44 protein-coding genes (1 of these 44 running past the window's edge) are annotated in these 57,671 nt (G+C 63.2%); 18 read left to right on the forward strand and 26 right to left on the reverse strand.

Features of this window, described 5'->3' with window-relative positions; all coding sequences use genetic code 11:
• Positions 1 to 193: 193 nt before the first annotated feature.
• On the reverse strand, positions 194 to 1,441 hold the full coding sequence (locus ACILSQ_RS13070; protein WP_395744079.1) for a di-heme oxidoredictase family protein: 1,248 nt from the start codon (positions 1,439 to 1,441) through the stop codon (positions 194 to 196).
• 109 nt (positions 1,442 to 1,550) lie between these two features.
• Here ACILSQ_RS13070 and ACILSQ_RS13075 point away from each other — a divergent pair, with 109 nt between their 5' ends.
• On the forward strand, positions 1,551 to 1,910 hold the full coding sequence (locus ACILSQ_RS13075) for a DUF3147 family protein (protein WP_395744080.1): 360 nt from the start codon (positions 1,551 to 1,553) through the stop codon (positions 1,908 to 1,910).
• Between the two features lie 225 nt (positions 1,911 to 2,135).
• Complete coding sequence (locus ACILSQ_RS13080; RefSeq protein WP_395744081.1) at positions 2,136 to 3,242, forward strand: Gfo/Idh/MocA family protein; 1,107 nt, start codon at positions 2,136 to 2,138, stop codon at positions 3,240 to 3,242.
• Between the two features lie 517 nt (positions 3,243 to 3,759).
• Here ACILSQ_RS13080 and ACILSQ_RS13085 read toward each other — a convergent pair.
• The 4 genes from ACILSQ_RS13085 to ACILSQ_RS13100 form a co-directional block, all read right to left on the reverse strand.
• The gene (locus ACILSQ_RS13085; RefSeq protein ID WP_395744082.1) at positions 3,760 to 4,620 is read right to left on the reverse strand and encodes a sugar phosphate isomerase/epimerase family protein; all 861 of its coding nucleotides are present in this window, start codon (positions 4,618 to 4,620) and stop codon (positions 3,760 to 3,762) included.
• A gap of 35 nt (positions 4,621 to 4,655) precedes the next feature.
• Positions 4,656 to 4,805: a hypothetical protein gene (locus ACILSQ_RS13090; protein ID WP_395744083.1), complete on the reverse strand. Its 150-nt coding sequence runs from the start codon at positions 4,803 to 4,805 to the stop codon at positions 4,656 to 4,658.
• 1,029 nt (positions 4,806 to 5,834) lie between these two features.
• Positions 5,835 to 6,395: a hypothetical protein gene (locus ACILSQ_RS13095; RefSeq protein WP_395744084.1), complete on the reverse strand. Its 561-nt coding sequence runs from the start codon at positions 6,393 to 6,395 to the stop codon at positions 5,835 to 5,837.
• Positions 6,392 to 8,683: a hypothetical protein gene (locus ACILSQ_RS13100; protein ID WP_395744085.1), complete on the reverse strand. Its 2,292-nt coding sequence runs from the start codon at positions 8,681 to 8,683 to the stop codon at positions 6,392 to 6,394. The genes ACILSQ_RS13095 and ACILSQ_RS13100 overlap by 4 nt, the downstream gene beginning before the upstream one ends.
• Positions 8,684 to 8,820: 137 nt before the next feature.
• On the opposite strand from ACILSQ_RS13100, the gene ACILSQ_RS13105 reads away from it, so the two are divergent.
• A complete protein-coding gene (locus ACILSQ_RS13105; protein WP_395744086.1) occupies positions 8,821 to 10,107 on the forward strand; it encodes a tetratricopeptide repeat protein in 1,287 nt (428 codons plus the stop codon).
• A gap of 7 nt (positions 10,108 to 10,114) precedes the next feature.
• On the opposite strand, the gene ACILSQ_RS13110 is transcribed toward ACILSQ_RS13105, so the two are convergent.
• Entirely contained in the window at positions 10,115 to 12,397 is a 2,283-nt protein-coding gene (locus tag ACILSQ_RS13110) for a M48 family metallopeptidase (protein WP_395744087.1), read from the reverse strand.
• Between the two features lie 142 nt (positions 12,398 to 12,539).
• On the opposite strand from ACILSQ_RS13110, the gene ACILSQ_RS13115 reads away from it, so the two are divergent.
• Positions 12,540 to 13,952, forward strand: a complete 1,413-nt coding sequence (locus ACILSQ_RS13115) for a sulfatase (protein ID WP_395744088.1) — start codon at positions 12,540 to 12,542, stop codon at positions 13,950 to 13,952.
• Between the two features lie 3 nt (positions 13,953 to 13,955).
• Here the strand turns inward: ACILSQ_RS13115 and ACILSQ_RS13120 are convergent, their stop codons facing one another.
• The 7 genes from ACILSQ_RS13120 to ACILSQ_RS13150 form a co-directional block, all read right to left on the reverse strand.
• Positions 13,956 to 14,354 (reverse strand): hypothetical protein, encoded by a 399-nt coding sequence (locus ACILSQ_RS13120; protein ID WP_395744089.1) that lies wholly within the window; start codon positions 14,352 to 14,354, stop codon positions 13,956 to 13,958.
• Between the two features lie 12 nt (positions 14,355 to 14,366).
• Positions 14,367 to 16,229: a hypothetical protein gene (locus ACILSQ_RS13125; protein WP_395744090.1), complete on the reverse strand. Its 1,863-nt coding sequence runs from the start codon at positions 16,227 to 16,229 to the stop codon at positions 14,367 to 14,369.
• A gap of 75 nt (positions 16,230 to 16,304) precedes the next feature.
• On the reverse strand, positions 16,305 to 18,692 hold the full coding sequence (locus ACILSQ_RS13130; RefSeq protein ID WP_395744091.1) for a secretin N-terminal domain-containing protein: 2,388 nt from the start codon (positions 18,690 to 18,692) through the stop codon (positions 16,305 to 16,307).
• Between the two features lie 43 nt (positions 18,693 to 18,735).
• The gene (locus ACILSQ_RS13135; protein ID WP_395744092.1) at positions 18,736 to 19,284 is read right to left on the reverse strand and encodes a hypothetical protein; all 549 of its coding nucleotides are present in this window, start codon (positions 19,282 to 19,284) and stop codon (positions 18,736 to 18,738) included.
• Positions 19,271 to 20,365 (reverse strand): hypothetical protein, encoded by a 1,095-nt coding sequence (locus ACILSQ_RS13140; RefSeq protein WP_395744093.1) that lies wholly within the window; start codon positions 20,363 to 20,365, stop codon positions 19,271 to 19,273. Before ACILSQ_RS13140 ends, ACILSQ_RS13135 begins: the two co-directional genes overlap by 14 nt.
• Before the next feature lie 122 nt (positions 20,366 to 20,487).
• The gene (locus tag ACILSQ_RS13145; RefSeq protein WP_395744094.1) at positions 20,488 to 21,453 is read right to left on the reverse strand and encodes a general secretion pathway protein GspK; all 966 of its coding nucleotides are present in this window, start codon (positions 21,451 to 21,453) and stop codon (positions 20,488 to 20,490) included.
• A gap of 128 nt (positions 21,454 to 21,581) precedes the next feature.
• Positions 21,582 to 23,948: an ABC transporter permease gene (locus ACILSQ_RS13150; protein WP_395744095.1), complete on the reverse strand. Its 2,367-nt coding sequence runs from the start codon at positions 23,946 to 23,948 to the stop codon at positions 21,582 to 21,584.
• Between the two features lie 303 nt (positions 23,949 to 24,251).
• Here ACILSQ_RS13150 and ACILSQ_RS13155 point away from each other — a divergent pair, with 303 nt between their 5' ends.
• From ACILSQ_RS13155 to ACILSQ_RS13165, 3 genes are read left to right on the forward strand one after another with little or no spacing between them, the layout of a single operon-like run.
• Positions 24,252 to 25,283, forward strand: a complete 1,032-nt coding sequence (locus ACILSQ_RS13155; protein WP_395744096.1) for a hypothetical protein — start codon at positions 24,252 to 24,254, stop codon at positions 25,281 to 25,283.
• A gap of 51 nt (positions 25,284 to 25,334) precedes the next feature.
• Positions 25,335 to 25,814, forward strand: a complete 480-nt coding sequence (locus ACILSQ_RS13160; RefSeq protein ID WP_395744097.1) for a YpsA SLOG family protein — start codon at positions 25,335 to 25,337, stop codon at positions 25,812 to 25,814.
• 53 nt (positions 25,815 to 25,867) lie between these two features.
• Entirely contained in the window at positions 25,868 to 27,184 is a 1,317-nt protein-coding gene (locus ACILSQ_RS13165) for a sodium:proton antiporter (protein WP_395744098.1), read from the forward strand.
• A gap of 19 nt (positions 27,185 to 27,203) precedes the next feature.
• Here the strand turns inward: ACILSQ_RS13165 and ACILSQ_RS13170 are convergent, their stop codons facing one another.
• Both ACILSQ_RS13170 and ilvE read right to left on the reverse strand, forming a co-directional pair.
• Positions 27,204 to 28,055 carry a L,D-transpeptidase family protein gene (locus ACILSQ_RS13170; RefSeq protein ID WP_395744099.1) on the reverse strand — a complete coding sequence of 284 codons (852 nt, stop codon included), beginning with the start codon at positions 28,053 to 28,055 and terminating at the stop codon, positions 27,204 to 27,206.
• A gap of 65 nt (positions 28,056 to 28,120) precedes the next feature.
• Positions 28,121 to 29,008, reverse strand: coding sequence for a branched-chain-amino-acid transaminase (gene ilvE / locus ACILSQ_RS13175; RefSeq protein WP_395744100.1), 888 nt, complete (start codon positions 29,006 to 29,008; stop codon positions 28,121 to 28,123).
• Positions 29,009 to 29,121: 113 nt separating this feature from the next.
• Between ilvE and ACILSQ_RS13180 the strand changes: the two genes are divergently transcribed.
• The 6 genes from ACILSQ_RS13180 (at position 29,122) to ACILSQ_RS13205 (ending at position 38,388) form a co-directional block, all read left to right on the forward strand.
• Positions 29,122 to 30,090 carry a 3-hydroxy-5-phosphonooxypentane-2,4-dione thiolase gene (locus tag ACILSQ_RS13180; protein WP_395744101.1) on the forward strand — a complete coding sequence of 323 codons (969 nt, stop codon included), beginning with the start codon at positions 29,122 to 29,124 and terminating at the stop codon, positions 30,088 to 30,090.
• Positions 30,091 to 30,299: 209 nt separating this feature from the next.
• Positions 30,300 to 30,614 carry a DUF3817 domain-containing protein gene (locus ACILSQ_RS13185; RefSeq protein WP_395744102.1) on the forward strand — a complete coding sequence of 105 codons (315 nt, stop codon included), beginning with the start codon at positions 30,300 to 30,302 and terminating at the stop codon, positions 30,612 to 30,614.
• Positions 30,611 to 31,111, forward strand: coding sequence for a ribonuclease HI (gene rnhA, locus ACILSQ_RS13190; protein WP_395744103.1), 501 nt, complete (start codon positions 30,611 to 30,613; stop codon positions 31,109 to 31,111). The genes ACILSQ_RS13185 and rnhA overlap by 4 nt, the downstream gene beginning before the upstream one ends.
• Before the next feature lie 185 nt (positions 31,112 to 31,296).
• On the forward strand, positions 31,297 to 34,203 hold the full coding sequence (locus ACILSQ_RS13195; RefSeq protein WP_395744104.1) for a DUF1549 and DUF1553 domain-containing protein: 2,907 nt from the start codon (positions 31,297 to 31,299) through the stop codon (positions 34,201 to 34,203).
• Entirely contained in the window at positions 34,200 to 35,609 is a 1,410-nt protein-coding gene (locus ACILSQ_RS13200) for a DUF1501 domain-containing protein (protein ID WP_395744105.1), read from the forward strand. Before ACILSQ_RS13195 ends, ACILSQ_RS13200 begins: the two co-directional genes overlap by 4 nt.
• A 103-nt stretch (positions 35,610 to 35,712) precedes the next feature.
• A complete protein-coding gene (locus ACILSQ_RS13205) occupies positions 35,713 to 38,388 on the forward strand; it encodes an MGH1-like glycoside hydrolase domain-containing protein (protein ID WP_395744106.1) in 2,676 nt (891 codons plus the stop codon).
• 41 nt (positions 38,389 to 38,429) lie between these two features.
• On the opposite strand, the gene ACILSQ_RS13210 is transcribed toward ACILSQ_RS13205, so the two are convergent.
• A complete protein-coding gene (locus ACILSQ_RS13210) occupies positions 38,430 to 39,323 on the reverse strand; it encodes a LysR family transcriptional regulator (RefSeq protein WP_395744107.1) in 894 nt (297 codons plus the stop codon).
• Positions 39,324 to 39,462: 139 nt separating this feature from the next.
• On the opposite strand from ACILSQ_RS13210, the gene ACILSQ_RS13215 reads away from it, so the two are divergent.
• The 3 genes from ACILSQ_RS13215 (at position 39,463) to ACILSQ_RS13225 (ending at position 43,487) form a co-directional block, all read left to right on the forward strand.
• The gene (locus ACILSQ_RS13215) at positions 39,463 to 40,896 is read left to right on the forward strand and encodes an MFS transporter (RefSeq protein ID WP_395744108.1); all 1,434 of its coding nucleotides are present in this window, start codon (positions 39,463 to 39,465) and stop codon (positions 40,894 to 40,896) included.
• Positions 40,897 to 41,015: 119 nt separating this feature from the next.
• Positions 41,016 to 43,301, forward strand: coding sequence for a ribonucleotide-diphosphate reductase subunit beta (locus ACILSQ_RS13220; protein WP_395744109.1), 2,286 nt, complete (start codon positions 41,016 to 41,018; stop codon positions 43,299 to 43,301).
• Positions 43,302 to 43,328: 27 nt separating this feature from the next.
• Entirely contained in the window at positions 43,329 to 43,487 is a 159-nt protein-coding gene (locus tag ACILSQ_RS13225; protein WP_395744110.1) for a hypothetical protein, read from the forward strand.
• A 27-nt stretch (positions 43,488 to 43,514) separates the two neighbouring features.
• Here ACILSQ_RS13225 and ligA read toward each other — a convergent pair whose 3' ends face one another.
• From ligA to ACILSQ_RS13240, 3 genes are read right to left on the reverse strand one after another with little or no spacing between them, the layout of a single operon-like run.
• A complete protein-coding gene (gene ligA, locus ACILSQ_RS13230) occupies positions 43,515 to 45,500 on the reverse strand; it encodes an NAD-dependent DNA ligase LigA (RefSeq protein ID WP_395744111.1) in 1,986 nt (661 codons plus the stop codon).
• 55 nt (positions 45,501 to 45,555) lie between these two features.
• Positions 45,556 to 47,217, reverse strand: coding sequence for a hypothetical protein (locus ACILSQ_RS13235; protein ID WP_395744112.1), 1,662 nt, complete (start codon positions 47,215 to 47,217; stop codon positions 45,556 to 45,558).
• Positions 47,214 to 47,984 carry an ABC transporter ATP-binding protein gene (locus ACILSQ_RS13240; protein WP_395744113.1) on the reverse strand — a complete coding sequence of 257 codons (771 nt, stop codon included), beginning with the start codon at positions 47,982 to 47,984 and terminating at the stop codon, positions 47,214 to 47,216. Before ACILSQ_RS13240 ends, ACILSQ_RS13235 begins: the two co-directional genes overlap by 4 nt.
• A 139-nt stretch (positions 47,985 to 48,123) precedes the next feature.
• Here ACILSQ_RS13240 and ACILSQ_RS13245 point away from each other — a divergent pair, with 139 nt between their 5' ends.
• On the forward strand, positions 48,124 to 50,460 hold the full coding sequence (locus tag ACILSQ_RS13245) for a secretin N-terminal domain-containing protein (protein WP_395744114.1): 2,337 nt from the start codon (positions 48,124 to 48,126) through the stop codon (positions 50,458 to 50,460).
• A gap of 417 nt (positions 50,461 to 50,877) precedes the next feature.
• Here ACILSQ_RS13245 and ACILSQ_RS13250 read toward each other — a convergent pair whose 3' ends face one another.
• From ACILSQ_RS13250 to ACILSQ_RS13280, 7 genes are all read right to left on the reverse strand, one after another.
• On the reverse strand, positions 50,878 to 51,708 hold the full coding sequence (locus ACILSQ_RS13250) for a VacJ family lipoprotein (protein ID WP_395744115.1): 831 nt from the start codon (positions 51,706 to 51,708) through the stop codon (positions 50,878 to 50,880).
• Positions 51,705 to 52,286: an ABC transporter substrate-binding protein gene (locus tag ACILSQ_RS13255; RefSeq protein ID WP_395744116.1), complete on the reverse strand. Its 582-nt coding sequence runs from the start codon at positions 52,284 to 52,286 to the stop codon at positions 51,705 to 51,707. The genes ACILSQ_RS13250 and ACILSQ_RS13255 overlap by 4 nt, the downstream gene beginning before the upstream one ends.
• Positions 52,283 to 52,762 (reverse strand): outer membrane lipid asymmetry maintenance protein MlaD, encoded by a 480-nt coding sequence (gene mlaD / locus ACILSQ_RS13260; protein WP_395744117.1) that lies wholly within the window; start codon positions 52,760 to 52,762, stop codon positions 52,283 to 52,285. Before mlaD ends, ACILSQ_RS13255 begins: the two co-directional genes overlap by 4 nt.
• The gene (locus ACILSQ_RS13265) at positions 52,759 to 53,571 is read right to left on the reverse strand and encodes an ABC transporter ATP-binding protein (RefSeq protein WP_395744118.1); all 813 of its coding nucleotides are present in this window, start codon (positions 53,569 to 53,571) and stop codon (positions 52,759 to 52,761) included. The genes mlaD and ACILSQ_RS13265 overlap by 4 nt, the downstream gene beginning before the upstream one ends.
• A 2-nt stretch (positions 53,572 to 53,573) precedes the next feature.
• On the reverse strand, positions 53,574 to 54,350 hold the full coding sequence (locus tag ACILSQ_RS13270; protein ID WP_395744119.1) for an MlaE family ABC transporter permease: 777 nt from the start codon (positions 54,348 to 54,350) through the stop codon (positions 53,574 to 53,576).
• 82 nt (positions 54,351 to 54,432) lie between these two features.
• Positions 54,433 to 55,584 carry a Gfo/Idh/MocA family protein gene (locus tag ACILSQ_RS13275; protein WP_395744120.1) on the reverse strand — a complete coding sequence of 384 codons (1,152 nt, stop codon included), beginning with the start codon at positions 55,582 to 55,584 and terminating at the stop codon, positions 54,433 to 54,435.
• Between the two features lie 16 nt (positions 55,585 to 55,600).
• Positions 55,601 to 56,416, reverse strand: a complete 816-nt coding sequence (locus ACILSQ_RS13280) for a sugar phosphate isomerase/epimerase family protein (protein ID WP_395744121.1) — start codon at positions 56,414 to 56,416, stop codon at positions 55,601 to 55,603.
• Between the two features lie 210 nt (positions 56,417 to 56,626).
• Between ACILSQ_RS13280 and ACILSQ_RS13285 the strand changes: the two genes are divergently transcribed.
• Positions 56,627 to 57,671: the 5' end (the start) of a hypothetical protein gene (locus ACILSQ_RS13285; RefSeq protein WP_395744122.1), read on the forward strand. It continues 1,166 nt past the right edge of the window; only the first 1,045 of its 2,211 coding nucleotides appear in the window; its start codon is at positions 56,627 to 56,629; its stop codon lies beyond the right edge, outside the window.

The following is a 57,671-nucleotide window of genomic DNA, read 5'->3' on the forward strand; positions in this document are numbered from 1 at the left end:
TGTAGCGTTTTGCTTCTGACTTCCTTCGGACCCAGCCTCGCGGCTGACGCCCTTGTCTTTCGGCTAGCACTTCCCCTTGCCGGGTGTGCGGCGGACTTGAACCGCCAAGTGAGTGCGCCCTGCCGGGCGCACCAAAAAAATGAAGCAGGCATCGCTGCCTGCTTCATCCACTCACCTCCTATGACTCATGTCCTCAGATGGACATGAGGAAATCGATCAACTGCTGCACCTGCTGTTTGTTCAGCCTCAGGTAGCGGTCCTTGGAAGCCTTCGCCTCGCCGTCGTGCGCCCGGATCGCCTCATCGATCGTCGCCGCTCGCCCGTCATGCAGATACGGCGCGCTGCCCCGCAGCCCCCACAGCGGCGCCGTCTTCATGTCACGCACATCCGCCGTCCCTTGTGCGATGCCGTCTCCCAGCGCACCCATGTCATGCAGCAGCAGGTCCGAGAAAAGCCACACCTCCTGCCGGTCCAGCGCCGCGATCTTGTTCGGTCCCGTCATCATCAGCGGCACATGGCACACTGCGCAGCCCGTGTTTTGAAACACACCCCGCCCGCCCGCCGCGGAGTTCGTCGGCGGCAGCCGCGGCGGTGCTCCCAGAAAGCGCATGAAGTCCGCCACACGGTCGATGTCCCCCCGGCCCGTCGTCGGGTCCACCACGTCCTCCGGATCCACCACCGTGTCATACTGCGCCAGCAGCTGCGCGTTTCCGTTCGGCGCATTTTCCACCGGGAAAAGCCGGCTCGTGATCCCCATTTCATTCAGATACGCATCCCCCGCAAAGCTCAGCAGCGTCGCCTGCTGCGCCTTCCACCCAAACCGGCCGATCAAGGTCTTCCCCGTCGCCGCATCCGCCACCTTCGACACCTTCCCCAGCACACCATCAAACGGCGTGCGCCTCACATTCCGCAGGATCTGGTCATCCGGGATCGCCTCGATCAGCCCCAGCCCAAACAGCGGCGTCGAGTTCCGGTGCGCCACCACATTCGCCTCCGCCGGCACCACCTCATGCAGCACCGCATTGATCTCCATTTCCTGCTGCAGCGAGCCCCCCAGCGACGCCAGCGGATCAAACACCCCGTTCGTCGTCCGGCCAAACCGCGTCACATTGATCGGGCCCGCGCCGCCCGTCACCGGCGCGCTGTGGCATGTCGCGCAGGAGTTGCGGTTGAAGATCGGCCCCAGGCCGCCGGCCTCCGTCTCCGCATCTTCGAAATCCTCCTTGCCATCCAGAAACGTCGCCACCTGCGCCTTCGTCAGCCCCGGCAGCGGATCACCAAACTGCGGCGGCTTCACTCCGTGCGGCGGAGCCGTGGGCGGGTGCGGCGGGTGCTGCGGGCGGTGCGCCTGATGCTTCGGCGGCATCTGCGCCACGGCATAGATCCCGAAGGATGATGCCAGGGTCAGTGCCAGATAAGAGGTGATGCGTTTCGCTTTCATGACAAGATGAGGTTGGCTGCTGCTGTCACGCCCCGTGCGTGATCTCGTTGCCCGGAGAAATCCTCTCCGCTGAAAATCGTTACTCATCTTTTTTTACCACCCTCGGCCCATGACTCTGAAGCTCATCCTCAAATACCTCCTCAGCGCCGGCATCGTCACCCTCGTCAGCGAAATGGTGAAGCGCAGCGACCGCCTCGGCGCCCTCCTCGCCGCCCTCCCCTTCGTCAGCATCATCACCCTCCTCTGGGTCCATTACGAAAGCGCCCCCGACGTCCGCGCGCAGAAAACGGCAGACCACATGTACTACATCTTCTGGTATGTGCTTCCCACCCTTCCCATGTTCCTCCTCTTCCCCGCCTTCCAGCGCTGGTGGGGCTTCTACGGCGCCCTCGGCGCCAGCGCCCTCCTCACCCTCATCCTCTTCGCCCTCCTCCGCACCCTCGCCGCCCGCTTCGGCCTCATCCTCTAAGCCGCGCATGAGCCCGCCTCCGGCCCAATTTAAAATTCTCAGTTTTCAGTTCCCAGTTTACAATCCCCTCAGCGTGCGCCGCCCCCTCTCTACGCCCTCCAAATCTCCGCGGTGCAAGAAAACCAGCCCCCTCGCCCCCCGCATTTGCCATTCACCCCGCACTCCACCTCTGAAATCATAAATCATAAATCGTAAATCATAAATCCCCTTCCACCCCTCTCCACCATGACTCCTCCCACCCACTGCCGCTGGGGCATCCTCGGCGCCGCCTTCATCGCCCGTAAAAACTGGCAGGCCATCCGCGATGCCGGAAACGCCACCCTCGTCGCCGTCGCCAGCCGCGATCTCTCACGCGCCCAGGCCTTCATCACCGAATGCCAGAGCAGCGCTCCCCATCCCCTCCTGCCCCAGGCCATGGATGACTACGCCGCCCTCCTCGCGCGCACCGACATCGACGCCGTGTACATCCCCCTGCCCACCGGCCTGCGCAAAGAGTGGGTCATCCGCGCCGCCCAGGCCGGAAAGCATGTCCTGGTAGAAAAGCCTGTCGGCGTGAATGCCGCGGACGTCGCCGAAATCATCGCCGCCTGTGAAAAGCACCGCGTGCAGTTTATGGACGGCGTCATGTTCATGCACGGCCGCCGCCTCCAGCGCCTGCGCGAAGTCGTGGACCGCGATGTCGGCACCGTCCGCCACATCGCCTCCCAGTTCAGCTTCATGGGAGACGCCGAATTCCAGCGCACCAACATCCGCGCCCACGGCGCACTCGAGCCCCTCGGTGCCCTGGGCGATCTCGGCTGGTACTGCCTTCGTTTCACCCTCTGGGCCATGAATTACGCCATGCCCACGGAAGTCACCGGCCGCATCCACACCGAAACCCGCCAGACCTCAGACTCCCCGCCCGTCCCTCTCGAATTCTCCGGCACCCTCACCTTTGCCGGTGGCGCCAGCGCCACCTTCTACTGCTCCTTCACCACCGCCAATGCCCAGTGGGCCGTCGTCAGCGGTGCCAAAGGCCTGCTCCAGGTCTCCGACTTCGTCCTTCCCTTCTCCGGCCCGCAAACCAAGTTCAGCCTCACCCGCTCCCAGTTCGTTCTCGACGTCTGCAAAGCAGACATGCACCAGGGCCAGCAAACCGAAACCCTCGACGAACCCAGCAACAACGCCCCCGGTTCCCAGGAAGCCGGCCTCTTCCAGACCTTCTCCGCTCTCGTCCTCTCCGGCAAACCCGACCCCCACTGGTCCCACATCAGCCTCCTCACCCAGCGCGTCCTCGACGCCTGCCTCACCTCGGCAAACAATGGCTCAAGCATTGTTCGCATAAGCGCATAAGCGGTTATGCGCCATATTCGCGGCTGCGCACCGGAGAACACGTGACACTTCAAAAATCTAAAATCGATTGTTCATCAATCGTCATCACGCCCACCCATGCGTCACGAAAATTGACGACCAACGACCATCCGAAAATCCGAAGGGACACTGACAGACGTTAATCAAAACATCTCAGAAACTCTGAATCAGCGTCATGTCAGCGTCTCATCAGCGGTTAAAAAAATCTCCGCCGAGTCCGCTTCCAGCAAGCACAAATCGACGAGCCGGAAACCCTCCCACCCAAGGTGACGGGGTCTCCGACCCCGTCTCTCCGCCCGCACCTGCATGCCACCCAAAGCTCGACCATCGCCTCAGGATCAGAACCTCTAAAATCAAAAATCGATTGCTCGTCAATCGTCAATCCTCTGAGTCCCAGTTTACCCCAACCACACCCCGCCCCTTCCGGACCAATTTACAATCCTCAGTTTTCAGTTCCCAGTTTGCAATCCCACTTCCCACATCGCTTCGCCCCTCCCCCTCAAAGATCCAGCACCCTGTCCATCCGCTTCGCCACATCCGCCAGGTAGTCCCAGTCTCCCGCCTTCACCTCCGCCGCGGCCCAGCCTTTAAAATCAATCTTCCCCAGCTCCGTCCGCACCGCCGCCCAGTTGATGCTTCCCTCCCCCAGCGGTTTGTCGAAGCCCTTGCGCATCCCTTCGTTCATCGCGCGCTCCAGGTCATACTCCTTCACGTCGATCTTCACGCTGCGCTTCCCCAGCACCTGCGCCCAGTGCTCCGCCACGCCCCAGCGCACCATGTTGCCGATGTCAAAATGCACCTGCACCCACGGGCTGCCCACCTCGTCAATGAACCGCGCCATGTCATACGCGCTGATCAGAAACGTGTTCCACACATTCTCGATCAGGATCTTCACCCCCGCTTTCTCCGCGTGCTTCGCCCCCTCCTTCATCCGCGCCACCGCGCCATCCCACGTCTGCTGCAGCGGCACCTCCGGCGGATAGGCCAGCACCACCAGCATCGAGTCCCCGCCCAGCTTCTTCGTCAGCTCCAGCCCCGCCTCCAGCCCCTCGCTGCGCCCGCCCACCGTCCCGTCAATGATCAGTCCGCTCTCCTGGCTCGCCGCCACCCACTCATCCGCGTTCTCCGCCGTCACATGCCCCAGCAGCACACTCGGCTCCACCCCCTCATATCCGCAGGCCCGCAGCTTCTTGAACGCCTCCACCAGCGTCATCCCCTTCGCCGCCTTCTGCGCCATCCCCCACTTCAACGACTTCCGGATCTTCCCCGTGAACTGCCCCGCATGCACCGGCACGTTTGGGGCGACAACGGCGGCGGCTCCGACCATCGCGGAGTGTTTCAGAAAATGGCGGCGGTTCATGAGGGCAAAGAGAACGATGGAAAACTCGTTTCCCTTCAGTCCAGATGCAGCAGCCTTTTCCACCACAGCGCTGGCGGGGGCATGATGCCACCGGCGATCGTCTTGCCGCTCTTGCCCGACCACCACCCTTCGGTTTCCGTCGCAGGCGCACTTTCCGGCTCCGCCTTGATCCTGCCCAGTTTCATACGCCCATCCTCAAAGTACTCGTATGGGCTCCCGGCAGGGAGCAGAGAGATTAGCCGGTGGTGGAGCGAAACCGCGAAGCGGTGCAGCGGGAACCACCGGATCTCGCCATGAACCATTCCCATTCAGGATCGCATGCCGGAGGTATGCGAGAAGCGTTCACCCTCCCAGCGCACGCGCGAAGTCCTCGCACGGCTCTCGCGCACCTCCGGCATGCGTCCTTGACGTTGGACGCATGTTTCGCGTGACCGGTGTCCGCTCGGCGTTCCGCTGCTCCAAAGCACCTGCGTCCCCGCACGCCCGCACCACTCGCACCACTTAGAGTTTCATACCATCTCCTGGTATCTTCTCTTCGAAGGCCAACGGCCTTCCGTATCATAGCGAAGGGTTGCCGAGCCTCGGCGAGGCTACCCTGGTAGCGGCACCGTCCTCCTGGGAAGCAAACCCAGCGCCACCTTCACACTCCGCCTTCTCCAGCAGCGTCCGCTCGCCGCTCCGCTGCCCCAAAGCGCTAGCGTCCGCTCGCCGCTCCGTTGCTGCAAAGCGCCAGCGTCCCCTCACGCCCGTCGCCATCATTTAATTTCTCGGCGCACAGCCCCAAAGGGGCGGCGGACTCAGGGCGCCGCGAGGCACGAGCAAGCCCTGGGTTCATCCACGCAAAAATCCGGGAAAGCAAACCCACCGCTCCGTCACATCCCGCCGGGCTCCAGCAGCGTTGGCACCGCGTGCCGCCACGGCCACGCCATAATTTAAAGTGCTCTAGCTTTAAAAAACGGGGCATCCGATGTGGATGCAGCCCACGCTGGGACGAGAATTCCAGAGACGCGCACAGCGCATCCCCGCCGCCCCTCGCGGAGTGCGCCGCAGCGCTGGTAGGGAACCGCTGCGTCGGGTCCGTGTTTATGGGTCTATGACGGCGCAGGCGTTCAAAAAGGTGCGCCGTCCTTGAGGTGTGGAAAGACGGGCGCTGCGAGGCACCTGCGCGCTGCTGCCATCAAGACTTCTTTTCACCTGCGCATGGTATCAATCACTCACTTCCCCCGCACCCGCTTCAAACACGTCGGCTCCGACCACCTCCAGAACCCCGGCTCCAGCAGCTTCGCATAATTCCCCGCCGTCGAATCCACATGATTGTGCGGATCATCCTTCTGCATCTTCACCGTCCCTTGCAGCGTCCCCGCCCGGATCGCCGCAGCCACCGCCTCATGGTCGAGGCTCCAAGTGTAAAGCACCCCGTCATCAGCCTCGCGCATCAGAAACAGTGAAGGCCCCGCCTTCTTCTCACCACGCTCACGCGCCACGGCAAACAGCAGCTTCGTTTTGGCGTCCCCCGTGGCGCGGCGCAGATGAAACTCCACCGGCTTCCCATCCTTCTTCCCCGGCTCCGTCATCACCACCAGCCCCTGCGCCGCATCAGTCACCTCAAACTTCAGCACATCATCGTCGTCCACCGGCAGCCACGCTCCATTCCAGTCCGCGGCTTTTAGAACGGCAGGCTTCAGACCAAAATCCTCATCCACCAGGGTCTCAGGACAGGCGGTGAGAACACTCGCCAGAAGGACGGCGGCAAAAAGGCGCAGCACTGTTTTCATGGCTTGGGCGGTGTCGGCGGGTTCCCTGCGGGTGCGAGCTGCTCACGCAAGCCCCCGGCTCCCGGCGGCAGAGTAAGGGACACGCCCCGTCCACGCTCCGCACCCGCATCTGGCGGAGCGGTGACCACCGGCGCCGGTACGGGCGTCGGCGCAGGCATGGGCACAGGAATCGCCTTCGGCACCTCCGGCTCCACCGCCATCGCCTTGGGCGGCGCCGCTGTGGTCGCCTTGGGCGGCTGCACGGTTTCCACCGGCGCCGGCGCATGCTTCTTCTGCCACAGCGCCGAGCCCGAAAGATGCGCGCACATCGCTCCCAGCACCATCGAGCCGCTCAGAAACACCGCCGCCTTCAGCCAGATCGGCACCACCTCTCGTGGAATGAGATGCGCCGGCAGTGTCGGCGGCGCGCTGGCCGCCGCACGGGCCCAGTCCGGTGCATCCGGCGGCGAAGGCTCGCGGCCGCCATTGCGAAACAGCAGCTCGGCAAAGCCCACCGTGGGTTCATCTCCTCCCCGGGCCGCTCCGCCGGAGGTCAGGGCGATCGGCGAGCCGCGGGCTGGTTCCGTGCCCAGCGGCGCGGAGATTTCACGCTTCAGAGGTGCCTTGGTGACGGGGACGGTTTTCGGGCGGGGCTTCAAGCCATAGTCCACCGCAGGTTCCGTGCCGCCAGCACGCGCCGGTTCGCTCGGCTTCACCAGGTCATAGTGCTGAATGATCCGCGCATACCGCGCCAGGAAGTCATTGCGCTGCGCCGGCTTGGACTCGGCCACTTTCGCGATCTCGTCATCCAGCAGGCGCGCCACCGTCTCACGCTCGCGCGCGCCGCCTTCGGGCTCCGCGTGGACACCCAGCGGCGATTCGAGGCCCAGCAGAAACTTGCACAAGGCCGCCAGCCATCCGGCATGCCACGCCGTCGTCGGCGTGCTCCGCGCCGGCGGCAGCAGCACCGCGGGGTCCGTGCCGCGTCCGGACATCGAGGCCAGCGTCGGGTGCGCCCTCACAATGATGTTGAAGGCGGGCCACTCATTGAGCTTCGACACCAGCAGCTTCGTGCTGCGGGAGTCCTCCCGCGCAAACCCCGTCAGCAGAAAAATGTCCTCCAGCCGCAGCTTGCTTGCAGGCAGCGTGGAGTGGTCCAGTTGCGTCAGCGCCGTGTCCAGCCCGGCCAGCACCAGGTAGGCCTCCTGCACGTCCAGCCACTGGCGTTCGCGCATCAGCTCCGCCAGGCTGATCCCCTCGGCGATCTCTTCGGCCAGACATGTGATGTCCTCGGACTCGTTCACCAGCGCCAGCGTGATCAGCCCCGAGTTGTCCCGCTGCTTCGTGATCTTGAACGCCGCGTCATCCACTTCCTTCACCCGCGCATGCGCGATTCGCGCCGGCGGCACCTGCTCGATCAGCACGGAGCGCCCCGTCTTCGTCAGCGTGCCGCGCATGCTGTACGGGTTCGCCATGTCCAGCCGCTGGCTTTGAATCCGCACCAGGTTCACCAGCCCGCGCGCCACCTCCTGGTAGCTGGCCAGCAGCGGCGCCAGCAGCGCGCGCGGCTTCTGTGCCGTGGGAATCTCTCCGGACAGTTTCTCCGGCGCCAGCTTTTGAAGGCTCGTGCGCAGCTCACGCATCGCGGCGATCACACCCACGCCCGCGCTGGAAAGGCAGGCCCCCAGCAGCTCGGCGAAATCAGCCGCCGCCAGCGCATGGTCCGGCAGCGTCCCGCCCTGCTCCACCAGAAACGTCCGCAGAAACTTCGCCTGCTTTTCAAAGCTCGTCTTCAGCGCCCGCTTCTTCCCGGCGCTGTTGTCGATCACGCGAAAATCCGCCGCCATCACCTGCACCGCCTGTGGCGCCGTCTGCACGATCCGAAACGCATCCAGCGGCGACTCCGGCAGGTACTCGCCCCGCTCGCACACCGCCACCACCGTCTCCAGCGCCCTTGCGGCGATCATGATCGCCAGCCAGCCCGGAATCTCCTGCTGCCGGGTCAGGTACGCCCTCAGCGCCTCCCCGTCCACGTTGCTGGTGATGTAAAACGGGTTCCCCTCGTCCTCGCCAGATTCAATCATGCGCGCCAGCGCCGGGTGGCCGTTCCGTTGCAGCGCCTTGCACGCTTCCTCAAACGCCCCGCGGTTCGCCAGCGGCTCCAGCAGCACATGGCAGTGCACATACTCCAGCCGCTGCAGGTCAAACGCCAGCACCGCCACCTGCTCGGAATTGCGCACCAGCTCGACGTTGTTGCCGTCGGCGTCTTGAACGATTTGGTAATGCCTGAATTGACTCGGCTCCGACATGGGGGCGCTAAGGGGAGATGATGCGGGACTATCCTGCCACGCCTTGGATGTTCAAGCCAGCGTTTCCTCGGACGCAAACAACAAATAGCCGTGCCAAGGCTTGCCCTTCCTCTCCCTTTCGGACTAATTTTCCTGCCATGCGCCCTTCGCTCACCATCTTCATCGCATTCCTCGCCCTCATCTTCCACCTGCCAGTTTTCGCGCAAACTCCGCCAAAAGACGACGCCCCCGCCAAAGTCCGCATCGCCCTGCTGCCTGGCGCTCCTGCTCTCGATCCTGCCACCCAGGGCGCCCTGGTGCAGTGGCTCACCCGGTTCCAGGACAACGTTTACCGCATGCGCATCCGTGAGTATCTGGAGATGGTCGATTGGGACGTGCTCATTGACGAGACTCTCGCCGGTCTGCCGGACAAGCCTGACGCGGCCAGGAAGCTCCGCCTGAAAAACCTCCTCATGGTCCAGTTCGAGCGCACCTTCCCCATCATCCGCAACTTTTTCTCCTTCAACGACGCCGAAGTCCGTCGTGTCGATGTCACGGACGGCAAGGCGGTGATCATCGCGCGAATCCATGATGAGGACGGCGGCGAAAACAAAGTCCGCTGGTGGCTGCAGCGCCACGACAACCAGTGGCAGATGACCGACTTCGAAAACATCACCTTCAACATGCGGCTTTCCGCCGTCATGAACATGGGCATTCAGGCCGGCCTCTCAAAGGAAGGCCTCAACATGGAGCACTCCGTCAAGTTCACCCAGATGGGCATCGCCGTTCAGGATGGCGATTTCGAAAAGGCCTACGCCATCATCAAGGAGCTCGAAGGCGTCAAAATGCCGGCCATGCTCACCGAGGTGTTTCTGGGCGCCAAGACTGGCGTTCTTTCACAGCTCGAAGGCAAGGAGGCTGAACTCGAGGCCGCCTTGAACGAGTTCGAAAAAACAGCCCCCGCCAGCCCCGTGCTCCTCATGATGCGCGCCAGCAGTTGCTACGATGCCGAGGACTACAAGAACACCATCGTCTGGGCGGACAAACTCGGCGCTGCCGTGGGCCACGACGAAGACAGTTGGTCCATGCTCGCCGACTCCCACCGCGAGCTCAAGCAGGACAAGGAATACCTCGCCGCCGCCGAAGGCTGGGCCGCCGATTATCCCAATTCACCCACGGCCCTCCTGACTCTTTGGCAGGCCCTGCCTGAATCGAAGCGTGCGGAAAAAGTCAAACCCCTGCTGGACCAGATCACCCCGGCGGAAGACGGGCTGACCGAGTTTGCTGAGGGAGCCTATATGGACGATGACACCGCTGCTTTAAAACTTGTCCTGGAAGTGATGCAGGCGCGCAAACTGCCCAAGGAAACTTTGGACGACTATCAGACCATGCTCCAGGAGACTCTGGACTCGCAGAAAGACGCCGCCAAGGAGAAGAAGAAGTAACCCCGCCTCACGCCGTCGGCTTCCACGCTGCAATCGCGTCTGGAGACCTCGCCTTCATCCCCAGCCGCTGCGTGGTGAACTCATCCGGCAGCAGGATTTCCGTGGCCGAGCCAAAATTGAGCGTCCCGAGGAAGTGCGTTTCAGTCCGCTCCGCGGTTTCCGCCAGCCAGGCAAACGCGCGGTGGTACATGCTCAAAAACGCATCCACATACGGCGCGATGCATTCGGACGCCTGCGAGGCCATTTTCAAGCCGATGGACCGCATGCTCGCCGCATCCGCCAGCGTCATGGACACCCCCGGCATTTCCGGCAGCGGCGTCGGCAGCAGTTGCTGGTTCAGCGTCGTCGGCTTGCCGTTCGCGGTGAAGGGATACGGCGCCCCGTCCATCGTGGACATGATCTGCCGCACCAGGTTCAGCATCTTGGGCACCACGGACTGCAGCGCCGTCAGAAACGCGCTCGGATCATCCACATTGGCAAACTTCGCCCCCAGCGTCTGAAACGCAAAAAAAGTGGTCAGCAGCTCCCGGAAGGACGGCAGCGCCCCGCACATCGCCTCATAGATCGTGACCCACCCCGCCAGGTCCTGCCGCCGGCCCCGCAGCCACTCGTTGAGGTCCGCGGGATCACTCCACCACAGAATGCCCAGCGCGGAGGCAAAGCGCCGCTCCAGCACCCGCTCCCGCTCCTGCAGCGGCCCCTCCATGTGCTCCATCACCGTGCGCTGGCAGGCCGCCTCATGCCGCAGCGCCCCCGGGCTCGCATCCGGCGTCCCAAACTGCATGCGTGACACCGTGAAGCCCGCCAGGCTCAGCGTGGCGGCCGCTTCCAGATCCCGCCGCCGCTGCCAGGCCTGGTTCCACTCCTGCAGCGCCATCTTGAACTGCGGCCCCCAGACAATGATCTCCTCCCGCACCCGCAGAATCTCCCCTTTCAGCTCCGGCAGCTCCGTGGCGCTGGTGGGCGTGCTGCCCAGCCCGCACATGGCCCGCTCCGGATGCGCCAGCCCCCCAAAATACCGCCGGATGACCAGCAGCGCCTCCTCCTCCCGCCGGTTCTGGTGAATCACCTCCTCATCCGCCACCATCCGGTGCTCATGCAGGTTCAGCCCCATCTCATGCTGATAGTAAAAATAAGTCACCTGCCGCGACAAATCCACGAACTGCCGCATCACCGACGCCGCCGGCTGTAGTGGAGAAAGATACGCCACCAGCATCGCCCCCTTCACCTCCTTGCCCCCCTCCTTCGCCTCCGTTCCCGCCCCCCCCGCCTCCGCCCGCGCCGAAGCCCGCGCCTTCGCCTCCGTGGCCACATGCCGCGCCATCAGCAGCGAAAGATTCTCCGGCAGCCGGTGCTGCACCACCCCCCGCTGAATTTCCTGCTCCGCCGCCCGCCACGCCCCCCCCAGCAGGGCCAGCTTCCGCTGCATCCGCTCATACACATCCGTGCCGATCACATTCGCCCCGCAACGGGCCGCCGATTGCCGAATCAGACACAAAGTCAGCGCACTTGTGAGACGCGATGCGAGCGCAAAAAAGATGAACGGCAGCCTCGCCGCCAGCATCCAGCCCCTCACCAGCCTCCGTCCCTGCTTGTGCCACTCGGACTCACGCGCCTTCGGCTTCTCCTTCAGGTGCATCTCCCACTCATCCCTCTCCAGCGCCGCGCGGAAAAACCACGCGTTCATCTCCCGCACCGCATGCACAAACAACGTGCTGATTCCCCCCGCATTGTGACTGAGCTCATGCGCCAGCAGTCCTCCCAGCTCCCGTGCTGTGATCACTGAAACCACCGGCAGCCCCAGGTGCAGCACCGTCTGCCCGGTGAGAATGCCCGTCAGTCCGCCAAACATCGTGCTGCGCACGGAGATGGAAGTATCCAGCCAGATCTGCACCGGCGGAGCCGCCCGCAGATGCCAGCACAGCATGTGAACGAGCTCAAAAAGCTGCGGCTGCGTCGCCGCGGTGACTTGCAGCGCCACCTTCGCATGCTTCGGCCTGGGTCGCAGCGGCCTCAGCATGAACACCCAGGTGATCCCCATGAAGACAAACTTCAGCAGTTCAGGAACCATGCGCCATTGCAGCACCCCGGTGAGCGCCATGCGGCCCGTGATCAAATAAACCTGCCAGCACATCCACAGAAACAGGCCTGCCACCAGCAGCAGATAACTGAACTGCAGGGCCAGAGAGACGATGGCCGAGATCACCAGCAGCCCAAAGTGCAACGGCCCCCGCCAAGGCGCGATGCGCACTGGCTTGGCAGGTTGCTGGGAGGTCTGAGATTGAGGCATGCGGGGTCCAAGCCATCGAAAAGATGGCTTCGGCCACATAATTAACCTCGTTTAATATGGTAATTCTAGTTAATTATTACCATTTGACGCATGTTGACCGGCCACCTGGGCAAGTTCGGAGCCTCTTTCCCGTTCTTCTGCTATGAAGGTCCTTTGCTACCTCGCTGTGTGGATGGTCGGTCTGGCATCCGCGGCCTCAGCTTCCCGCCCTCCCAATCTCGTCTTCATCCTGACTGATAATCAAGGTGCCTGGACACTGGGCTGCTACGGAAACCCGGACATCCGTACTCCCAACATCGACCAGCTCGCCGCGCAGGGCATTCGTTTTACCCACGCGCTGAGCAGCAACCCCGTCTGCTCCCCCACACGGGCCACCTTCCTGACGGGTCTCATTCCCTCCCAGCACGGCCTGCATTCCTTCCTTGATCCCAAGTTCATGATGGGCCCGGAGGCCTATAACACGCTGCGAGAGTTTACCTCGCTGGGCGAGGTCTTGAACGCTGCCGGCTACACCTGCGGGCTCAGCGGCAAATGGCATCTGGGAGCCAACATGACCCCCAGCGAGGGTTTCACCACCTGGACCACCAAACCCGACGGCAGCACGATCGAGTTCTACGACCAGAAGGTCATCGAGAACGGCCAGCTTCGCGTCGAGCCCGGTTACACCACGGACTTCTGGACCCGCAAAGGCGTCGAGTTCATCCAGGCGAACAAGGACCGCCCTTTTTTCCTCTACCTGGCCTACAACGGCCCCTACTCACTGGGCAAGCTCATGCTCAACGAGGCCAAAAACCGCCACGCCGCCTACTACGCCGACAAGCCGCTGCATTCCTTTCCACGCGACACCATGCACCCCTGGCAGGACGCCAACAAAGCCTTCCACAACACCGACGCCGCCCGCCGCCGCATGGCCAGCGAGGTCAGTGGTGTGGACGATGGCGTTGGTGAAATCATGGCCGCGCTCAAGGCGAACGGTCTGGATGAAAACACCCTGGTGGTCTATGCCAGCGATCAGGGCTGGATGGGCGGCCAAAACGGCATGTGGGGCATGGGCGACCACTTCCGGCCCACGGGCGCGCATGAGCTGATGATGCAGATTCCGCTCATCTTCCGCCAGCCCGGTGTCATCCCGCCCGCGCAGACCTGTGATGCGCTGGTGAGCAACTACGACTTCATGCCCAGCGTGCTCTCCCATCTCGGACTCGGAGACAAGATGCCGCGGCAGCCCAAATCACCGGGCCGTGACTTCTCCCCCGCCCTGCGCGGCCAGCCGCTCACGAGCTGGGATAACACGATCTTCTACGAAATGGAAACCACCCGTGCCATCCGCACTGGCCGCTGGAAATACGTGGCCCGTTTTCCTGACGGCCCCCACGAACTCTACGACATGCAGGCCGACCCGCAGGAACGCTTCAACCAGTACGGCCAGCCAGGCACCGAAGCGATCAAGACCGATCTGGCCAAGCAGCTCGACACCTTCTTCACCCAATACGCCGATCCGAAGTATGACATCTGGAAAGGCGGCGGCTCCAAGGCGAAGCGGCACACGCCTTGAACTTCAGACAGCCGCCTTTTCGTAAGCCTCCAATCCCAGCATCCTGAGGCAGCGCAGGCCGTACCAGGCCCAGGCGAGCTGCAGTCCGCCAATGTACAAAAAGCCGATGCTCAGCCAGAGGAAGGTCGGGGTGATGTCGCGGTTCAGGAGAATGAGAGGGAAGAACACCATGTTCCAGGCGTTCCTGCCGGCTTCCCTCACCGCCTCAGGCGTCACGTTCTTTTTGTCCTGGCTGAAAGGGCGGAAGGTGTAGAAGAAAAAACGCTTCTCTAAAAACCGCCGCTGGCGCTCCGGCGTTTCGGGACGGGCGAAGCGGAAAAACAGGAAAGAGACCACGGCCCAAAGGTGAAGAATGATCACGCTGCAGACGAGCTTCGCGAGGATGGCCAGAACGATCTGCATGGTTTGCTGAGGTCACTTCCCCTCAAACCGCTTCCGCAGTTCATTGAAGTATCGCCGCACCTGCTCACGGCGGGCGGGGGGGAGGGCGGCTTCGTCGAGGGCGGCTTCTTCAGCCTGGATGGACTCGAGGGCGGTCTGTGTGGCGCTGCGGGCGGACTGTTCTTTGCGCACGCCGCCTTCGACGCTGCGCACGGTGCTCTGGCCTTCGCTGCCCTGCTGGGCGCGGACCACGCTTTGATTGTCCGTCTTCTGCTTTTCAGTGGGCACGTTGTTGAGGTCGGCTTTGCCATTGCCCGGGGGCCGTCCATTGCCGGGCACGTTGACGATGGGACCGTTGGGATCTGAAGGTGCGCCCTCTCCAGCCACAATGATCGTGGAGGCCTTGTCATCCGGCTTGGCTCCGCCAGGAACGGGAGCGATCAGCATGGGCTGGCCTTCACCGGGCTGACCTGGCTTGCCAGCCTGGCCTTGCTGCGGCTGGCCCATGCTCATCATGGGTTGCTGCTGCTGGCCCTGCCCCTGTCCGTTTTGCGACTGCTGCATTTGGTTCTGCTGCCCAGACTGGCCCGCACCGGGTGGACTGAGCATCTGCTGCGCATTCTGCGCCTGCCCGGTCTGCGGCGCACTCTGCTGTGCCTGCTGTGAGGAGGAGTCCCCCTGCCCTGCCTGGCTCATCTGCTGCATCGCGCCATTGCCGCTGTCCTGCTGCCCTGCAATGCTGCTGCCGGAGTCACGCAACTGCTGCGCAAGCTGCTGCAGCTCCTTGCGCGACTGCTCACGCAGCGCCAGATCACGCAGCTTGTCGGCGAGCTTTTGAAATTCCTCACCTGCGCCCCTCGGCTGGCCCTGCTGCATCTGATCCCCCGCGGCAAGGACGCTCTGACCCACGGCGCGTTTGCGATCCTCCTGATCCGACTGCCTCTGCGCGTCCTTGAGAGTCTCATTCATGCGCTCCTTCGCTTCGGGATTGAGCTGGGGAGATTTAAGCTGGCCGGCCAGCGCTGCCGCAGCCTGTGAAGCGGCCTGCGCGTTTTTTGCGGCCACTGCATCGCCCAGGTCCGCGGTGTCGGCATGCTGGCGCAGGGCCTCAACGAGTTTTTCCGAAGCCCAGGCCTCCTTGCCGCTGCCCAGCTCCTCCGCCAGTTTCTCCGCTTCACGCGCCCGCTTCTCCAGCTCCGCAAGCACATCGCGCGCGTCCTTGCCGCCTGCATTGGCGAGATCCTCGGCGGTCTTTTGCAGCTTCTGTTTCAAGTCATCGACCTGTTTGGACTCCTCGTCCTTGAGACCCGCGAGCTTCTTCTTTTCCCAATCGGTCTGCGCCAGTTTCTTCGCTTCATCGGCGGCTTTGCGCGTCATCTCGGCATCCATCGTCACCACCTCCGAAGGCGGGGCTGTGACGATGCTGAGGAGGCTGCCAAGAATCGCCACGGACAGCGGAAGCGCGAGCCAGCGGTCCGGCCGCAAGGGCAGATCTCGTCTCAGGGCCGCAGGCCAGGCCTGCGCCAAAACCGCGCGCTGGGCTTCCACATGAGCACGAGCCGTCTCACCTTCTTCGGCATGCTGCTCAAACCACCAGGCCGAGGCAAAGGCCTCGCGTCTTCCCGCCGCCTGATCCCATAAGGCCAGAGCACTGAACTCTCCCGGACGCCGCCACCACACGTAGCCGAGACATCCGGCCAGCCAGAAAACCAGCCCCAGCCAGGGAGAGGGCACATGGGCCCCGCGCAGCCCGGTGAGCATCAGCAAGACCAGCACCAGCGAGGCGGGGATCAGTGTCATGCGCAGCACCGCCAGCCAGCGCCGCAGGGCCACCCACACCTGGACACGCTGTGCCACCAGGGCAAAGGCCGGGTTGTGAGATGCAGTCTGGCTCATGGGTGTCACTACACCTCAAAACGCAGACGGGGCCAAGTACTTTGGCGGCATCCGCCTGAAATCAAAATCTCCCCATCACTCGGATTTGGATTTTTGGAACCAGCCCTTCATTTTCCCCAAAAGACCTTTTTTCGGCTCGGCTTCAGTCGGCGCAGGCGGAGGCAGCAGGGCGTTGGGCTTTGCGGTCTCGGCCGGGATGGCGCGCGGCACGATGGTTTCCGGCATGCCGGCAAAGCCGGCGGCTTCGTTGAAGTCCGCGCTGTAATCGCCAAATTTGGCCTGCTCCAGCATGTGGGAGGTGCTGTCTGGCAGAATGCGCGGCTGCACAAAGATCATCATTTCGCGCCGCTCCTTGGCCTTGTTGGTGCTGCCCACGAGGTATTTGATCAGCGGGATGCGCACCAGGAAGGGCAGGCCGCTCTTGTTGTTGGTGTCACGTTCGGTGATGAGCCCGCCGAGCATGGCGGTGGCGCGGTCCGGGACGATGAGGCTGTTCGCCATGCCCTGCTCGGAGATGTTGGGCACCTGATTGCCGCTGATGGTGGTGAAGCCGGAGATGTCGTTGTTCTGCTGCTTGAACTCGAGCATGACCTCCGAGTCGTTGAAAATGTGCGGGGTGATGTCGAGCTGAAGGCGCACGGGAATGTACTGTGTGGTGGAGGTGAAGCCGCCGCCAACCACGCCGCTGGTGTAGCTCTGCCCGGCGATGGCCACCTGCTGGCCGATGTAAATGCGCCCCGGCTGATGATTGAGCGTGGTGAGCGTGGGCTTTTGCAGGACATGGAAGCGCTTGGTGCTCTCCAGCGTCTGGAGGAAAACGTTGAGGTTCTTGTTGATCTGCCCGTAGGCGGTGAGCCCGCCGAGCGCCGCAGGACCGCCGGCCCCGAGAAATCCGGCGATGTCCTTCAAGTTGGCGGGATTGGCAAAGGCGGTGCCCTGGGTGTTGAGCACACCGCCGACGAGTCCGTCATCGCCCACCTGCTTGAGAGACTGAATCCAGTCGAGACCGAAATTGAAGTTATCGGTCAGCGTGAACTCACCGATGATGGCGGAGAGCAGGATCTGGCGGGGGCGCACATCGAGCTCTTCGGCCAGATCCTGCAGGGCCTTGATCTGGTCCGGCGGACCGCTGGCAAAGAATTTCGAGCTGGCCGGATCTGCAATGACCAGCGTGTTGGCAATGAGGATGCTGATGGGTTTCTTGGTGATCTGCAAATCTGTGGCGATGCTCCCGGTGCCAAATCCCTGCCCTGCGGTTCCGCCTCCGGCCAGACCGGAGCCACCTGGCGCACCCGTCCCGCCGAGCCCGGTTCCCAGCGGGGAGGTGAAAGACTGCGATGATCCGGCAGGCGGTGTCGAGGCCGGTGCCTGCGTCTTTTGCTGCGATTCCAGGCTGTTGTCCTGCTGCCGCGGGTCATTCCGCATCAGCGCCTTTTCCGCGATGCTGAGGAACACGGAAAGATCCAGGTAGTTGAGCTTGCGCGAGAAGTAGCGGCTCACCGAAGCTTCGGCGTCGAGCTCACGCACCAGGGATTCGATTCTTCGCATGTCGAGCGGACGCGCGACGACCACGATGCTGTTGGTTCTGGCAACGGCCTGCATCAAGGGCCTGGCATTGGTGAGCGAGGAACTTGTCAGCGTTGCAGAGGCGGGTGCGGAGCCGGAGCCGGAACCGCCAGCGCCAGCCGCGGGGCCGCCTGCAGCGGCCGGACGATTCGATGCGGAGGATTTGTCCAGGCCGAGAAGAACTTCGAGCTGCTCCACCACCTCCTGCGCCTCGGCACGCTCAATGCGGAGGGTTTTCTGCACCGTCTCCGTCGGCGGCTGGTCCACCTGCCGCACCAGCTCGATGTAAGCGCGGATGGTCTGAGAAGCTTCGGTGATGACCAGCGACTGCGAATTCGGCACGGCAAGCATGCGGCCGTAGGGATGCAGTGGAACGACGGTCTGCAGGGCCGCGCTGGCATCCTCGGCACCGAGGTGATTGAGCTGCAGCACATGCGTCACCACCTGGTCTGTGTCCGGCAGATCTTCCGGGCGCAGGATCATCGGCACATTCTGCGCGGAGGGGAGGCTGCCGCCTTCCGTGGCCACCAGCTTGAACAGATTCCCGCCGCTCGGCACCAGGGCGTAGCCATGCATGAGCAGTCCTTTCTCGATGATGGAGCGGTACTCCTCGTCGCTGAACTCACCGGGAACATCGATGCTGACGACGGCGTTTTCCAAGCCCCGGTCGCGCAGCACCCTGCGGCCGGTGACGCGAAAGTATTCCGCCAGCACTTCGGCAACAGGCGTGGCGGTGAAGCTGATCAGATTGCCGCCGGCGCCTGCGGAAGAAGCGCGTGGAGCAGCGGCAGGAGGAGGGGGAGGAACCGCACGCGCGGGCGGCAGGGCGGGCCCCTGAGCCTGCAATCCGACCAGGGAGAGCAGCGTGGTGAAAAGAAAGATGAGTGAAGACTTCATAAAAGAGGCTGCTGCAGGCATGTGGGTGGTCAAAGGAAGCGGATCATTTGGAAGAAGAGTCCTCCGCACCGGCGACAACCGGCGCATGCAGGCGGCTGAAATGGATGACGGCGGCCACGCTGGCAGGATCGGCGCTGTCAGGCACCACCTTGAGCCCGGTCACCACGCAGAAAGATTCGGGGGAAAGAACCTGATGCATCCAGCGAAACACCGAGGGCAGCGCGCCTTTGACCGTGAGCGTCACGGCGATCTCGCGGTAGAATTCGGAGCTCACAGGCTCATGGAGCTGCTTCTTCTGCACCACCAGGCCCTGCCTCGCGGCGGAGGCCAGCAGGCCTTCCAGCAGCTCCTGGCTGGCTTCGGTCTCGCTGTGCATGCGCGGCTGCGAGGCATGCAGCCAGTGGAGACGCTGCTGCCAGAGGTCCGCCTCGGCCAGCAGCACCCGCGCCCCCACCTGCCGGAGCTCCAGCGTCTGCTCACGGCGCCCGATGACATGCTGGAGGCGCAGCAGGCGCTGCGTCATGACGACGCCTCCGCACACGGCGGCCAGCACCACGAGAATCATGATGAGCCGGCGCTCACTGGCCTTCATGGACGGGACCTCCTGCATTGAATGTTCCCTCGGCACGAAACTCCGCGCGGTTGTCCTCGCGAATCGAGGGCAGCGGAAAACTCCACTCATAATGCTGCAGTCCGGCGCATGTAGTGAGGCGGCCTTTGAATCCGAGCGCGTGATTCACCGTCGTGGCCTCTCCGCTTACGACGACTTTGCCATTTTCGATGTGAAACTCCTTCAGGCGTACGCCCTCCTCCGGCAGCAGCGACACGATCTGATGAAACACCTCCACCGGATAGAGATCAGGATTGACCGCGCCTTCCAGCGCCTGCCACTGCGACTGCGCCTGAGCCACCCGATCGAGTTCAGGCTGCCGCGCGGTGAGCTCGGCCTCGGTCTGGTTCACGCGGCCCTCCCGCCACTGCAGCCGCAGCCACCAGGCGCCAAAAAAGCACAGATACATGACAGCCGCCGCGGCCAGGAGCAGCAGCCTGCTCTGCCGGGTTTGCTGCTGCTGGCGCAGTGCCGCCACCTGCAGCGGGAGCAGGCCGCCGGGAGTCTCCGGCGGGCGCGGATCCGGCCGGGCCTCTCTGCGCACTTCAGCCTCGACAAACAAGCACGCGAGCTGCGGAATGAAATCGGTCTCACACGCCGTCCACACATGAACGGCCGGCGGCTCCGTCACGAAATCATGCGCCTGGAGAGCGGCGCAGAGATCCCGGATTTCAAACGCCGCATCCACATCCAGCACCCGCGAGGCCAGCACCGCCGCATGCAGCAGCCTGCCTCCGCATGAAAACGTCACCACCTGGCGCCCCAGCTCCCGCCACACTGCGATACCATTTTCTGGCAGCGGCAGCATTCGTACGCTAGGTTCAAACTGCGCCGGTCGTCCGCTCCACCCTTCGGCAGGCAGGGATTCCCCGGACAGCGCCAGTGTCGCCACCAGGACGCGCTTGTTTTTGCGCATCACCGGCCAGTGCAGCCACAAGGAAGCCTCTCCCGCATTGGAAAGGCCCAGCGACTCCCAGCGCAGCGCCACCGCCTCCTCCGAAACATTCTCCTGGTTCAGGCACCAGAAGGGAGCGCTGTCGAAAGCGAGCGTCTCGATTCCCATGATGCTGGCGGCCGAGGTTTCCGAGCGCCGCCAGACGCCGTTTTCTCCGGCCCATGTCTCACGCGTCTCCTCCCCAGGGAACGAGAGCGACTGTGTGGATGAAGGCTGGAAGGCTCCGCGCTTCACGGCTCCGCGTCTCCTTTCACCGCGAATTCGCGCCACTCCGCCATGCGCGGTATTCCACCCGAGAGATTCACGACCACGGCGATGCCGCAACGCGCATCTCCGGCCCTGCCGATGCTTTCGACATGGCGTGTCGGCCCCTGCAAGGTCAGCAACGGCAGCAGTGTCGTGCTGTCGGCGCTGCCGATGCCTAGAATTGCCGTGGCCGCCTCCAGACGATCCAAGGGCATGTCATCCGCCGTGTGAGGCACGGCATCCAGACCATCGCGGGTACGCACGAGCTGGACCGCGCTTTCCATGGCGGCCCCCGTGACGGCCGCCAGGATTTCCGCGGAGGCCGTGTTCACATCGAGCTGACCGTTGCCCCGGAGGGTGAACCAGGTCTGCCAGTCTGGTTTGGCCGCGTTCAATTCTTCCACCCGCGCCACCAGGGCCACTTCATCGAGGCTGCCAAAGGGACGGTTCAGCGGCAGGCCAGACCGGCCCAGATGCTCATAGTCCAGCTTTTCGGCGCTGCCTGGCCGGCGCTTCAAATCATCCGCATCCACCCAGTCCATCATCGTGGCGGCGATGTCCTGTGCGTCTGCCAATGACAGCCCCCATGACCTGAAGACACGCTCCAGCAAAGGCAGCCGCTCCTCCGTGAGAAGGGCATTCAGGTTCAGCCTGCTCTCCTCGGTGGTCATCCTGGCTTCATAACCTTCAATGCCGGACAGACTGCTCTGCAGCAAAGGATCTCCGGCCTTAATGTGCGGGTGCGCCGCCACCGCGACACCGCATTCCGCAAGCTGGCGCGCGCGCATCATGCCTGCACGCGCCTCCTGCATTTCACCATGCTCTCCGGACATGGCCGCCGCGGTGATGATCAGAAAGGACAGCACTGCGAGCAGGCATAGCACGGCCAGCAGCACCGAACCGGAAGCCGCAGCCCGCTTGTGAAAATGGCTGGCACCTTGCAACGGCATGAAAGGGCATCCATCGGGCGCGATGCTCAAGTTACGGAATCTTCACATTCAGGCGGTGGCCCAGGGACCCGCTGCGATGGAGACACCCGCATCCGGCCCTGCGGCGGCAACAGATCTGTCACATTCCATCAGTCACGCGCCTTCAGCACGCCCACCATGTCCAGCTTCCGCAGCATGCGGCTGACCACGATGAAGGAGGCGCAGGAAGCCGCCGCCACCACGAGCACGGCCATGGCGTAGGTGTGCGTGCTGATCAGCAGCGGCATGCGGATGGTTTCCGTGCTCACCTTGGCAATGATGAAGGTGGCGAGGCCGCGCCCAAACACCAGGCCCGCCGGAATGGCGGTGGAGATGAGCAGCATCAGCTCCCCCAGCAGCACACCGGCCACTTCGCGCTGGGTGAAACCGACGACGCGCAGCGTGGCCAGATCGCGGCTGCGCTCAGACAAGGCGATGCGGGCGCTGTTGTACACCACGCCAAAGGCCACCACCACGGCCAGCACGAGGTAAAGCTTGCGCAGGATGCCGATGCTCTGCCCGGTGGTGCTGCGGAAGGAGTCGAGCTGGTCTTTCTTCACCAGGGTGACGGCTGCACGCGGGGTGTCCTTCACCGTGCGCATGAATTCGGCCCAGCGGGACTGGTCCACGGTCATGTACGCCCCGCTCACCGTGTCCCCTTCGTGCATGAGACGGTGCAGCGCATCGATGTTCATGAAGGCGTTCACACCGGCGAAGTCTTCAATGAAGCCGCGGATGGGCACGCCAACGATGTCGCGCCGGCCTTCCAGCGCCTCCACCTGCACCACATCACCAATGCGCGCGCCGAGGGTCTTGCCGAGCTGCGCGGACATCACGATGCCCTCCTCCGGCAGAACGATGAGACGGCGCTGCGCATCCAGCAGGCGGTTCAGGTCGGCATCACGCGGCAGTCCTGTGACCGCCAGCTTGCGCGAGTGGTGGCCGTAGCGGATGCGTGCCTGCACGGCGCGCACGGGCTCGGCACGCTGCACCCCGGGGAGGTGCTCCAGATCGTGCAGCGCCTCGCCGGACCCGGGCTCGGAAAAGAACACCACCACATCCTGCCGCTGCACATCGTTCCACTGATAGGTGAGCATGTAGTCGATGCTGTCCGCCATGGAGCCGGGCAGCACCATCAGGCCGGTGGCCAGGGCGAGACCGAAGACGGTGAAGAGGGCCTGCACCGGACGGCGCTCGATGTTTCTCAAGGCCATGCGCAAAGCCGGGCTGCTACCGCGGGTGACGCCCATGCGCTCCAGCATGGAGGGCTTGAAATCCGCCGGCGGCTCAGGGCGCATGGCCTCGGCGGGAGGGAGTTTCACAGCCATCCACACCACGGTGACGATGCCGAGAAACGCGGCCACCGCGCTGACGACGAGCGCCACGCCCAGCGCGCTGTAGTCCATGCGGAAATTCAGCGCCGGAAAGCGGAAGAACAGATCATAAATGCGCACCAGGCTGCCGCCCATCCAGCGACCCACCGCACCGCCGATCAAAGTGCCTATCACCACGATGACCAGCGCGTAGTTCATATAGTGCCGCCCCACCTGCCAGGAGGAATAGCCCAGGGCCTTGAGCTGCGCGATCTGCTCCCGCTGCAGCCGCACCAGCCGTGCCAGCACCGCATTCACCATGAAGGCCGCCACGCTGAGGAACACCACGGGGTAGGCCACGGAGAGCGCGCGCACCACGCGCAGTTCGTCGTCCAGGCGCTGCGCGCTGTTGTGCTCCCGCCGCGTGTAGGAGCCCTGCGCGCCGTAGTCCCGCAGCAGGCGGTCCACCTCCGCCATCACCGGGCCGGCATCCGCCCCCGGCGAAAGATCCACGCAGAGGTCATTGAAGGCGCCGTCGAGATTGTACGGGACGGCGATGGCCTGGTAGTTCATCCAAAACACGCCGTAGCGTTTGTTGTCCGGCAGCGTCTGGCCGGGCCGGGCCTCAAACACAAACTCAGGCGAAAGGCCGATGCCGCAGATGATGATGGTGTCGCGATGGCCGTTGATGATGGCCACGATGCTGTCGCCGATTTGCAGCTTGTTTGCCACGGCGAAGGATTCGCTCACCACCGCCTGCTGGCGTTCATCCGTCAGCGGCAGGCGCCCCTGCCGAATGAAAACCTGGTTCAAGGTTTGCGCGCGCCCTTCGGGCAGCGACACCAGATGCGCGGAGGCGGGCTCCGTCATGCCGGCGAGATCCAGCGTGGCATCCACCACCACGCGCGCCTCCACCGCGGCCACGCCGGGGATTTCCGCCACCCGGTCCGCCAGCGACATGGGCGCCCGCTTCAGAGATGCAAACACATCCGCCAGGCGGTAATGCTGGTAGTAGGCATCCCGCGTGCCCTCCAGTGTCAGCACGATGCTGCGGGTCATGATCATCATGGCCAGCCCGCAGGCCATGACGAGGCTCACCGCCACGATCTGCCCCTTCATGCGGCCGATGTCGCGGAAGAGTTTCAGGTCAAGCGGGGTGAGCATGGCGTCACGGATCTATACGTTCAGCCAAGCGGCCTTGAGCGTGCTGATGAGAACCCGCCTATGGAGCATGACGCCGACGTCGCGGAGGAGGCTGCGGTCAAAAGCGGTGATCATTCGATTGAGTTTGCGATGGCTGCGATGACAAAAAGACCGCACGTTCCCCGGCCTCCAAAAGGATGCAATGCAAAGGATTGGGCTATTTTCCAGGCCGGTTCCTCCGGCAGGCAGGCCTCCGGGCAAACCGCCACCCTGGCCGGCTTCCCCTCTTGATACTTGGAACGCAAAGTGCGACACACCCGCGGCATGAACGAAATCACCAGGCGCAAAAACTTCATCCCGGTCACCGATGAGCTGATCAGCTACCTCGACCAGTTCGGGCGCTGCTACTCGCTGCCGACGACGTATGATGAGCTGCGCAATTTTTCCGAAAGCTACCCGCTTTTCGACAAGGAGGGCAACGCCACCTACTGGAGCAGCGTGCTCTACCCGCGCGAGCTGCAGCAGGAGCTCTACCCCAAGCTCACCAGCATCTACTCCCAGCTCCGCACCGGAGATTTCCACGCCGTGCCGCATCTCTACATCGAACGCGTGGACTACTGTGAATTTGGCAACTCCCGCCCCTTCCGCGTGCGCGTGGTGAACCAGTACAATGACAACTACGACCACTTCTACGTGAAGACGGCGGACGCCTCCCGTGTGTATGGCCTGGAGCTGGAGCACCTGCTCTCCCCGAACCGCATCAACTACCTCATGCACCGCGGCGGCACGCTGGTGGAGGAGCACATCGCCGGCATTCCCGGAGACGCCTTCATCCGCGACTACCTCCGGCGCCCGGATTTCAACGGCGTCCGCCTTGCCAAGGAGTTCGTCAAATTCAGCGAGCGCTGCTTCATCCGCCTCCTGGGAGACATGCGCAGCTACAATTACGTCGTGGACATGACGCCCGACTTTGAAGAGGTGCAGTACCGGGTTCGGGCCATCGACTTTGACCAGCAGAGCTATGAAGGCCGCAAAAGCCTGTACCTCCCGCAGTTCTTCAAGGAGAACAACCCCGTGGTGCAGCTCTGCTCCTCATGCCTGAACTTCCCCACCATGAAGCAGTACCAGGAGGAGGAGCGCAGCCTCATCTCCCGCCGCTATCTCTCTGAGCACCAGCGCATCACCTCCCTCCTGCACTGCATGAAAAACAACGCGGTGGAGCCCTTTGAAAAGGTCGTCCAGCTCCGCTCGGAGCTCGGCCAGTTTCACAGTTCCCATATCTTTGACACCTGCAAATCCATGGGGGAAATCGTGGAGCGCAACCTTGACCTCCTGCTGGGGCGGCATCTTGAATAATGAGAGATCGCGCTTGCCCCCGGGCCTCTCCTGATTTCTGCTGAACCTTCCATGCCTTTCAAACTTGTCATCATCACGGGCGCCCAGATGGGCGTCGAACGCGCCACGCTTGACTGGGCGCTGAAGCACGAATTTCCGCACGGCGGCTGGTGCACCAAGGGCCTGCTCTCCGCCGCGGAGCCGCTGGACCCGCGCTACAAGCTCAAGGAAGGCGAAACGGCAAACCTGCTGGAGGCGGTGGGCTCCAACGTGCGTGACGCGGAGGCCACCCTGGTCTTCACCGTCGCCGCCAAGGCCGCCGGCGCCGCCCAGAAGGCGGTGAGCGCGGCGAAAAAGCAGAAAAAGCCCGTGCTGCACGTGCACCGCGGCATTCTCGGTGTTTCCGAAAAAATCGTGGCTTTCCTGGACAAGCATTACATCCGCCGGCTTCACATCACCGGTTCTGTGGATGCGGACGAGCCCGGTGTCAGCGACTGGGCGGCCAGCGAGCTGGAAAAGGCAAAGGCCATTTTGGACCGCCGGCCCGAATAAACTGTCCGGGGCGGACGGATCGTCCTGATCCCTCCGCGCCCCCCCTCCCCCGCATGATCTTTGCCGCCAGCGCCCCGGTTCATGCCGCATTGCCCCACGCGGGCATGCTGGCACCGTTTGTCATCCTGCTGCTTTGCATCGCTCTGATGCCGCTGTTCGCCGCGCACTTTTGGGAGCATCATTATCCAAAGGTCGCAGTGGCGCTGGGATTGGTCACCGCGGTGTATTATGCCCTTGTGCGGGGCGACTGGCATCCGCTCCATCATGCGGCCCAGGAGTACGTCAGCTTCATGGCGCTGGTGGGCTCCCTCTTCGTCATTTCCGGCGGCATCAACATCCGCGTCAAGGGCGAGGCGACTCCGCTGGTGAACACGCTCTACCTGCTGATCGGCGCGGTGCTGGCCAACTTCATCGGCACCACCGGCGCCTCCATGCTGCTGATCCGTCCGTGGATCCGGATGAACAAGTTCCGCATCACCGGCTTCCACATCGTCTTCTTCATTTTCATCGTCAGCAACGTGGGCGGCTGCCTCACGCCCATTGGCGATCCGCCGCTCTTCCTGGGCTTTCTGCGCGGAGTGTCCTTTTTCTGGGTGCTGCAGCACTGCTGGCAGGCCTGGGCCCTTACCGTGGCGCTCCTGCTCGGCGCCTTCTTCATTCTGGACACCCGCAACTTCATCCGCATTCCCAAGCAGATCCGTGACGCGGAAACGGCGCACGAGGACTGGCGCTTCCGGGGTCTGCTCAATCTCGTCTGGCTCGGCGTGGTGCTCGCGGCGGTCTTTCTGCCGAAAGGAGTGCAGGAGACCACGCTGCTGGGGGTCTTCACCGTCCCTGCCCTGATCATGCTCGCCGCCGCGGCTGCCTCCTACTTCACCACGAAAGCAGCGGTGCATGAGGCCAACGATTTCAGCTTCGGACCGGTCAAGGAAGTGGGCTTTCTGTTCGTCGGCATTTTCCTCACCATGATTCCCGCGCTGCAGATCCTGCAAAGCGGGCAGGCGGTGCAGATCACCTCGCCCATGCAGTATTATTTCGCCACCGGAGCTCTCTCCGCCTTCCTCGATAACGCCCCCACCTACCTCTCCTTCCTCGCCGCCTCCATGGGACAGGCGCACCTCTCGGTGGACTCCCATGGCGATGTCGTGAAGTTTGCCGCCGAGCACGCGCCCCATCTCATCGCCATTTCGCTCGGCGCCGTGTTCTTTGGCGCGGGCAGCTACATCGGCAACGGCCCCAACTTCATGGTCAAGGCCATCGCTGACAAATCCCAGGTCAACGCCCCTTCCTTCCTCGCCTACATGTTCCGTTTCTCCATCCCCATCCTGCTGCCCATCCTCATCATCGTGGGCTGGATCATGGTGAAGTGAGCCTGAAGGGGACGCCCTGCTACTGCTGCAGATAGATCGTGGCCCCGCGCGGCGGCCTCCGTGTCCAGTTAAACCAGGAGCCCAGTCCCGATGACGATTTGGAATTTTCCACAATGGCGCGGCGCACGGTTGTTTTGGGCCTGGCCTCCTTTTTCGCTTCCGCCACCTCAGGGGCTTTGGCCTTTTCCTTGGCCTTGTCCTTGGCCTTGTCCTTCTGCTTCTTCTTCTCAGCCTCGTGCTCGTCCTCGATCTTTTCCACCCCGATCGGAATGGCGGACTCAGTGGCCGCCAGCGCGCTTTCCCCGGTGATCTCCACCGGCGTTCCTTCCGGAGTCTCCTTGAAGAAAATGACGGCCATCTTGGTGGGCAGGCGAATGCAGCCATGGGAGGCCGGATAGCCCGGCAGATAGCCTTCGTGCATGCCGATGCCGCCCACAATGCGCATGAAGTAGCGCATGTTGGCGCCCTGATAGGTCGTGCCCGGCGGCGCGGGATCTTTGCGCGTATCCACATCCGCCTGCACCACATTGCCCCCCTTGTCCACGTAGGCCCCGAAGAGCGAGGAGCGATGGTCGATGTCCTTGTCCAGAATGCGGTAGGACCCCGTCACCGTGCCGTGGCTCTCACGTCCGGAGGAGATCGGCGAGACGCCCACGAGTTCCTTGCCCTTGTAGTAGTGCACCCGCTGCGTGCTGAGATTGATGACGATTTTGGGCTTCCCCACAACGCCATCGCCCCGCCACCAGGCGCGGCTCTTGAGAGGATTGTCCGCCACTTCCTCTTCGGATGACGAGCAGCCGACACCGGACAGCGACCATGCCAAAACCAGCAGGCTCCTTGTCAGGAGAGCGAATGGATTTTTGGGATTCATTCCAGGGAGGAACTTGCATTTAGCGGGCCATTTTCCAACTGGAATTTGAGCCGCCAGACGCCGCATCACTTGTAGGTCACCGCGGTGCCGGTGCTGTTCGCCAGCGCCTTGAAGCGCTTCGTCAGCTCCTGCGTCAGCTTGCCAGGCTTGCCGTCGCCGATGGGGCGGCGGTCATATTTCACGGCCGGGATGACCTCGGCGGCGGTGCCGGTGAGGAAGCACTCGTCCGCCGTATAAATGTCAAAGCGCGTCATCACCGCCTCCGTGCAGGGACTGCCCATTTCGGCGAGGATTTCCATCACCGCGCGGCGGGTGATGCCGTCCAGCGCGCCGGAGGAGATCGGCGGCGTGGTGACCTTGCCGTTTTTCACGATGAAGACGTTGTCTCCGGTGCATTCGGAGACGTAGCCCTGGTCGTTGAGCATGATGCCTTCGTCACATCCGGCCTGCAGACACTCGATCTTGGCCATGATGTTGTTGAGGTAGTTCAGGCTCTTCACCTGCGGGCTGAGGGCCGCGGAGTTCGGGCGGCGGGTGCCGCAGGTGATGAGCTCCAGGCCTTTCTCGTAACGCTCCGCCGGATACAGCGTGATGCTGCTGGCGATGATGAAGACGCTGGCCTTCGGGCACTGGTAGGGATTCAGCCCCAGCGAGCCCACGCCACGGGTGATGACGAGGCGGATGTACCCGTCGCGCAGGTTGTTTGCCGCCACGGTGTCGAGGGTGGCTTTTTCCATTTCCTCAAACGAGATCGGGACGGTCAGGCAGATGGCCTTGGCGCAGTCATACAGGCGGTGCAGGTGCTCCGTCAGACGGAACACACGGCCGTTGTAAATGCGGATGCCCTCAAATACTCCGTCTCCATAAAGCAGGCCGTGGTCGAAGACAGAGATCTTCGCCTCGGATTCAGGAACGAGTTTGCCATCAAGGTATATGAGGAGATTTGCGGACATGGGGCCGGTAAGAACCACAGCCGGAAGGGTTTTGCAAGCGCTGGCAATGTGCTTGCGCATGGCCGATTCGCGCCCATCCTGCGCGCCCGTTTAACCCGCACCCCAGAAACACCATGGCCGACATCTCCACCAGCGCAGCAGACAAGAAGGAAAAGGAATACTTCACGAACACGCCTCAGGAAGCCCCCGGCTTCTTCCTCAAGGGCTGCCACCAGTATGACTGGGGCCTCAAAAACCGCCTCTCCAAAGTCTTCAACCCCAAGGACGGCCGCACCGTCATGCTCGCCTTCGACCACGGTTATTTCCAGGGCCCCACCACCGGCCTGGAGCGCGTGGACCAGACCATCCTCCCCCTCGCCCCCTGGGCAGACTGCCTCATGCTCACCCGCGGCATCCAGCGCAGCGTCATCCCCGCCTCCACCACCAAGGCCATCGCCCTGCGTGCCTCCGGCGGCACCTCGATGATCAGCCCCATGGAAGAATGGGAAGGCGAGATCGACGGCAAAAAGGCCAAGTTCGGCCGTCCCGGCTTTGAACCCCTCTCTAACGAAAGCACCGCTCTCAACATCGAAGAAGCCATCCGCCTCAATGCCGCCGTGCTGGCCGTGCAGGTCTTCATCGGCAGCGCCTATGAGCGCCAGTCCCTCAAGAACCTCACCGACCTCGTCGATGCCGCCAGCCGCTACGGCATCGCCGTCATGGGCGTGACCGCCGTGGGTCGCGCGATGGCCCGCACGCCGCAGTACTTCCGCCTCGCCACCCGCATCATGGCAGAGCTCGGCGCGAATGTGGTGAAGTGCTACTACACCGAGAAGGAATTCGACACCGTCACCAGCTGCTGCCCCGTGCCGATCGTGATCGCCGGCGGTAAAAAGCTTCCCGAACTCGACGCCCTGAAGATGTGCGCCAACGCCATCAAGCAGGGAGCCAGCGGCGTGGACATGGGCCGCAACATCTTCCAGAGCGACGCCCCTGTCTCCATGATGCAGGCCGTCCACGGCGTGGTCCACGGCGGCCTCAATGCCAACAAGGCCTTCGAACTCTACAACGACCTGAAGAAGAAGGAGCTGAAGAAGAAGTAAGCCTTCAAGCCACCCAAACGCATTCACAGAAGGGGGATCATCTTGATCCCCCTTCTTTTTTCGCGAAGCCAGATTTTGAAACCACTAATCGGACACTAATGGAACACTAATGCCGGAATTCAGAATGGGATTAGTGTTCGATTAGTGGTTTCAAAATCCGGTCCGAATTCCCTTCCCGCCCGCATCACCCCATGCTACAGCCCCCGCCAATGAAACACCCTGTCTCATTTCTGCGCAAAGTCACCCTGCTCGAAGGGATATCCTATCTTGTCCTGCTCTTCATCGCCATGCCGCTGAAGTACTTCTGGAGCATGCCCATGGCGGTCAAAATTGCCGGCTCTGTGCATGGCGGTTTGTTCGTGCTTTTCTGCTTCGCGCTTTCTCGCGTCATGCTGCACACCAAGTGGCCCTTCAGCCGTGCCGCGCTGCTCTTTGTCGCCTCGCTGATTCCTTTCGCCCCTTTCTTCATCGACCGCCGCATGCGTGCCTGGGCGGCGGAAGACTCCACCCAGACGCAGGCGTGAAGAAGGTCCTCATTCACTCGGACGGCGGCTGTCATGGCAATCCCGGCCCCGGAGGCTGGGCCGCCGTGCTGGCCTATGGCAGGCATGTGCGCGAAATCAAAGGCGGCAATCCCGCCACCACCAACAACCGCATGGAGCTGCAGGCGGCCATCGAGGCCCTGCGCATTCTCAAGGAGCCCTGCGAGATCGACTTCCACACCGACTCCCAGTACGTGCGCCAGGGCATCAGCCAGTGGATCGCCGGATGGAAGCGCAACGGCTGGCGCACCAGCACCAAGCAGCCCGTGAAAAACGCCGATCTCTGGCGCGCGCTTGATGCCGCCACCGCGCAGCACAAGATCCAGTGGCACTGGGTCAAAGGCCACGCCGGCCACACCGAAAACGAACGCTGCGACACCCTGGCCAACGAAGCCATCGCCGCCGTCAAAGCCGCGCATACACCGCAGCAGCTTTACGCGTTGCTCGAGGAGTTCAAGGCGCAGACGGAAGCCCTATAGGCTGCAGGTCATGGCAACCGCCACACACAGCGCGATAGAGCGTTTTGAAGGGACTCGTACCCTGCAACGTTGTGAATTTGTTCAATCCATGGGTCCCCCGCCCTTTTCTTTCGTCCGGCAAAATCCTGGTGCTTGCTGCTTTTTGTTCAGTTGCGGCTGACCGCTCCCGCGGTACGCCCCCGGAATTGCAAGCCGCAGACACCAAGGCGGCAAAGACCTGGGAACAAGAGTTTGCCGCGCGCAAGGGCTGGTGGGCCCTTCAGCCAGAGACTGACAGCAAACCTCCGGTGGTCAGGGATGAGGCATGGTCTCACAGTGCGGTGGACCGCTTTCTGCGCGCCCGGATGGAGGCCGTCAATGTCGTGCCAGCAGCCATGGCGGAGCCAAGAGTGCTGATACGCCGTGCCACGCTGGTGCTGACGGGCCTGCCGCCGACGCCGGAGGAAGTGAACGCCTTTGTGACAGCCTGGAGCCGCGATGCGCGTGGCGCCTACGAGGCGCTGGTGGACCGCCTGCTGGCGTCACCACATTTTGGCGAACGCTTTGCGCGGCACTGGATGGATGTGGTGCGCTTCAGCGAAACGAACGGCAGCGAGTTCAACTACGACGTGCCCTTCGCATGGAGGTACCGGGACTATGTCATCCGCGCCTTCAACGGTGACGTGCCGTATGACCACCTGGTGCGCGAGCACATCGCCGGCGACCTACTGCCGCAGCCCCGGCGCAATCCGGCGGATGATCTGAACGAGTCGGCCATCGGCACGGCGTTTTATCGTTTCGGCGAAGTCAGCCAGCAGAGCTGCGTGGAGTTTCGGATCGTGGGCTTTGACATTGCGGACAACCAGCTCGACACGCTGACCAAGACCTTCCAGGCCAGCACGGTGGCCTGCGCGCGCTGCCATGACCACAAGCTCGATGCCATCCTGACAAAGGACTACTACGCGCTCCTGGGCGTGCTGCGCAGCTCGCGTGCTGTCCAGCGCACGCTCGACGGGCCCGCAGCCAACCGTGCGCCGATGGAACGGCTGCGCGCGCTCAAGCAGCAGTTGCGCACCGCACTGGCGGCCGTCTGGCGAGAGGAAGCAAGCGCCATCAATGCAGAGTCATTCGCCAAACTGAGCAGCGCGGCACCGCCGCCGGTGGGCGATCCGCTGCACGCCTGGCACGCTCTGTCCAAAGTTCCCGCACAGGGCATCGCGGAGACGTGGTCCAAACTCGCCGCGGAGCAAGCCGGTGCCTCGGCAGCCGCAGCGGAGTTCAACCGGAAGAACTTCACCACGCTGGCGGACTTTCGCAGCGGCTTCAACGGCTGGACCACCGACGGCATGGGCCTGCGCGACGGCACAGGGCGCAGCGGCGACTTTGCGGTAGCCTGTGAAGGAGGCTCAGCCGTGAAGGCGGTGCTGCCCGCAGGCGCGTTCACCTTTGCGCTGTCAGACAAGCTCAATGGCGCGCTGCGTTCTCCGCCCCTGAAGCGCACGCAGGGCAATGTCAGCTTTGAGGTCGTAGGCGGGCACAACAGCCTGGCCCGGCTGGTCTTCAACAACTGCCAGCTCAGCGCGCACCAGAAGTCACTGCACCACCAGGACTGGACCTGGCTCACCGTGCCCTTTCCCGGCGGCACGGACGATCTGCATCCGTATGCGGAGCTGATGACGTTCTGGGACAACCCCAAATTTCCCGAACCGCAGGGCGATGGTACCGACAAGGACTCCGGCGTCCAGCGCGGCACCTGGAGCGAGCATGCCAAAAACCCCCGCACCTGGTGGGGCGTGCGCCGCATCGTGATGCACAACGTGGGCGAACCACCGAAGGATGAGCTCACGCGTCTGGCACACCTGTTCGAGGGGGCGCCGCCAGCCTCCATGGATGCCGCCGCCGCGCGCTACGCCCAGATCGCGCAGCAGGCCGTCGCCGCCTTTGCCGCTGACCAGGCGGGAGATGACGAGGTGGCATGGCTGGAGTGGCTGATAAAGCGCGGGCTGCTCTCCAATCGTGCGGATGCCTCGCCAAAAGTCGCGCGGCTCATCGGGGAGTATCGTGCCGTTGAAGGCCGGGACCTCTCCCTGCCGCATATGATGCCGGGAGTCGCGGACGAGGGCGCCGGCTTTGAGCAGGCGCTGCTGGCACGCGGAGACATCATGAAGCCGGGAGCCCCCGTGGCGCACGGCTATCTTGAGGCGCTTTCGAGCCCGGCCTTCACCTCGAAGGGCAGCGGCCGGCGCGAACTCGCGGACCTCATTGCCAGCGCGGACAATCCGCTGACGGCTCGCGTCATGGTGAACCGCATCTGGCAGTGGATCTTCGGCGTGGGACTGGTACGGACGCCGGACGACTTCGGCCATTTGGGCGAGCAGCCCTCGCATCCACAGCTGCTGGATCATCAGGCCCGGCGTTTCGTGGCCGAGGGCTGGTCGGTGAAAAAGCTTGTGCGTGCGCTGGTGCTCAGCCGTGCCTTCCAGTCGGCCGCCGTGCCCACTCCGTCCGCCTCGGAGCGTGATCCGCAGAACACGCTGCTCTCGCACTTTTCCGCCCGGCGGGCGGAGGCCGAAGTCATCCGTGATGCCATGCTCGCGGCATCCGGGCGGCTGGATGCGACCTTGTTCGGACCGAGCATTGATCCCTACCGTGAACAGCCGGACCGTCAGTCGCGGCTTTTCGCCGGGCCGCTGGATGGAAACGGCCGCCGCAGCATTTACATCAAGTTCCAACTGCTGGAAGCAGCACGCTTTCTCAGCGCCTTCAACCTGCCCGGCGGCAAGGTGGCGGAAGGCCGGCGCGACAGCAGCAACGTGCCGGCGCAGAGCCTCGCCCTGCTCAATGACCCGTTTGTCATCGCCATGGCGGAGGCCTGGGCGGGGCGGCTGGTGAAAGACGGTGGCACCAGCATCGACACGCGCGTGGAGGCCATGTTTCAGACGGCGCTGAACCGGCCGCCCTCGCCTGCCGAGCGTGCGCGCGTCGGCACCGCGATCAAGAGTTTTGCCTCGCAGCATCAGGTGGCGCCGGAGGGCTTGCTGGCCAGCCGCGCGGTCTGGAAGGACGCAGCCCATGCGTTCTTCAACTTCAACGAATTCATCTTCATCCCATGAGCGGCCTGTCACCCCTTCCAGAACCGCAGGGCCCCGGTCGGCCCCTCACTCGCCGCAGCCTGCTGCAGAGCAGCGCCACGAGCTTTGGCTGGCTGGCGTTTTCAGCGCTGCAGCAGCAGCAGCGCGCGTCCGCCGCCGGAGCATTCACGCAGGGCCCGCATTTCGCCCCACGCGCCAAGAGCGTGATCTTCCTGTTCATGGACGGCGGCGTCTCGCATGTGGACACCTTTGATCCAAAGCCCGAGCTGACCAAGCGCGACGGCGAGCCCTCCACGGTGAACAAATCCCGCAAATGGGTGAAGAGCCCGTGGGCCTTTGCGCAGCACGGCCAGAGCGGCGCATGGGTCAGCGAACTGTTCCCGCAGATCGCCACGTGCGTGGATGATCTGGCCATCGTGCGGTCGATGAAGGCGGACCTGCCGATTCATTCGACCGGCAACTTCAAGCTGCACACCGGGCACAACCTCGCCGGGCGCCCGAGCCTGGGTTCATGGGCGGCCTACGGCCTCGGCACGGAGAATGAAAATCTGCCCGGCTACATCGTCCTCAGCTTCGGACACCTGCCGGCGGGCGGCTCGGAGGTGATCTCCAACGGCTTCCTGCCCTCATCCCATGCGCCCACCCTGCTGCGTGCGGAAGGCGCCCCCATTGAAAACATCGTTCCGGCAGACCCGGCGGCCTTGCAGCGCACCAAGCTCGATTTGCTCCGTGGCCAGGACACGGACTTCGCCGCGCAGCTCGGTGGCAGCGAGGCCGTGGAGAGCGCCATTCGCAACCACGAGCTTGCGGCGCGCATGCAGATGCTCGTGCCGGACGTCCTCGATGAATCGCGGGAAACCAAGGCCACACGCGAGCTCTATGGCATGGACGACGCTGATCCCCACACGCGCTTGTACGCAAGGCAGTGCCTGCGCGCGCGGCGGCTCGTCGAGGCCGGCGTGCGCTTTATACAGGTAAACTGCCCGCCGGGGCGGCCCAGCGGCGTCTGGGATCAGCATGACGGCCTGAAAAAGGAGCATGAGAAAAACGCGCGCCACACTGACCGCGCCATCGCCGCGCTCATCAAGGACCTCGGGCAGCGCGGCCTGCTCGACACCACGCTCATCGTCTGGGCCGGCGAATTTGGGCGCACGCCGCATGCGCCCAAGCCCGACGGACGCGATCACCACCCCGAGGGCTTTTCCGTCTTCCTGGCAGGCGGAGGGGTGAAAGGAGGCGTCGTGCATGGCGCCACCGATGAGTTTGGCATCAATGCCGTGGAGGACGTGTGTGACCTCCACGATCTGCACGCCACCATCCTGCATCTCCTCGGGCTCGACCACGAGCGCCTCACCTTCCGCACCTCCGGCCGCGACTTCCGCCTCACCGATGTGGCGGGGCGGGTGATCCGCAAGATCCTGGCATAAAAGGGCCTTTCATGCTGGCTGTTCAGGAATGGCATGCGGTCGCGCCACATGCCCGCCCGCTATAAATACTGGCGGCTCGCGCCGGCAGCGTCAAAGTTCACTCATGCCACCACCTGCCACTCCAGAACATGAACGGCTCCTCGCGGATCGTGAGCGCCGGGCTAACTGGAAACGCTGGGGCCCCTACCTTTCCGAGCGCCAGTGGTCCACCGTGCGCGAGGACTACTCAGCCGATGGCGATGCCTGGGAGTCCTTCCCTCACGAGCAGGCGCATGCGCGGGCGTATCGCTGGGGTGAGGACGGACTGCTGGGCATCACGGACCGCCAGTGCCGGCTGTGCTTTGCTCTCGCGCTATGGAATCACCGCGATCCCATCCTCAAAGAGCGTCTCTATGGCCTGACGGGACCGCAGGGCAACCACGCCGAGGACGTCAAGGAGCTGTACTACTATCTGGATTCCACTCCGACGCACTCGTACCTGAAGGCGCTTTACAAATATCCGCAGGCAGAGTTTCCCTACCAGAAGCTGGTGGAGGAAAACGCAAAGCGCGGGCTTGGCGACCCCGAGTTTGAAATCACCGACACCGATGCTTTCGAGGATGAGCGCTACTTCGATGTCTTCGCCGAGTACGCCAAAGCGGCGCCGGAGGACATCCTGATCCGCATCACACTGCACAACCGGGGGCCTGAAGCCGCACCCCTGGATGTGCTGCCCACGCTCTGGTACCGCAACACATGGTCCTGGGACGAAGGGGTCAGACGCCCGCAGCTCAAGCCGGCTGACGGCATGATCACGTGCTCACACAGCGGCCTGGATTCCCGTCTTGTGGAGGATCTGGGAAGCCACTGCCTGCAGGCAGCACCTGCCAGCGATGGCACGGTGCCGCAGTGGCTCTTCACCGACAACGACAGCAATCAGGAGCGGCTCTTTGCCTCGCCCAATGACTCGGCGTTCACCAAGGATGCTTTTCATCGTTACCTGATCTCAGGCGAGGAGAATGCGGTCAATCCTGCGCAAACCGGCACCAAGGCCGCCGCCCTCTACCGCCTGAAGATTCCGGCCGGCGGAAGTATCACGCTCAGCCTCCGGCTTTGCGAAAAGACACTCAGCTCCGCCACGAATTTTGGCCCCCGGTTTGAGGAGGTGTTCAAGCAGCGGATCGAGGAGGCTGATGCGTTTTACCACACGGTCACTGCGCCCGATCCGGTGCATGCACAGATCCAGCGGCAGGCTTTCGCCGGGCTGCTCTGGTCAAAGCAGTTCTATCATTATGTGGTGGCCGAGTGGCTGCAGGGAGACCCGGCCTACCCGCCACCGCCGGAGAGCCGCAAGGGCGGCCGCAATCACCACTGGCAGCACCTGTATGCGCGGGATGTGCTCTCCATGCCGGACAAGTGGGAGTACCCCTGGTTTGCCGCGTGGGATGCGGCCTTCCACATGCTGCCCTTTGCCGAGCTGGATCCGGACTTCGCCAAGGAGCAGCTCCTGCTCTTTCTGCGGGAGTGGTACATGCACCCAAACGGCCAGCTCCCCGCCTACGAGTGGAAATTCAGCGATGTGAACCCGCCCGTGCATGCCTGGGCCTGCTGGCGTGTGTATAAAATCACCGCGCCCGCGGGGAAGCGTGACCGGGAATTCTTGGAGCGCTGCTTCCAGAAGCTGCTGCTCAACTTCACCTGGTGGGTGAACCGCAAGGACAGCGAGGGGCACAATCTCTTTTCCGGCGGCTTCCTCGGCCTGGACAACATCGGCATCTTTGACCGCTCCCAGCCGCTGCCCGGCGGCGAGCGCCTGGAGCAGGCGGACGGCACAGGGTGGATGGCCTTTTACGCGCTGACGATGCTGAACATGGCGCTGGAGCTGGCGCAGCGCCCTGATGGAACGGTGAACACTGCGTATGAAGACATGGCCTCGAAGTTCTTCGAGCACTTCGTCGAGATCGTCGATGCCATCAACACGCTGGGCGATGAAGGTTTGTGGGATGAGGTGGACGGCTTTTATTACGACGAACTTCACAACGACGGGCGGCCTGCCGTGCTCCTGCGCACACGTTCTCTTGTGGGCCTGGTGCCATTGATCGCCGTGGAGCTGCTGGACGAAGGCCGCATTGCCTCGCTGCCAGGGTTTAAGAAGCGCATGGACTGGTTCCTGCGGTATCGCGCAGACCTCTCGCATCATGTGAGCTACTGCGAGAGCGGCGGCACGCATGGTCACCGCCTGCTGGCCATCCCATCACGCCAGAAACTGGAACGCCTGCTCGGCTACCTGCTCAACGAAGAAGAGTTCCTCTCCCCCTTCGGCATTCGGTCGCTTTCCAAATACCACGAGGAGCATCCCTTCACGCTGCAGCTTAACGGCAGCGAACTGACCGTGCGCTACGTGCCCGGGGAGAGCGACAGCCACATGTTTGGCGGCAATTCCAACTGGCGCGGGCCGGTGTGGTTCCCGCTCGCCTACCTGATCGTGGAGGCGCTGGAGCGCTACCATCATTTCTATGGCAATCATTTCACCATCGAGCTTCCCACCGGCAGCGGTCAGCAGGTGACTTTGCAGGGTGCGGCGAATGAAATCTCCCGCCGCCTGACCCGCCTCTTTGAGCCGGATGCCAGCGGCCACCGTCCCTGCCATAACGGCGACGTCCGCTATGCCACAAATCCCGCGTGGAAGGATCTGGTTCTCTTCCACGAATACTTCCACGCCGACACCGGCCGCGGCTGCGGTGCCTCCCATCAAACCGGCTGGACGGCGCTGGTGGCACGGCTGGTGCGCAAGCGGTAGGGGCGCGAGCGTTCCTTCTGCAAGGGAGCTGCAGGCGGGCATCACTTCCCCGCGCAAATTTCCCTCAAATGCCCTCGCAGCCAGCGGTGTGCTGCATCGGCATCCATTCGCGGGTGCCAGAGCATCGACACGGTGAACTCAGGCACGGAGACTGGCAGCGCAAAGGAATGCATCCCCACGCGCAGGCTTGCTGTGTGCCGGTCTGGAACACAGGCGATCAAATCGCTCGACCGGGCCAGCGCCACCGCCGTCGAAAAACCAGCCGTGACCGTGGCGATTTCCCGCTCCAGTCCGAGCGGCAGCAGGGCCTCATCGATGGGTCCTCTTTCATCCCCCTCCCGCGACACCTGCACATGCCTGCCCGCGGAAAACCGGGAGGGAGTGATCCGCCCTTTGCACAGCGGATGCTTCATGCGCACGACGCCGATGAGACGGTCTCGAAACAAGGCCTGCGTGCGCAGTTCCGGGCTCGTGGTCGCTTCCACCACGCCGGTCTCCAGATCCACCGCTCCATCGCGCAGCGGCGCGCTGTTTTTGTCCGGCTTCTGCACAAAGCGCAGCTTCACGCCCGGAGCCTCTTCATTGAGACGGGCGATCAGGCGGGGACCAAAGTTTTCCACAAATCCTTCGCTGGTGCGCAGGGTGAAGGTTCGGACCAGCCGTTTCAGGTTCAGCTTTTGAGCAGGGCGAAACACCGCCCCCGCATCCTCCACAAGCCGCCCGACATGCTCGCGAAGGTCGAGCGCGCGCGGCGTGGGCACGAGACCACGCCCCGCCCTGACCAGCAGCGGGTCCCCCACCGCGTCACGCAGCCGTGCGAGCGCCCGGCTCATCGCGGAAGGGCTGAGGCGCAGCCGCCGTGCCGCCCGCGCCACGCTGCCCTCCGTGAGCAGGGCATCGAGTGTGAAGAGCAGGTTGAGATCAGGCTTGGTCATTGCTGGCGCACATGATGACCTGAATGTGACATGGCGTCAAACGCACGGATCAAGTGCAAACCGTGCATTTTCCGCCTGTCTAAAAATGAGCGATCCCTTTCGTGGCTCGTGAAGAGCGGGCCGGAACCACAAACCGCTTATGACAACATTCCTCGACAAAACAGATCGCCGGCCTCTCGAAGCTGCCACGCAAAATTCCTTCCGCCCCTGGGCGCTTGCCAGTCTTTCGCTCTCGATGCTGCTGTCATCTCTCGGCACCAGCATCGCCAATGTCGGCCTGCCCGTGCTTGGCGAAGTTTTCGCCGCATCGTTTCAGGAAGTGCAATGGGTGGTGCTCGCCTACCTCCTGGCCATCACCGCGCTCATCGTCGGCGCCGGACGCCTCGGCGACATCATGGGTCGCAGGAGGCTGCTGCTGTCCGGCCTTTCTCTTTTCACCGTGGCCTCCATTGCCTGCGGAACGGCCGGCACGCTCAGGCTGCTGATCGCCGCGCGCGCGGCCCAAGGTCTCGGCGCGGCCATCATGATGGCGCTCACCATGGCATTTGCTGGTGGGATCACGCCGAAGGAAAAGACCGGCAGCGTCATGGGCATGCTGGGCACGATGTCAGCCATCGGCACCGCACTCGGCCCCACGCTGGGCGGCACGATTATCGCAGGATGGAGCTGGCGCGGGCTCTTTCTGATCAATGTCCCGCTGGGCCTGCTGACCTTGGTGCTTGCCTGGATTTACCTGCCAGCCGGGCCCGCAAAGCCCTTGGCGGAGCGGCCTCGTTTCGACCACGCAGGGACATGGCTGCTGGCACTCTCCCTCGCTGCCTATGCCCTGGCCATGACTCTCGGCCGCAGCCATTTCGAGCTGCGCAGCGGGGTGCTGCTGCTGGGGGCCGCTGTTGGGGGCGGCCTGTTCGTGCTCGTCGAAAGGCGCTCACCGTCGCCTTTGATCCGCCTGAGCATGCTTCGCGATCCGCGGCTGAGTGCAAATCTGGTCATGAGCGTGCTGGTTTCTGCCGTGGTGATGACCACCCTGGTGGTCGGGCCGTTTTATCTGACCCGGGCGCTCGGGCTTGATGCCGCCCATGCAGGGCTGGTGATGTCGGTGGGGCCGCTGGCTGCGGCGCTGACGGGTGTTCCGGCTGGTCGCGTTGCGGATCGCTGGGGCGCGCCGCGCATGATCCTTGCGGGGCTCATCGGCATGGCGGTTGGCTGCTTGCTCCAATCTTTGCTGCCAGACACGGCCGGAAGCGCCGGCTACGTCGCCGCCCTCGTCATCCTCACCACTGGTTATGCGTTGTTCCAGACCGCCAGCAACACCTCCGTCATGGCCGGCGCCGCTGCGGAAAATCGGGGCGTCATTTCCGGCATGCTCAATCTGTCCCGCAATCTGGGCCTCATCACCGGCACAGCCGTGATGGGTGCGGTGTTTGCGCATGCGGCAGGAGCATCCCACATCACCACCGCGTCCGCGGATGCCATTGCTTCAGGGATGCGCACCACCTTCACCATCGCGACGGCGCTGATCTTGGTTGCAATCCTTATCTCCATCATCGCACGCCCGAAGGCCCCCTTTTAATTCGCGTTCCACGCGCATGCTGGCCGCTGAGAATGGCTCTCATTTAACACAATATATTGACATAAAAGTTATTCACATACCATATATTGTATTCAATCCTCCGCACTTCCTCCCCCGTCATGGACAAGACCTACCCCGTTCGAAACTATTCTTTTACCTTGGCCGAAACCAAGGCTGAGGCAGTCCGCGCCGCCAAAAGGGTCATCAACAGCACCCCGCTGGAGGGCTTTGACCTCTTTCCGGTCAAGTATGAGTGGGCCTTCGAAAAATATGCCGCGATGATGGCCAACCACTGGGAGCCGGAGGACATCCAGATGCAGCGCGATGTGGAGCAGTGGCGCTCCGAACACATCACCCCAAACGAGCGCTGGATCATCATGATGGGGATCGGCTACTTCAGCGCCGCCGAGGGCATCGTGGGAGACAACATCCAGCACGTGGTGCGGGACCTCGTCTCAGCACCGGAGCTCAAGCTGGTGCTGGGCCGTCACGCGCATGAGGAAAACATCCATGCCGACAGCCTGCTGTACATGATCTCCTCCCTGGGCATCGACCCTCACGAATGCGAGGCCATGTTTGAGCAGATCCCATCGATCGTGAAAAAGAACGAGTTTGTGACGCGGCACTCGAACAATCTGCGTGGCGATCTTGATCTCACCTCCGTCGCGGGAAAACAGCTTCTGGCCAGGAACATGTTTGTGTTTGGGCAGTGCATGGAGGGAACGCAGTTTTACGGACTGTTTGGGATGATCCTGAGCCTCTACCGCCAGGGCAAGTTTCCGGGCGTCGGCCAGATGTTCCGCTACACGCTGCGGGATGAGTCGAACCATATCGAGGTGTTTCGCCACCTGCTCGTGGAACTGCTGCGCGAAAACCCCGAAATCTGCACGGCGGATTTCCGCAACGAACTCGTGCAGATGATGCGTGAGGCGGTGGCGCTGGAGAAGGAGTTCATCCGCGACTGCCTGCCCGTCAATTCCGTCGGGCTGACGCTGGAGGAGTTTGAGAGTTACATCGATTTCATCGCCGACCGTCGTCTTCGCGGCTGCGGCCTGCCGGAACTGCATCCCGGCATTCAGGATCCCCTGCCCTGGCTGGATGAAGTCATCCTCATGCTGAAGGAGCAGAACTTCTTCGAAGGAAAAGTGACGGATTACCAGAAAGTGGCCGGTTTCATGTCCGAGATTTTTAAGACGGACACAGGTAATGCACGCGAATGCCTCACCGACCTCAAAAGCCTCTGGCCGCCCGGGCCGCTGCTCGCAGCCCCCCCGCCGACGCTTCCGGCGGTTCCCTCGCCCGTCCTCCACGGCGCGGCATCCATCTCCGGCACCTCGGCCAAAACTATCTGCCAGATCGGCGGCCGCCAGTTCGTGCTCGATAAAGCAAAGGCGAAAGCAGCGTTCGCCGCCAAGCGGGTGGTGAACGGGCGCGAGACCATGACCTTCAATCTCCTGCCGCTGAAATACGGCTGGGCCTATGAGCTCTACAAACAGATGAAGGCCGACCACTGGGGGCCGCTGAGCCCGGACATCCAGATGCGCGCGGACGTGGCCCGGTGGCAGGCGGCAGACTTCCCCGCCGGCGAGCGCTCTCTGCTGCAGCTCGCCATAGGCTGGCTGGCCACAGCCCGAAAAATGACCGGCGCAGATTTGCAGCATGTGGTGCGCTCTCTCGTGACCGCCCCCGAGCTGAAACTGGTGCTGGGCCGCGAGACGCACGATGACAACATCCGCCAGGAGGCGCTGCTGTACGCCGCCCACACCTTCGGGCTCAACATTCACGAATGTGAAAACCTCTGCCTCACCTCGCCCCTGATCGCCCAGAAAAACGCCTTCGCGAAAAAGCACACCTCCGGCCTCCAGCGCGGCATGGATCTCACCCATGTGGAGAATCTAAAGCTGCTGGCCCGCAGCCTCTTCGTCTTTGGCCAGTGTCTGAAGGGGCTGCAGTTCTACGGCCTCTTCGGCGCTCTCATGCATCTCCAGCAGGCCGGGCGGTTCCCCAGATTCATGCAGATGCTTTCCTGCATCCTGCGGGATGAGGCGCACTACACGGAGTTCTTCCGCCAGCTGTTTCTTTCCCTGCTGGCGGAGAACCCCGAGCTCAAAGACGCCAGCTTCCGCGAGGAGCTCCGCGGAATCATGCACGAGGCGGCCACCCTGGAGAAGACGCTGATCCGGCAGGGCCTGCCCATGCAGGCTCTGGATCTCAAGGTGGAAGACTACGAACGCTTCATCGACCACGCCGCCCATTGCCGCCTGAAAAACTGCGGCCTGCCCACGCCGGCTGCCGGCACCAGCAATCCGCTGCCATGGCTCCCTGCACTGCTTCACCTGGACGAAACCGCGGGCCACGCCGCCAGGTTTGCCGTTTTGGAAACCTGCAATGATGACGACCTCTAAACCCATTCCTTTTCCTATCTTCCCACCATGAACAACGACATTCCAGACACCCAGCAGCCGACGCCACCTCCTTCAATCCCTTCCACTTCCGGTGCGCTGGACGATCTCGACTTCAGCGATGTGCAGCTCTCTCCCCGGCAGGAGGATGCCACTCAGGGCATCGTATGCGAAGGCGGCTGCGAATGATGAGGCTCACGATGATCCCCCTCTTCTTCAAATCATCCCGCGGAACTCCGCTTCGTTCACGATCTTCACGCCGAGCTTGGTGGCTTTGTCGAGCTTGCTCCCAGCCTCTTCTCCAGCGAGAAGGTAGGTCGTCTTGCCGCTGACGCTGCCGCTGACCTTGCCCCCGTGGGCGCGTATGATGTCAGCGATGGTCTCGCGGTCTTCGCTCAGGGTGCCGGTGATGACCCAGGTGGTGCCGTTGAGTTTGTCGGACTCAGCCGCCACAGCCTTCTGGGTGAAGTTGAGACCCGCGGCACGCAGGCGGTCCAGCAGCGTCAGGTTGTGATGGTCGCGGAACCAGGCGTGAATGCTGACGGCTACGATCTCGCCAATGTCAGGACACTGCTCGAGCTCCTCCACGCTGGCTTTGGCGATGGCATCGATGCCGCCAAAGTGCTCGATGAGCTTGCGTGCGCCACCAGCGCCCACATGGAGAATGCCGAGACCGAAAACGAGACGCCAGGGGTCCTGCTGCTTGCTCGCGGCAATGGCCTTGAGGTAGTTGTCGATGCTCTTGGTGCCCACACGCTCCAGCCGCGCCAGCGACAGCTCGTTGAGGTCGTAGAGATCAGCCACATCTTTGACAAGCTTCAGTTCCACGAGCTGCGCGATCACCGCCTCCCCCAGGCCGCTGATGTCCATGGCCCCACGGCTGACGAAGTGCTCGATGCGGCGCTTCACCACCTCCGGGCAGTGCGGATTGGGGCAGCGGATGACCACCTGCTCCTCATCCTTGTGGACGGCAGTGCCACAGACAGGGCAGTGCGCGGGCACGTGCACGGGGACTTCGTCTCCCTGGCGCAGCTCCTTCTTCACGGAGACAACGGCCGGGATGATCTCGCCGGCTTTTTCAATGATGACGGTGTCACCCACGCGGATGTCCTTGCGCTCGATCTCCTCGTAATTGTGCAGCGTGGCATTGCTGACCGTGCTGCCGCTGACGAGCACGGGCACCAGCCGCGCCACCGGCGTGAGTGCCCCGGTGCGCCCCACCTGGATGTCGATGGCGGTGATCTTTGTCTCCGCCTGCTCGGGCTGGTATTTGTAGGCGATGGCCCAGCGCGGCGCCTTGCTGGTGACACCGAGCTCGCGCTGATCCGCAAAGCTGTTCACCTTGATCACCGCGCCATCGGTTTCATAGGGCAGGGTTTTGCGTTTTTCATCGAGTTCGCGAATGGCCTTGAGCAGCCCCTCCGCGCTGTCGGCATGCCAGATCAGATCCGCCTTGCGCAGGCCCGCGGCATCGAGCAGGGCGTAAACTTCCGTCTGCGACTCCACATCACTCGCTTCCGCCAGTCCGTAGAAGACAATGTCCAGCGGCCGCTTCGCCACGATCTTCGGATCCAGCAGTTTCAACGTTCCAGCGGTGGAGTTGCGCGGGTTGGCAAAGGTGGGCTCGCCGGCCTCCTCGCGCTCCTGGTTGAGCTTGGCAAAACCTGCCTTCGTCATGAAGACTTCGCCACGCACTTCAAAGTTCTGCGGCCCCTCCTTGGGCAGGCGCAAAGGCAGGCGTTTGAGAGTCTTGAGATTGTTCGTCACATCGTCGCCCGTCTGCCCGTCGCCACGCGTGGCGCCGTATTTGAGCAGACCGTTTTCATAGCGGATGGTGATCGCCACGCCATCCACCTTGGGTTCGATGACGCAGTCGATCTTCTCGCGCCCCAGCCCTTTCTGCACCCGGGCAAAAAAGGCGGCCAGTTCCTCCTCGGAGTAGGTGTTGTCCAGGCTCATCATGCGCACGCTGTGCGTGATCTGGGTAAAACCCTCCAGCGGCGCCCCGCCCACTCTCTGAGTTGGCGAGTCCGGCGTCCGCAGATCCGGAAACTTCGCCTCGATCTCCTGCAGCTCTTTGAGCAGCGCATCAAACTGCTGGTCGCTGATTTCAGGACGTGCCTCCGCGTAGTAGAGACGGTTGTGGCGGTGAAGTTCGGCGCTGAGTGTGGCGGCGCGTCTGGAGGCTTCGGCGTGGGTCATGGTGGCTGGCGCTTTGAATAGCTGCAAAGCGGCGTGAGGAAACGGGAAATCTTCTTCACTCCGCCTGCGCCACCCAGGGCGTGTCCCGCATGAGGTATTTCATGAGCACGGTCGCCCCCAGCATCACCACCGCCTCCCCGGCCAGGAAGAGCCCGAAATGGCCGGTGTGCCACATCCAGCTCGAGAGTCCGCCGATCACCCCTGCGGCGATCATCGAGCCCGCCATCATCAGACAGCCGGCGGCCGTGTTCTTCACCTCCTCGGAGGGTTTGGCCAGCGGCAGCCACTGGCCCACCAGACCGGTGACGAGGGAAAAGGTGGGGAGAAACAGCACGGCCGGCAGGCTGAGCATCAGCGGCGTCCATGAGCGCTGGAGGCCGCACATCAGACCAGTCTGCAAAAGGAGCACTGGAAAACTCAGCCAGCAGAGCACCGCCTTGCGCGCGCCGTGAAACAGCGGCGTCCAGTGCCGCAGCGGCGCCACATGGAAAAAGGCCGAGGCACGCCAGTGCTCGGAGCAGCCGAGAAACATCAAAGCCTGCAGCGAGACCATGCCAAGAAAGCAGGTGGCAAAGCCCTGGATCATCATCCCCGCCTCGGCCGCGCCGCGGCCCCGGCCTCCGGAAAACAGCATGATCAGCGGCATGATGAGCATGGGCGCGATGCCCGGGTACAGCCGCAGCTTGATCTCGCGGTCCCGAAAGAGATAGGCGGTGGTCAGCTTGAATGACTCCCGCTCCACCGCATCTCCCAGCCACCAGCGCAGCGGCGGCATCCGGACCATGGCGGCCAGCCATACGCCACGCGGCTTCGTGCGTTCCTTCACCGTGCCGGCGGCCTCGTTCAAATTCATCAGCCCCTGGCCGTAGGCGCCGCCCAGTTTTTCCAGCGCCAGCCAGCTCGTCACAGCGGTGGCAGCCACCGCGAGCCCCGCCGGCAGCCACAGCGTGGAGGGAGCGAAGGTGGAGCCGCTGATCAGCGCATCCAGCGCGCCAAACCACAGGGGCGGCAGCGCCAGCATCCAGCCGCTGACGTGGTCGAAATGTTTGAACATCTCCACCTGCATGAGGCGCGGCATGATCTGCCCGCCCATGATCATGACGATCGTCAGCAGCGACTGCAGCGTGGCCAGCAGGTTGTCCAGACGCTCGCGCCCAAACCATTTGAGGCAGGCGTTGTACACCAGCACGATGCTTGCGGCGGAGAAGACCATCAGCAGCGCGGTGGAAAAGAGATGCGCGGGGATGAAGCGCCACGTGGCCCCCTTGCAGCCCAGCCCGGTGAAGAAGCCCGCCAGGTTCAGGGCCAGCGCGAGCACCAGCGCAAAGCCCGCCAGCACGGTGCACTTTGCCCGCAGCATCTGCTGCGGCGTCACCGGCCGGTGCAGCAGGATCTCCGCCTCCTCCTTCATGAAGAGCATCGTCCCCGCGCTGGAGGCCAGCGTCAGCGAGGCAAACATGAAGGTGAAGCCATGCAGCGTGCAGGCGAAGACAAAGAGGTCCACGCCCTGCGCAAACAAGGCGGGCATGAGGCCGACCATCGCGTAAATGAAAAGGGTCATGCCGAGCCCGATCTGCCGCCGCGTTTTCTGCGCCCCCGCCTGCTGCACCGCGCGCCCGCGAAACAGCAGCTTCCAAAACAGGCCGCGCAGCACCTTCGCGGGCGAGGGCGGCCGGCGGCGGGGCGTGCTCTCCATGCTTTCGGCGGTCGTGCTCATGACAGCAGGGTTTTGGCAAAGGTCTGCGCCCGCGCCTCCAGGCCGCTGAGGCCGGTCAGCCGGGTGAAGAGCTGCTCCAGCGTGTCCGCCCCGTGCTGCTGCTGCAGTTCCTGCGGCGCCCCCTCCACCAGCAGCCTGCCCTGAGCCATGATGGCCACGCGATTGCACACACGCTCCACCACATCCAGCACATGGGAGCTGTACACAATGGTCTTGCCCTCGCGGGCCAGCGTCTCCAGCAGCGCCTTGAAGCCCACCGCGGCGTTGGCATCCAGCCCGTCCAGCGGCTCATCCAGCAGCACCACCTTGGGGTTGTGCAGCAGCGCGGCGGTGATCACCACCTTGCGCCGCATGCCCTTCGAGTACGCCCCTAGAAGCTTGGCAGTGAGCGTCTGCTCATCCAGCTCAAAGAAATCCAGAAACTGCCGGATGCGGGGCCTCGCCTCATCCTCATGGATGCCGTACAGCGCCCCGATCATCAGGAGAAATTCCAGCCCGGTCAGGGACTCATACACCGCGCCCGAGTCCGGCACGAACCCCAGCAGCCGCTTGGCCTCCACGGGGTGGGTGGAGATGTTCACCCCGCAGATCAGCGCGGTGCCCTCATCCGGCTGCAGCATGCCCGTGACCATTTTCAGCGTGGTGGTCTTCCCCGCCCCGTTCGGCCCCAGCAGCCCCACGATTTTTCCCGGTGGCACCTCCCAGTTCAGATGGTCAACGGCAGTTTGGGCGCCGAAGCGCTTCGTAAGACCCTGAATGGAGATCATGGGGTCCGACCATCCATGGGGCGTGCCGGCTTGCAAGAGCCACATTCAGCGCTGAGCCGACCTTGCGAATTTTAATAGATATTAACTAAATCCTTGCCGCTAAGCCTAAATTCAATATAATATTTGTAATTTCAATAATATGTCCAAATCCCCTTCTCACCTGCCCATGCGGCTGCGCTTCGCAGTCTTGCTGGTGCTTTTGATTCTCGGCATGCGGCAGGGAGCCAAGGCTCAGGCCCCGGCCGCGCCGCCCACTCTGGCCCCCAGGGTACCACTGCCCGCAGCCCAGACAAACGCTGGCACCTACGTGCCCGTGGGAGAGGGCGCCACCATCAAGGTCAATTTTCCCAGCGCTCCCATCCAGGCCATCATCCCGTTTTACACCCAGCTCACGGGAAAAAAGCTCATCCTCGACTCCGCCCTGGGGGGCGAGCCTCTCCGCATCATCTCCCCGCAGATGCTCACCAAAAAGGACGCCATCGACTTCATTGAGGCCACCCTGCTTCTGAATGGCTACGCCATCATCCACATCGACGCCACCACCGCGAAAGTGATCAATCAATCGGGTGGCAAAAGCCCCACCGCCGCCGGTTTGAAGGTGTACAATTCCCTGCGCGACCTGCCGCTGAACGAAGAAATCTGCCACTACGTGCTGCCCCTGCAGTTCATCTCCGCGGATGAAGCCGCCAAGGCCTTCCAGCAGGTCATCAAGCTCAACAGCTATGGCGCCATGTCCAGCGTCTCCAATGACACCGCCCTCATCATCACGGAAAACAGCGCCACCATCCGCAGCATCTGCGAGATCGCGCAGATCATCGACGTGCCGCCCACGGAAACCGCCAATGAAATGATCAAGCTGGAGCGCTCTGATGTGGAGCTGGTGGCCGAGATCGTGAATGAAATCTTCGAGCAGGAGGAAAAGTCCAAGAGCACCGGCTCGTCTCCCGTTGCCGTGCCCAATCCGGCCGCCCGCCCCGGCGCACCTCCCACACCCGTCAACCCGGCCGCCTATTCCAGCACGGCCGCCACCAATCCCGCCGGTGCCCGCGTGAAGGTCTTCGCCTACCGCCGCACCAATGAACTCCTCATCATCGGCCGCCCGGTGGACATCACCTACATCAGGGGCCTGGTGCAGAAGCTCGACAAGCAGGACGACGGCAGCAACTTCCTCAAGCGCCGCCTGCGCTACCTCAACGTGATGGATTTCCTGCCCGTTGCCTACAATGCCCTGGCGCGGGACACCGACATTCAGTCCGAAAACGGCATGGCCTCCAGCGGCGGTGGCAGCACCCGCCGCAAGACCAGCCCCTCCTCGAACTCTCCTTCCACCGACAACAACCGCAGCGTCAGCTCTGGCAGCAGCAGCCCCTTCAGCACCAATGTGGGCCTGGGTGGCAGCAGCGGCTCCCGCAGCGGCAATTCCTCCAACTCCAGCCGCAGCCTCCTGGACAAGCCGGAGGATGTGGGCGCACCGGAATCCATGGTGGTGGGCAAGACTCAGCTCATTGCCGACCCCCAGTCCAACAGCCTCGTGGTCTCCGGCTCGCCGGAGCACATCGCCCGCATTGATCAGCTCCTGAAGGAGATGGATGTGCGCCCGCAGCAGATCTACATCTCCGCCATCATCGGCCAGCTCAGCCTGGGCAAAAACTTCAACTACGGCGTCGATTTCCTCAAGCTGCTCACGGATTTCAGCGTCACCCGCAACAGCAACAACTCCTCCACCACCGTGTCCGGCGGCACCACCACCACGACCGCTGCCAACATCGTCCAGTTCCCGGCCAAGTTCGGTCAGCTCAATCTCTACGGACAGATCGGCTCCCTGAGCAACTACATCAAAGTCATCGACAACAACAGCAACTTCAAGGTGCTGGCCACTCCCAGCATCTACGCCAAGAACGCCGCCAAGTCCGTCATCTCCTCCGGCCAGCGCATCGCCGTCCCCGCCACCATCCTGACCAATGGCGCCTTCTCCGCCGGCGTGGCCAACACCAGCGTCAGCGTGGACTACCGTGATGTGGTGCTCAAGCTGGAGGTCATCCCCCTCATCAATTCCGACGACGAAGTCACGCTCACCATCGGCCAGATCAATGACAACATCGTCGGCTCCCAGACCATCGGCGGCAACACCGTTCCCACCATCGGCACGCAGGAGCTGGTCACGGAGGTGGCGGTGAAAAACGGCTCCACCATCGTGCTGGGCGGTTTGATCACCGAAAACATCAACAAGTCCAAAAACGGCGTCATCGGCCTCAGTCGGATCCCGGTACTGGGACATCTTTTTGGCACCACCCAGAACCAGACCACCCGCAACGAGCTCCTTATCTTCATCCAGCCGCACATCGTGCGTTCGGAAGATCCCCTGGACACGCCCAACAACATCGAGAGCGGCCGCAGCAAGGTCTATGAGGAGTCCATGCAGTTCGGCTCCCCCGGCCTCGAAAACATCCCCCGCGCCATCCCCGTGCGGGAGTGAGACGGCGGGCCGTCTGCCCCTCCGGCAGGCAGGTGCCGTGGCGTTGCAGGCGATGCCTCGATCATTGGAATTGAGAACGGTTCTGTCTTCGCAGCCGAAAGGCTTTCTCGCCTGAGCGCGAATGGCACAGAGCCCTCCTCTCGACCGGGGAAAACACGCCGCACGCGGACGACCTGCCGCGGACGAGACGCTGTCTGAAAAAACCAGCTTGCAGCTGCGAAGCCGCCAGCAAAGTAGCCATCTCGCTCCGCGAGATGAGCCCGGCGCTCACGCTACATCCCACGCGTTCCACTATTCAGAAATCCTCCGCCGCTGCGAAAGCGTCCCGTTTCCCTCGGGCGGCGAGAGGACTGCCTTGCGCCAGCGCCGGCCGTGGTCGCACACAATCAATCTTCAACCACGGCCTGAATGCTCAGCTCACTTCTTCTCCGCCTCAGCCCGGTTCTGGCTGTAGGAGCTGCGTGCGGAGAGATACGGGTCCACCGCATCCTTCGTGACCGTGTCATATTTGTCCATCTGGGTCGGTGTGGAGCGCAGCGTGTTGGCCAGGGGCGGGACAATGGTCCAGTCATGCTTGGACCGTTTGGCGTACCACCAGATGTAGGGCCAGTTGACCGGATTGAGCGCATAGTCGCCCGCCAGCCCGATGCCATCGCGCACGCTGCTGGGGCCCAGCACCGGCAGCACCAGGTAGGGGCCGTTCGGGATGCCCCACTTGGCAAAAGTCTGCGCCGTGTCTTCCTCCGGCACATTGGCCAGCGCCGGAATCTTTTCCGCAGGGCGGAAAATGCCGCCGACACCACCCACAGTGTTCACCACAAACTTCCCGGTCTCCTGTCCAGCACGCTTGAACTTGCCCTGCAGCGTGCAGTTCACAAACCGCACAGGATATTTCACGTTCTCAAAGGCATTGTCGATCCCCTTGCGCACCGGTTTCGGCAGGATCAGCTCATAGCCCTTGGAAATCGGACGCAGCACGAAGGTGTACAACTGGTCGTTCACCCAAAAGGTGCCGCGGTTGAGCGGCTCCAAAGGATCGGAGATGTCCGCCACCGTGGCGTATTCATCTGTTTCGGCATCCTCCCTGGCCGGACCGGCTTTGTCAGCGGCCGTGCCCTTCGTGGTGTTCGCGGAAGCTGCCGCCCCGGGGGATTTCACAGCGGTCCTTGCGGCCGGGGAACTGCAGTCAGTCAGCAGCGGGGTGGCTGCGAGCAACAGGAGACGGAGTGAGATTGCGTGGTATTTCATTGGGGGCGGGAGACAGATTGCGTAAGAGAGCTTATCACGGCGTTTGCGCCACCTTTTTTAAACTGCGCATCAAGCTGGCTGCGATAATTGGCGATCAGGCTGACCCCTTCGACCACCACATCCGTGATGCGCCAGCCCTGGGTCTGCTCCATGCGGTAAATAACGGTATAGCGGCTGCCTTTGTAAACCATGCTCGTCGGCACATCCACGCGCCCCGCGGCCGGCTCCACCGCCGTCTGGTAGGTGATGGCAGGATGCTCCCCGGGCGTGAACTTGCTGCTGTAGCTGCGCACGATCAGCGTCTCAAAAAGCTGCGTGGCCTGCTGCTGCTGCGCGGGCGTGAACTGCCGCCACCCGGGGCCCACGGCGCGCTTGGTCATGGTTTCAAAACTCACGTGCCTTTGCAGCGTCGGGCGCAGGCTCTCCGGCAGGGCATTGCGGTTGGCGGTACGATCAGCCACGGCCAGCACCTCAGTCACTGCTGATTTCAGACGGGCCTGGGCTTCGGCAAGCTGGGCTGTGGCGGCCAGCGGTGCGGCGGCCACGAGGAGGAGCGGGAGCAGAAAACGTAGGGTCATGGAGCTGGAGGGGGGGGGTCTTTGCCTTTTTCAACACTGCCGAAAGCCATCTTGCCAATCAACGATTCAAGATCGACCGAGGACTCAGTCATCGTGATCCGTGAACCTGCGGAAAGATAGGTTTCGTCCGCGCCGGGCGCAAGCGCCACGTATTTGTCTCCGATGAGCCCGGTCGTTTTGATGGAAGCCATCGTGTCCGTGGGCAGCTTCAGGCCCGCCTGCACGCGCAGCGTCACCATGGCGCTGTAGTCCGCGCCATCCACGCGGATGGCCTCCACCCGTCCCACCGGCACGCCCGCCACCAGCACGCTGCTGCCGGTGTTGAGCCCGCCGGCATTGGTGAAACGCGCCTCCACCACATAGGTGTCCCCGCCCAGCATCGAGCGCGCGCCGAGCTTGACGGTGAGATACACGACGGCGGCGAGTCCCAGGACCACAAAGAGCCCAACGTAGAGTTCCAGCTTGGATTGTTTCATGAGTCTTGAGATTGGAGGGCGGCGCCGCGGCGCATTTCAGCAATTGTGCGGCCAAGTGCGGCCGCGCTGTCGCGAAAATCACACACCACGGCGGCGGTGGAAGAAGAAAATTCAGCGGGCGTGCCTTCAAAGCACATCCTTCCCTGGTCCAGCAGCGCCACGCGGTCGCTCGCGATCAGCGCCTCTGTCAGGTCATGGGTCACCACCAGGGCGGTGAAACCAAACTGCCGCTGATACTTCGCGATCATGGCAAACACCGCGTTGCGCCGCAGCGGGTCCAGCCCGGCGGTGGGCTCGTCAAACAGCACCAGCTCCGGCCGCGTCACAATCGCGCGCGCCAGCGCCAGGCGCTTCTGCATGCCCCCGGAAAGCTGGCTTGGATAGCGGTCCTGATGCGTCTCAAGCTCGAGCTGACGCAGCGCCTCCAGGCAGCGTTCGCGGATCTCCTTGTCCGGCAGGCTGGTTGTCTGCTCCAGCGGCAGCGCCACATTTTCCAGCACCGTGAGCGAATCAAACAGCGCATTGCTCTGAAACAGAAAACTGCAGCGGCGGCGGAAGTCGGCACGCGCGGCAGCATCCCCCGGCCCCAGCGGTTTGCCATCAAAGGAAATGCGGCCCGCGTCCGGTTGCTCCACCGCCGCCAGGCACTTCAGCAGCACGGACTTGCCGGCTCCGCTGCGGCCCAGAACAGTCACCAGGCTCCCGCGCGGCACATTGAGGTTGGCCCCGTCCAGCACCACGTTCCCCCCGAAGCGCTTGTACAAGCCTTCGATGCTCAGCAGCATGGGTGGGTGGGTCTCGGCGGCCATGGTCAGACGAGGAAGGAGGTGATGACATAGTCCGCGGCCAGCACGGCGATGCTTGAGAGCACCACCGCCCGCGTGGTGGAGGCGCTGACCGCGCGCGCGCCGGTGGCTGAGCGGCAGCGGTGCGCGTTAAAGCCATGGTAGGCGCACAGCGAGATGGTCAGCAGCCCAAAGGTGGCCGCCTTGATAAAACACTCCCGCACGTCCTGGGCCTTCACCGCGTGCTCCGCCGCGGACCAGTAAACACCCGGCTCCAGTCCCAGCAGCAGCGAGCCCGACAGACTTCCTCCCCACAATCCTACCGTGACAAACAACGCAGTCTGCATGGGATACACCACCAGCGCCGCGATCAGACGCGGGGTGACGAGGTACGAGTGGCTGCTCACGCCCATGGTCTCCAGCGCAGCGATCTGCTCCGTGTTGCGCTGAATGCCCAGCTCCGCCGCCAGGGCTGAGCCCGCCTGCCCCACCAGCATCAGCGCCGCCAGCGCCGGCCCCAGCTCGCGGATCAGGCTCAGGGAGACCAGGGTGCCTAGCAGGCTTTCGGACCCGAAGCGGTTCAGCACATAGTAGCCCTGCAGCCCGAGCACCAGCCCGGTGAAAAGACCCACGATCAAGACCACCGGCAGGCAGCGCACCCCCTGCTCAAAACCCGCGCGGACCACCCGCCTGCCCAGCCGCCGCGCTCCCGCCGCGGAACGAAAAGACTGTCCTGTAAAGAGGGCAAAGTCGCCCAGTTCATGAACAATGGAGAGTGAGTAACGACCTATGGCGCGCAACATTCGGTGGGGTACCTTCACCCACGCACCGGAGTTGCGCAATGCCGTAGCGCCTTCCGCCTCAAGATTCTTTGTTCATGCGAACTTAAAGATCGTCCACCGGCAGCCATTTGCGCTGCTCCCAGCTCTGCAGGCCGAGTTCCGCCAGCTGCACCCCCTTGGCGCCTTCACGCAGGGTCCAGGGAAACGGGGTGTCCAGCACCACGTGCTTGAGGAACTCCTCCCACTGGATCTTGAAGGCGTTGTCATAGGTGGTGGTGTCTGGCACTTCCTGCCAGCCGTTGAAGAAATTGATCGGCTGGTCGATGTCCGGATTCCACACCGGCCGTGGCGTGGTGCCCATGCTCTGCACCCAGCATTTGCGCAGGCCCACGATGGCGCTGCCATGCGTGCCGTCCACCTGCATGGTCAGGAGGTCATCGCGCCGCACGCGCACCGTCCAGGAGCTGTTGAACTGGCAGACCACCCCGCCCTCGCACTCAAAGGTCGCATAGCAGGCATCATCACTGGTGCAGGCGTAGGGCTTGCCGCGCTCGTCCAGGCGTTTGGGGATGTGCGTGGCCCCCAGGCAGCTCACCGCCTTCACTTTGCCAAAAAGATTGTCCACCACGTAGCGCCAGTGGCAGAGCATATCCACGATGATGCCGCCGCCGTCCTCCTTTCGGTAGTTCCAGGAGGGACGCTGCACCGGCTGGTCGGCGTCCTCTCCGGTGAAGACCCAGTAGCCGAACTCACCGCGCACGCTGAGGATGCGGCCGAAGAAGCCCTGATCCCGCAGGGTGCGGAATTTGCGGATGCCGCTGAGCCAGAGCTTGTCCTGCACCACACCGTTTTTCACCCCGGCGTCTTCGCAGAGCTTGGCCAGACGCAGGGCTTCACGGGTTTCCACCGCCGTCGGCTTCTCGCAGTAGATGGCCTTCCCTGCCTTGACCGCCTTCTCCACAAAGCCCGCGCGCTGCAGCGTACCGGAGGCGTCAAAGAAGATCTCGTCCTCCTTGCTGGCCAGTGCAGCGTCAATGTCCGTGGTGTAGCGCGCCACGCCCGTGCGTTCGGCCAGGGCTTTGAGCTTGTCGTGATTGCGCCCGGTGAGAATGGGGTCGGGCATGATGACGAGGTCGTCGCTGACCTTGAGCCCGCCCTGATCGCGGATGGCCTTGATCGAGCGGATCAGGTGCTGGTTCGTACCCATGCGTCCGGTGACGCCGTTCATGATGATGCCGATTCGTTTGGTTTCCATAAAGCTGGTTGGTTGGTTAGGAATAGAGCTGGGAATAAGAAGCCGCGATCTGATCAAGGAACTTCCCCTGATCCGCGCTCCACCAGCGGTTCGAAAAAATCTCCACCTCGCGGTGGCCGGTGAAGCCGGTGGCATCCACCCAGCCGCTGATTTCACGGATGTTGATGCAGCCTTCCCCCATGAGGCCGCGGTCATTGAGAAGATCGACCGTGGGCGTTCTCCAGTCGCAGATGTGGAAGGCGTGCAGACGGCCGGTTTTCCCGGCGAGATCAATCTGCGCCTTCAGCTCGGGGTCCCACCACACGTGGTACACATCCACCGCGATGCCCACATTCTTGGGAGAGCCCAGCGAATCACAGATTTCATGCGCCTGCCGCAGGGTGTTCACCGCGCTGCGGTCATCCGCATACATGGGGTGCAGGGGCTCGATGGCGAGCTTCACGCCCGCTTTCTCCGCCGCAGGCAGCACGGCGGCGATGCCATCGGCGATCTGCCTGCGCGACTCTGTCAGCGGCTGGCCGGGCACGGCACCACAAACCAGCACGATGAGTGGAGCACCAATGGCGTGTGCCTGCTCGATGGCTTTCAGATTGTCGTCAATGGCCGCCTGCCGCCCCGCCGCCGTGGCCGCCGGAAAAAAGCCCCCGCGGCAGAGGCTGACGACCTCCAAACCGGCCTCGCGCGTCTGCCGCGCCACGGCGCCCAGATCACGCCCTTCCAGCGCCTGACGCCAGATGGTGATGCCGCTGACGCCGCGCTTCGGGAACTCGACAAGACATTCCTCAAGACTCAGCGGCTTGGTGGTGATGGTGTGAACGCAGAGGCGGCTCATGGGGCCGATACTGCGCCGCATCCGCCGATAAGGAAAAGATTTCTTTTCGATCATCACGATTGAAAATGATGATGCAAATCCGCGGGCCAGAGACAGGGGCTCCCGCCCCTGGCAGAGATGCCACCGCGAACGCATCGTCACCCGCCATCTATCGTCAATAATCGGAGGTGACATTCACCATTCTGATGCTTGGCTTGCAGCGAGGTCGTTATGAATACCACCCAAGCTTTGCAGGTCTTCGGATTTGTCGCTCCCTTTGCTCGGGAGACAGCGGCCACGAAACATGGAAGAGAGAGCACGGATGCGGCGCCGCTCCAGCAGGCAGGCAAAGGCAGGGTTGGTCTGCCTGCGGCAGCAACGGTCATCGCCATGCGGATGATGTGCCTCAGCCTCATGATTTGCACGCTCGCACCGCGGCGCGCTGCGGGTCAGGAACTGCCTGCCGCCCAGCCCCTGCTGCCGTCGGCCCTCCTGTACACCCCGTCGTCAGCAGCCGCGCTGCATGAGGCACTGCGGCCGGATGTCTCGCGTGAGCTGCGCATGTCCTTCAAGGAGCTGCGTCTGGCGGCAGAGGGCGGTGCAGCGGAATACCAGCATCTGCTGGGCGTGGCCTATGCTGAAGCGAGGGGCACCCGAAAGGACACGGCTGCTGCCGTGAAGTGGTTCCGTCTGGCCGCGGAGCAGGGCTATCCCAGAGGCCAGCAGGCCCTGGGCAGCGCCTTTCTTGAGGGCCAGGGAGTGAAAAAAAACATAGCTGAGGGCATCCAATGGCTGCGCAAAGCCGCCGAACAGGGCGACGCCAGAGCCGAATACGCCCTGGGCCGCGCCAGCCTCACGGGCACCGGCATGAAGCAGGATGCCGCGACAGCGGTGGGATGGTTTCATCTGGCCGCCGACCAGATGAATGCCGACGCCTTCTACAGCCTGGGCAGATGCTGCGCCCGCGGCGTGGGCGTGGCGCGGGATCTGCCTGCGGCGGTGGAGTGGTACATGAAAGCAGCGGCCCTGGGCCATGCCAAAGCCCAGGTGGCCCTGGGCGATGCCTACCTCCACGGCACAGGCGTGACACCAGACAGCACCGAAGCGCTGCGGTGGTACTTCACCGCCGCGGAACAGGGAGATGCCGAGGCGGAAGAAGCCGTGGCCCATGCCTATCTTATTGGCGAAGGCATGAGACAGAACACCATCGCAGCCTTGAACTGGCACCACAAGGCCGTGCGCTTGAACAAACGCATTGAGCAGGACCCGGTGGCGA

The sequence above is a fragment of the Prosthecobacter sp. genome (genome assembly GCF_044227185.1).
GTDB lineage: Bacteria > Verrucomicrobiota > Verrucomicrobiia > Verrucomicrobiales > Verrucomicrobiaceae > Prosthecobacter.

Coding starts and splice junctions, on each gene's coding strand:
- ACILSQ_RS13160 (WP_395744097.1), top strand. CDS start 25,335: ATGCCTTTCAAACTTGTCATCATCACGGGCGCCCAGATGGGCGTCGAA.
- ACILSQ_RS13140 (WP_395744093.1), bottom strand. CDS start 20,365: ATGGGAATCGAGACGCTCGCTTTCGACAGCGCTCCCTTCTGGTGCCTG.
- ACILSQ_RS13145 (WP_395744094.1), bottom strand. CDS start 21,453: ATGCCGTTGCAAGGTGCCAGCCATTTTCACAAGCGGGCTGCGGCTTCC.
- ACILSQ_RS13215 (WP_395744108.1), top strand. CDS start 39,463: ATGACAACATTCCTCGACAAAACAGATCGCCGGCCTCTCGAAGCTGCC.
- ACILSQ_RS13250 (WP_395744115.1), bottom strand. CDS start 51,708: ATGAAATACCACGCAATCTCACTCCGTCTCCTGTTGCTCGCAGCCACC.
- ACILSQ_RS13265 (WP_395744118.1), bottom strand. CDS start 53,571: ATGGCCGCCGAGACCCACCCACCCATGCTGCTGAGCATCGAAGGCTTG.
- ACILSQ_RS13080 (WP_395744081.1), top strand. CDS start 2,136: ATGACTCCTCCCACCCACTGCCGCTGGGGCATCCTCGGCGCCGCCTTC.
- ACILSQ_RS13125 (WP_395744090.1), bottom strand. CDS start 16,229: ATGAGCCAGACTGCATCTCACAACCCGGCCTTTGCCCTGGTGGCACAG.
- ACILSQ_RS13110 (WP_395744087.1), bottom strand. CDS start 12,397: ATGCCTCAATCTCAGACCTCCCAGCAACCTGCCAAGCCAGTGCGCATC.
- ACILSQ_RS13240 (WP_395744113.1), bottom strand. CDS start 47,984: ATGATCTCCATTCAGGGTCTTACGAAGCGCTTCGGCGCCCAAACTGCC.
- ACILSQ_RS13105 (WP_395744086.1), top strand. CDS start 8,821: ATGCGCCCTTCGCTCACCATCTTCATCGCATTCCTCGCCCTCATCTTC.
- ACILSQ_RS13275 (WP_395744120.1), bottom strand. CDS start 55,584: ATGGAAACCAAACGAATCGGCATCATCATGAACGGCGTCACCGGACGC.
- ACILSQ_RS13100 (WP_395744085.1), bottom strand. CDS start 8,683: ATGTCGGAGCCGAGTCAATTCAGGCATTACCAAATCGTTCAAGACGCC.
- ACILSQ_RS13185 (WP_395744102.1), top strand. CDS start 30,300: ATGAAACACCCTGTCTCATTTCTGCGCAAAGTCACCCTGCTCGAAGGG.
- ACILSQ_RS13210 (WP_395744107.1), bottom strand. CDS start 39,323: ATGACCAAGCCTGATCTCAACCTGCTCTTCACACTCGATGCCCTGCTC.
- ACILSQ_RS13205 (WP_395744106.1), top strand. CDS start 35,713: ATGCCACCACCTGCCACTCCAGAACATGAACGGCTCCTCGCGGATCGT.
- ACILSQ_RS13180 (WP_395744101.1), top strand. CDS start 29,122: ATGGCCGACATCTCCACCAGCGCAGCAGACAAGAAGGAAAAGGAATAC.
- ligA (WP_395744111.1), bottom strand. CDS start 45,500: ATGACCCACGCCGAAGCCTCCAGACGCGCCGCCACACTCAGCGCCGAA.
- ACILSQ_RS13165 (WP_395744098.1), top strand. CDS start 25,868: ATGATCTTTGCCGCCAGCGCCCCGGTTCATGCCGCATTGCCCCACGCG.
- ACILSQ_RS13075 (WP_395744080.1), top strand. CDS start 1,551: ATGACTCTGAAGCTCATCCTCAAATACCTCCTCAGCGCCGGCATCGTC.
- ilvE (WP_395744100.1), bottom strand. CDS start 29,008: ATGTCCGCAAATCTCCTCATATACCTTGATGGCAAACTCGTTCCTGAA.
- ACILSQ_RS13255 (WP_395744116.1), bottom strand. CDS start 52,286: ATGACCCTACGTTTTCTGCTCCCGCTCCTCCTCGTGGCCGCCGCACCG.
- ACILSQ_RS13200 (WP_395744105.1), top strand. CDS start 34,200: ATGAGCGGCCTGTCACCCCTTCCAGAACCGCAGGGCCCCGGTCGGCCC.
- ACILSQ_RS13095 (WP_395744084.1), bottom strand. CDS start 6,395: ATGAAAACAGTGCTGCGCCTTTTTGCCGCCGTCCTTCTGGCGAGTGTT.
- ACILSQ_RS13130 (WP_395744091.1), bottom strand. CDS start 18,692: ATGAAGTCTTCACTCATCTTTCTTTTCACCACGCTGCTCTCCCTGGTC.
- ACILSQ_RS13090 (WP_395744083.1), bottom strand. CDS start 4,805: ATGAAACTGGGCAGGATCAAGGCGGAGCCGGAAAGTGCGCCTGCGACG.
- ACILSQ_RS13085 (WP_395744082.1), bottom strand. CDS start 4,620: ATGAACCGCCGCCATTTTCTGAAACACTCCGCGATGGTCGGAGCCGCC.
- ACILSQ_RS13245 (WP_395744114.1), top strand. CDS start 48,124: ATGTCCAAATCCCCTTCTCACCTGCCCATGCGGCTGCGCTTCGCAGTC.
- ACILSQ_RS13280 (WP_395744121.1), bottom strand. CDS start 56,416: ATGAGCCGCCTCTGCGTTCACACCATCACCACCAAGCCGCTGAGTCTT.
- ACILSQ_RS13170 (WP_395744099.1), bottom strand. CDS start 28,055: ATGAATCCCAAAAATCCATTCGCTCTCCTGACAAGGAGCCTGCTGGTT.
- ACILSQ_RS13235 (WP_395744112.1), bottom strand. CDS start 47,217: ATGAGCACGACCGCCGAAAGCATGGAGAGCACGCCCCGCCGCCGGCCG.
- ACILSQ_RS13115 (WP_395744088.1), top strand. CDS start 12,540: ATGAAGGTCCTTTGCTACCTCGCTGTGTGGATGGTCGGTCTGGCATCC.
- ACILSQ_RS13150 (WP_395744095.1), bottom strand. CDS start 23,948: ATGCTCACCCCGCTTGACCTGAAACTCTTCCGCGACATCGGCCGCATG.
- ACILSQ_RS13155 (WP_395744096.1), top strand. CDS start 24,252: ATGAACGAAATCACCAGGCGCAAAAACTTCATCCCGGTCACCGATGAG.
- ACILSQ_RS13070 (WP_395744079.1), bottom strand. CDS start 1,441: ATGAAAGCGAAACGCATCACCTCTTATCTGGCACTGACCCTGGCATCA.
- ACILSQ_RS13270 (WP_395744119.1), bottom strand. CDS start 54,350: ATGTTGCGCGCCATAGGTCGTTACTCACTCTCCATTGTTCATGAACTG.
- ACILSQ_RS13120 (WP_395744089.1), bottom strand. CDS start 14,354: ATGCAGATCGTTCTGGCCATCCTCGCGAAGCTCGTCTGCAGCGTGATC.
- ACILSQ_RS13220 (WP_395744109.1), top strand. CDS start 41,016: ATGGACAAGACCTACCCCGTTCGAAACTATTCTTTTACCTTGGCCGAA.
- ACILSQ_RS13225 (WP_395744110.1), top strand. CDS start 43,329: ATGAACAACGACATTCCAGACACCCAGCAGCCGACGCCACCTCCTTCA.
- mlaD (WP_395744117.1), bottom strand. CDS start 52,762: ATGAAACAATCCAAGCTGGAACTCTACGTTGGGCTCTTTGTGGTCCTG.
- ACILSQ_RS13135 (WP_395744092.1), bottom strand. CDS start 19,284: ATGAAGGCCAGTGAGCGCCGGCTCATCATGATTCTCGTGGTGCTGGCC.